At 41.0% G+C, this 57,671-nt stretch carries 46 protein-coding genes (2 of these 46 cut by a window edge); 28 read left to right on the top strand and 18 right to left on the bottom strand.

The window, feature by feature from the left end; all coding sequences use genetic code 11:
- Together CLV82_RS09240 and CLV82_RS09235 are read right to left on the bottom strand one after the other, a co-directional pair.
- Positions 1-403 carry the 5' portion of a polysaccharide biosynthesis protein gene (locus CLV82_RS09240; RefSeq protein WP_133644022.1) on the bottom strand. 1,532 nt of this gene lie to the left of the window's left edge, so only the first 403 of its 1,935 coding nucleotides appear in the window; its start codon is at positions 401-403; its stop codon lies beyond the left edge, outside the window.
- Positions 400-1,521, bottom strand: coding sequence for a DegT/DnrJ/EryC1/StrS family aminotransferase (locus tag CLV82_RS09235; RefSeq protein ID WP_133644021.1), 1,122 nt, complete (start codon positions 1,519-1,521; stop codon positions 400-402). Before CLV82_RS09235 ends, CLV82_RS09240 begins: the two co-directional genes overlap by 4 nt.
- Positions 1,522-1,935: 414 nt before the next feature.
- Between CLV82_RS09235 and CLV82_RS09230 the strand changes: the two genes are divergently transcribed.
- On the top strand, positions 1,936-2,961 hold the full coding sequence (locus CLV82_RS09230; RefSeq protein WP_133644020.1) for an NAD-dependent epimerase: 1,026 nt from the start codon (positions 1,936-1,938) through the stop codon (positions 2,959-2,961).
- Positions 2,962-3,064: 103 nt separating this feature from the next.
- Here CLV82_RS09230 and CLV82_RS09225 read toward each other — a convergent pair whose 3' ends face one another.
- Positions 3,065-4,666 (bottom strand): hypothetical protein, encoded by a 1,602-nt coding sequence (locus tag CLV82_RS09225; protein WP_166636697.1) that lies wholly within the window; start codon positions 4,664-4,666, stop codon positions 3,065-3,067.
- 542 nt (positions 4,667-5,208) lie between these two features.
- Here CLV82_RS09225 and CLV82_RS09220 point away from each other — a divergent pair.
- The 13 genes from CLV82_RS09220 (at position 5,209) to CLV82_RS09160 (ending at position 18,886) form a co-directional block, all read left to right on the top strand.
- Complete coding sequence (locus CLV82_RS09220) at positions 5,209-6,192, top strand: SDR family oxidoreductase (RefSeq protein ID WP_133644018.1); 984 nt, start codon at positions 5,209-5,211, stop codon at positions 6,190-6,192.
- Between the two features lie 20 nt (positions 6,193-6,212).
- A complete protein-coding gene (locus tag CLV82_RS09215) occupies positions 6,213-7,493 on the top strand; it encodes a nucleotide sugar dehydrogenase (protein ID WP_133644017.1) in 1,281 nt (426 codons plus the stop codon).
- A 93-nt stretch (positions 7,494-7,586) separates the two neighbouring features.
- Complete coding sequence (locus tag CLV82_RS09210) at positions 7,587-8,702, top strand: hypothetical protein (RefSeq protein WP_133644016.1); 1,116 nt, start codon at positions 7,587-7,589, stop codon at positions 8,700-8,702.
- Positions 8,693-9,928, top strand: a complete 1,236-nt coding sequence (locus CLV82_RS09205) for a lipopolysaccharide biosynthesis protein (RefSeq protein WP_133644015.1) — start codon at positions 8,693-8,695, stop codon at positions 9,926-9,928. The genes CLV82_RS09210 and CLV82_RS09205 overlap by 10 nt, the downstream gene beginning before the upstream one ends.
- Entirely contained in the window at positions 9,921-10,925 is a 1,005-nt protein-coding gene (locus tag CLV82_RS09200; protein ID WP_133644014.1) for a polysaccharide biosynthesis protein, read from the top strand. Before CLV82_RS09205 ends, CLV82_RS09200 begins: the two co-directional genes overlap by 8 nt.
- Complete coding sequence (locus tag CLV82_RS09195) at positions 10,926-11,354, top strand: dTDP-6-deoxy-3,4-keto-hexulose isomerase (RefSeq protein ID WP_133644013.1); 429 nt, start codon at positions 10,926-10,928, stop codon at positions 11,352-11,354.
- A gap of 11 nt (positions 11,355-11,365) precedes the next feature.
- On the top strand, positions 11,366-12,508 hold the full coding sequence (locus CLV82_RS09190; RefSeq protein WP_133644012.1) for a polysaccharide biosynthesis C-terminal domain-containing protein: 1,143 nt from the start codon (positions 11,366-11,368) through the stop codon (positions 12,506-12,508).
- Positions 12,509-12,519: 11 nt separating this feature from the next.
- Entirely contained in the window at positions 12,520-13,659 is a 1,140-nt protein-coding gene (gene wecB / locus CLV82_RS09185; protein ID WP_133644011.1) for a non-hydrolyzing UDP-N-acetylglucosamine 2-epimerase, read from the top strand.
- A 9-nt stretch (positions 13,660-13,668) separates the two neighbouring features.
- Positions 13,669-14,898, top strand: a complete 1,230-nt coding sequence (locus CLV82_RS09180) for a glycosyltransferase family 4 protein (protein WP_133644010.1) — start codon at positions 13,669-13,671, stop codon at positions 14,896-14,898.
- A 50-nt stretch (positions 14,899-14,948) separates the two neighbouring features.
- On the top strand, positions 14,949-16,040 hold the full coding sequence (locus CLV82_RS09175) for a glycosyltransferase (protein ID WP_133644009.1): 1,092 nt from the start codon (positions 14,949-14,951) through the stop codon (positions 16,038-16,040).
- Between the two features lie 45 nt (positions 16,041-16,085).
- Positions 16,086-17,225 carry a glycosyltransferase family 4 protein gene (locus CLV82_RS09170; protein ID WP_133644008.1) on the top strand — a complete coding sequence of 380 codons (1,140 nt, stop codon included), beginning with the start codon at positions 16,086-16,088 and terminating at the stop codon, positions 17,223-17,225.
- Between the two features lie 3 nt (positions 17,226-17,228).
- Positions 17,229-17,852 carry a sugar transferase gene (locus tag CLV82_RS09165; protein WP_133644509.1) on the top strand — a complete coding sequence of 208 codons (624 nt, stop codon included), beginning with the start codon at positions 17,229-17,231 and terminating at the stop codon, positions 17,850-17,852.
- Positions 17,849-18,886 carry a glycosyltransferase gene (locus CLV82_RS09160; protein ID WP_133644007.1) on the top strand — a complete coding sequence of 346 codons (1,038 nt, stop codon included), beginning with the start codon at positions 17,849-17,851 and terminating at the stop codon, positions 18,884-18,886. Before CLV82_RS09165 ends, CLV82_RS09160 begins: the two co-directional genes overlap by 4 nt.
- Positions 18,887-18,949: 63 nt before the next feature.
- Here CLV82_RS09160 and CLV82_RS09155 read toward each other — a convergent pair whose 3' ends face one another.
- Entirely contained in the window at positions 18,950-20,983 is a 2,034-nt protein-coding gene (locus CLV82_RS09155) for an HAD hydrolase-like protein (protein WP_166636695.1), read from the bottom strand.
- A gap of 201 nt (positions 20,984-21,184) precedes the next feature.
- Between CLV82_RS09155 and CLV82_RS09150 the strand changes: the two genes are divergently transcribed.
- The 5 genes from CLV82_RS09150 to CLV82_RS09130 all read left to right on the top strand — a co-directional run bounded on the left by CLV82_RS09150 (position 21,185) and on the right by CLV82_RS09130 (position 26,255).
- Entirely contained in the window at positions 21,185-22,153 is a 969-nt protein-coding gene (locus tag CLV82_RS09150) for an ATP-grasp domain-containing protein (protein ID WP_133644005.1), read from the top strand.
- On the top strand, positions 22,137-22,796 hold the full coding sequence (locus CLV82_RS09145) for an HAD family hydrolase (protein ID WP_166636694.1): 660 nt from the start codon (positions 22,137-22,139) through the stop codon (positions 22,794-22,796). Before CLV82_RS09150 ends, CLV82_RS09145 begins: the two co-directional genes overlap by 17 nt.
- Positions 22,797-22,842: 46 nt before the next feature.
- A complete protein-coding gene (locus CLV82_RS09140) occupies positions 22,843-23,907 on the top strand; it encodes a peptidoglycan bridge formation glycyltransferase FemA/FemB family protein (RefSeq protein WP_133644003.1) in 1,065 nt (354 codons plus the stop codon).
- 19 nt (positions 23,908-23,926) lie between these two features.
- Entirely contained in the window at positions 23,927-25,168 is a 1,242-nt protein-coding gene (locus CLV82_RS09135; protein WP_166636693.1) for a GNAT family N-acetyltransferase, read from the top strand.
- Positions 25,169-25,532: 364 nt separating this feature from the next.
- Positions 25,533-26,255: a GNAT family N-acetyltransferase gene (locus CLV82_RS09130; protein WP_166636692.1), complete on the top strand. Its 723-nt coding sequence runs from the start codon at positions 25,533-25,535 to the stop codon at positions 26,253-26,255.
- Positions 26,256-26,267: 12 nt separating this feature from the next.
- Here the strand turns inward: CLV82_RS09130 and CLV82_RS09125 are convergent, their stop codons facing one another.
- Both CLV82_RS09125 and CLV82_RS09120 read right to left on the bottom strand, forming a co-directional pair.
- Positions 26,268-28,025, bottom strand: coding sequence for a carbamoyltransferase family protein (locus tag CLV82_RS09125; RefSeq protein ID WP_133644000.1), 1,758 nt, complete (start codon positions 28,023-28,025; stop codon positions 26,268-26,270).
- An 89-nt stretch (positions 28,026-28,114) separates the two neighbouring features.
- Entirely contained in the window at positions 28,115-29,278 is a 1,164-nt protein-coding gene (locus tag CLV82_RS09120; RefSeq protein ID WP_133643999.1) for an OmpA family protein, read from the bottom strand.
- A gap of 182 nt (positions 29,279-29,460) precedes the next feature.
- On the opposite strand from CLV82_RS09120, the gene cysQ reads away from it, so the two are divergent.
- The 3 genes from cysQ to cysN all read left to right on the top strand — a co-directional run bounded on the left by cysQ (position 29,461) and on the right by cysN (position 32,663).
- Positions 29,461-30,267 carry a 3'(2'),5'-bisphosphate nucleotidase CysQ gene (gene cysQ / locus CLV82_RS09115; RefSeq protein WP_133643998.1) on the top strand — a complete coding sequence of 269 codons (807 nt, stop codon included), beginning with the start codon at positions 29,461-29,463 and terminating at the stop codon, positions 30,265-30,267.
- Between the two features lie 213 nt (positions 30,268-30,480).
- Positions 30,481-31,386, top strand: coding sequence for a sulfate adenylyltransferase subunit CysD (cysD, locus tag CLV82_RS09110; protein ID WP_133643997.1), 906 nt, complete (start codon positions 30,481-30,483; stop codon positions 31,384-31,386).
- A gap of 20 nt (positions 31,387-31,406) precedes the next feature.
- On the top strand, positions 31,407-32,663 hold the full coding sequence (gene cysN / locus CLV82_RS09105) for a sulfate adenylyltransferase subunit CysN (protein ID WP_133643996.1): 1,257 nt from the start codon (positions 31,407-31,409) through the stop codon (positions 32,661-32,663).
- A gap of 41 nt (positions 32,664-32,704) precedes the next feature.
- Here cysN and CLV82_RS09100 read toward each other — a convergent pair whose 3' ends face one another.
- The 8 genes from CLV82_RS09100 to CLV82_RS09065 form a co-directional block, all read right to left on the bottom strand.
- Positions 32,705-33,160: a hypothetical protein gene (locus CLV82_RS09100; protein ID WP_133643995.1), complete on the bottom strand. Its 456-nt coding sequence runs from the start codon at positions 33,158-33,160 to the stop codon at positions 32,705-32,707.
- A 1-nt stretch (position 33,161) separates the two neighbouring features.
- Complete coding sequence (bshA, locus tag CLV82_RS09095; protein WP_133643994.1) at positions 33,162-34,304, bottom strand: N-acetyl-alpha-D-glucosaminyl L-malate synthase BshA; 1,143 nt, start codon at positions 34,302-34,304, stop codon at positions 33,162-33,164.
- A gap of 67 nt (positions 34,305-34,371) precedes the next feature.
- On the bottom strand, positions 34,372-37,284 hold the full coding sequence (locus tag CLV82_RS09090; protein WP_133643993.1) for a glycoside hydrolase family 3 N-terminal domain-containing protein: 2,913 nt from the start codon (positions 37,282-37,284) through the stop codon (positions 34,372-34,374).
- Positions 37,285-37,382: 98 nt separating this feature from the next.
- Positions 37,383-37,868, bottom strand: a complete 486-nt coding sequence (locus CLV82_RS09085) for an ABC transporter ATPase (protein WP_133643992.1) — start codon at positions 37,866-37,868, stop codon at positions 37,383-37,385.
- A gap of 80 nt (positions 37,869-37,948) precedes the next feature.
- Complete coding sequence (locus CLV82_RS09080; RefSeq protein ID WP_133643991.1) at positions 37,949-38,740, bottom strand: (Fe-S)-binding protein; 792 nt, start codon at positions 38,738-38,740, stop codon at positions 37,949-37,951.
- 13 nt (positions 38,741-38,753) lie between these two features.
- Complete coding sequence (locus CLV82_RS09075; RefSeq protein WP_133643990.1) at positions 38,754-40,082, bottom strand: (Fe-S)-binding protein; 1,329 nt, start codon at positions 40,080-40,082, stop codon at positions 38,754-38,756.
- A gap of 10 nt (positions 40,083-40,092) precedes the next feature.
- Positions 40,093-41,070 (bottom strand): MlaD family protein, encoded by a 978-nt coding sequence (locus CLV82_RS09070; protein ID WP_133643989.1) that lies wholly within the window; start codon positions 41,068-41,070, stop codon positions 40,093-40,095.
- A 56-nt stretch (positions 41,071-41,126) separates the two neighbouring features.
- On the bottom strand, positions 41,127-42,407 hold the full coding sequence (locus CLV82_RS09065) for an N-acetylmuramoyl-L-alanine amidase family protein (RefSeq protein ID WP_133643988.1): 1,281 nt from the start codon (positions 42,405-42,407) through the stop codon (positions 41,127-41,129).
- A 131-nt stretch (positions 42,408-42,538) separates the two neighbouring features.
- Between CLV82_RS09065 and CLV82_RS09060 the strand changes: the two genes are divergently transcribed.
- Entirely contained in the window at positions 42,539-45,238 is a 2,700-nt protein-coding gene (locus CLV82_RS09060) for a putative LPS assembly protein LptD (RefSeq protein ID WP_133643987.1), read from the top strand.
- 801 nt (positions 45,239-46,039) lie between these two features.
- Entirely contained in the window at positions 46,040-46,423 is a 384-nt protein-coding gene (locus CLV82_RS09055; RefSeq protein ID WP_133643986.1) for a RidA family protein, read from the top strand.
- Here the strand turns inward: CLV82_RS09055 and CLV82_RS09050 are convergent.
- The 4 genes from CLV82_RS09050 to CLV82_RS09035 form a co-directional block, all read right to left on the bottom strand.
- A complete protein-coding gene (locus tag CLV82_RS09050) occupies positions 46,416-47,267 on the bottom strand; it encodes an N-acetylglucosamine kinase (protein ID WP_133643985.1) in 852 nt (283 codons plus the stop codon). The genes CLV82_RS09055 and CLV82_RS09050 overlap by 8 nt on opposite strands.
- Before the next feature lie 85 nt (positions 47,268-47,352).
- Positions 47,353-48,354 (bottom strand): type I glyceraldehyde-3-phosphate dehydrogenase, encoded by a 1,002-nt coding sequence (gene gap, locus CLV82_RS09045; protein ID WP_133643984.1) that lies wholly within the window; start codon positions 48,352-48,354, stop codon positions 47,353-47,355.
- Between the two features lie 24 nt (positions 48,355-48,378).
- Complete coding sequence (gene pfkA, locus CLV82_RS09040; protein ID WP_133643983.1) at positions 48,379-49,365, bottom strand: 6-phosphofructokinase; 987 nt, start codon at positions 49,363-49,365, stop codon at positions 48,379-48,381.
- A 151-nt stretch (positions 49,366-49,516) separates the two neighbouring features.
- The gene (locus CLV82_RS09035) at positions 49,517-53,959 is read right to left on the bottom strand and encodes a translocation/assembly module TamB domain-containing protein (protein WP_243744203.1); all 4,443 of its coding nucleotides are present in this window, start codon (positions 53,957-53,959) and stop codon (positions 49,517-49,519) included.
- A 70-nt stretch (positions 53,960-54,029) separates the two neighbouring features.
- On the opposite strand from CLV82_RS09035, the gene tsaD reads away from it, so the two are divergent.
- From tsaD to CLV82_RS09015, 4 genes are all read left to right on the top strand, one after another.
- A complete protein-coding gene (gene tsaD, locus CLV82_RS09030) occupies positions 54,030-55,058 on the top strand; it encodes a tRNA (adenosine(37)-N6)-threonylcarbamoyltransferase complex transferase subunit TsaD (protein WP_133643982.1) in 1,029 nt (342 codons plus the stop codon).
- Between the two features lie 308 nt (positions 55,059-55,366).
- Positions 55,367-56,074, top strand: a complete 708-nt coding sequence (locus CLV82_RS09025) for a 16S rRNA (uracil(1498)-N(3))-methyltransferase (RefSeq protein WP_133643981.1) — start codon at positions 55,367-55,369, stop codon at positions 56,072-56,074.
- A gap of 106 nt (positions 56,075-56,180) precedes the next feature.
- The gene (locus CLV82_RS09020) at positions 56,181-56,822 is read left to right on the top strand and encodes a DUF4159 domain-containing protein (protein WP_133643980.1); all 642 of its coding nucleotides are present in this window, start codon (positions 56,181-56,183) and stop codon (positions 56,820-56,822) included.
- A 1-nt stretch (position 56,823) separates the two neighbouring features.
- Positions 56,824-57,671 carry the 5' portion of an AI-2E family transporter gene (locus tag CLV82_RS09015; RefSeq protein ID WP_133643979.1) on the top strand. The gene runs 253 nt beyond the window's last position, so 848 of the gene's 1,101 nt are visible here — the first part of the coding sequence; the start codon lies at positions 56,824-56,826; the stop codon falls past the right edge of the window.

Genomic DNA, 57,671 nt, shown 5'->3' with positions numbered 1-57,671 from the left:
GTGAAGCAGTCATGGATATAAAAGCTATAAGGCTATGAATAATGATAATAGACAGTGGAATGGTGAAATCCTCCATAACCCCCAATTGCCTGTTCACGATCACCATAAATATGGCCAGGATGCTGGATAGACAAATAGCATTGAATATATTATAAACATCCCTAACTCCGGTATGCCTAACAACTCCCTTATAGGATCCTGTAATAAGGAATGATATAAGGGCTAATCCACATACAATGGGTATCTGTAAGAATAACCGGTCCGTATCAAAGTTAAATGTCAGGTTAAACCTGATAAAATAGGATAAGACAAAAGAGAAAAATATAAGAATGACATCGATAGCCAGAACCAACCATTTGGAGGCATATCTGTGTGCGTTGCTCACTAAGTAATCCTTGATCATGACATTATTTTTAAAATTTTAGCCGCAACCCTCTCTAAATCCTCGAGTTGGAGATTTGATCCACTTGGCAGACAAAGACCTCTATCAAATAAATCTTCAGAAATACCATTAGTATAGTTCGGACATGAATTGAAGACTGGCTGCAAGTGCATTGGTTTCCATAGCGGACGTGATTCGATATCTTCTGATAACAATCCCACTCGTATTGCCTCCCTTGTTTCGTAAGAATCAGTTAAAACACAACTAAGCCACCTGTTAGAAATACTTCCTTCAGGCTCTGGGAGGAACTCTAAACCAGTGCTTTTTAAAGCATCCCGGTAGAAGTCAAAATTTGCTCTACGCGCCTTAACGCGTTCATCCAGGACTTCCATTTGGCCCCTGCCGATACCGGCAAGAACATTGCTCATTCGGTAATTATACCCCACAACCGAATGTTGGTAATGGGGAGCATCGTCGCGAGCCTGGGTCGCCAGGTATACTGCTTTCTTTTTATAATCTGGATTTTTGGAAACTAATGCTCCTCCACCGGAGGTCGTAATAATCTTATTTCCATTAAAAGAAAGTATCCCCAGATTACCTAAGGTACTACATTTTTTTGTCTTATAACTACTACCCAGTGCTTCTGCGCTATCCTCGATAACCGGAATTTCGTATTTCTCAGAAATCCGGTTTATTTCTGTGACTTTATAGGGCATCCCATATAAATGAACGGCAATAATAGCCTTAGGTTTTTTGCCCATTGCCACGCGCTCCTTTATTGCTTTTTCGAGAAGGTCGGGACAGATATTCCAGGTTTCACGTTCACTATCAACAAAAATAGGTTTAGCCCCAAGATAACAAATAGGGTTAGCGGAGGCTGAAAATGTTAAGCTCTGACAAATTACTTCATCATCTTTTCCAACTCCTAGGATCTCCAAGGCTAAATGAATTGCAGCAGTACCTGAACTTAAAGCTGCTACTTCAAATTCTCCACCCAGGTAAGTGCTAATTGATTTTTCAAATTTATCAACATTGGGGCCCAAAGGCGCTACCCAGTTCGTGTCAAAAGCCTCTTTTACATATAATTCTTCGGCATGCCCCATATGGGGTGAAGAAAGCCATATTTTCGTTGTGGTCATCAAATGGTTAATTGGCTCTAAAGGTTAATTACAGTAAAAATAGCCATAGTTTAAGTCTTAACGGGACTATTAGCCTTCAATTCGTTTAATAATTCGAATTCTTCGGTTAACTGTCATCTCATGAAAATAGTCTATCCAAAAAATTACTGTTTCACCTTTATTTAAATGGTTTCTCGTAAATTATTATGAGGCTAAATTAGGAAGTATCCAAATAGCTTGTGTACTCTTTAACACAAACTATTATTGCAAAGTTGATTATGTTAAAATAGATTTTGAACGGGCTCTAAAGTTTTTCTAGCTTTGCGTGAAATAATATTCGGACAATGTGAACCTTTCTTTAACTTTTAGATGTTCATCTTGTTGGGTGTCATATAGGTATTTCCCATCAACAATTGAATTAGAAAAAATTAACTGATGAAAATATTGGTAACCGGTGCTGCCGGTTTTATAGGCTATCATGTAGCAAAAAAACTATTAGAAGCAGGACATGAAGTAGTAGGTCTTGATAATATCAATGATTATTATTCACCTCAATTGAAATATGATCGTTTAAAAGAATTAGGAATTCAGCAAAATGCTGCTGCCGAATTTTTATCTCCCTGTTCTTCTCAATCCTGGAGTGCCTTTAAGTTTGTTCGCATGCAATTAGAGGATAGGGTCGCTTTACCTACACTTTTTAAAGAAGAAAATTTTGATGTGGTATGTCATCTGGCAGCCCAGGCCGGAGTTCGTTACAGCCTTGAAAACCCTGAGTCGTATATTGATAGTAACATTGTTGGCTTCCTGAATATTCTTGAATGCTGCAGGCACCACGAGATCGAACACCTGGTATATGCCAGTAGTTCCAGCGTATATGGTTTGAACAAGGAAGTACCCTTCAAGGTTTCTGATTCTGTCGATCATCCTATCAGCCTTTATGCGGCCTCAAAAAAAAGCAATGAATTGATGGCCCATACTTATAGTCACCTATTTAATATTCCAACCACGGGATTACGCTTTTTTACGGTTTATGGGCCATGGGGAAGACCAGATATGGCATTGTTCTTATTCACGGACGCTATAATCAAGGGAGAACCTATCCAGGTCTTTAACCACGGTAAAATGGAACGGGATTTTACTTATATTGATGATATTGTAAACGGGATTACCAAAATTGTTGAAGGAGAGATTGCCTCACGACATGAATCGAATCAATTATACAAAGTTTATAACATAGGTAATAATAATTCGGTTAAGCTAATGGACTTTATTGAGGCCATTGAAAATAGTGTAGGTAAAAAGGCAGAAAAGAAATTGATGCCGATACAGCCTGGCGATGTAATACGCACATGGGCAGATGTTTCAGAATTAATTCGCGATTACAAATACCGTCCTAATACTGAGGTGAAAACTGGTGTAGACAAATTTGTAAGATGGTTTAAAGAATATTATAAGGTATAATAGTATTTTAAATAACATTTAAAAATATATAATCCCTAAGAAACCAACTATAGTATTCTTAGGGATTATTATTTAAAGTCTATTTACAGATTAGTTCTCCCGTTTAAAAATCCACTTGGTTCAGGAAGTCTTCTAGGTTGGTATAACCATCGTTGTTAAAATCTAGATTTCCATCCGCCGGATCATTAGGGTCTAAATAACTTCTAGCCTCTTCCCAAGCATCGGGCATACCATCCTGATCAGTATCTGTGTAACCATAATTTAAGGGTGTACTCGCAATTCCAGCAAAAAAATTAATATAATGAGCTGAATTGGTAATATCAGTTAAACTCTTGTAATCATATCTTTGGGGATTATCTCCAATTACGCGACTTAGATAGTTGGCGTCCAAAACATCTTGATCGATTACCACTTCGCCATGCTCGTTCAATCGCTTATTAGCCCCTACATCATTGACAATATTATTATACGCTTCTACTGCCGGCTTTATAGGGAGAGGGGATCCAAGAAGAGAATAAGAATTTGGCGCCCTGAAATCTGCCGGAGCTGGCTCAGGGGTGTCCGATCTATAGCTTTTACCTCCATACGACCAACTATTAAAGGTTGACCACAATTCCCAATTGTCAGCTTTCGGGTCCTCGAATATTCCTAATCCGATGATGTTACCAGCCGTATAAATCTGAGGTTTGGTACCTCCATAACTATAATCTACTTTATTTAACTGATTAGTATAGGCATTATTCTTTTGTCTTAAGTAAAAATTATTAAGATGGTTTAACTGAACACTACCTTGGGTTCTTATTAACCTATAATTCCAGTTATAAACCACATTATTAATTACATCAACCCTTCCATTGGAATTCACATTAGGAAATCGGTGGCTGATATTATAAAACAGGCAATTATGCATGCTAAAATTCTCACTAACTGATGGATCATCGCTATTACCCATAATAGAACCAGTCTTGTTACCCTCAGCAATTAAAATTCGCTGGAACGTGGCATTATTAACACCCCCACTAGTTGAAATTATCTCATCTGTCCCCCATGAGGTAGATAAATGGTCAAAAATATAATCCGAACATGATGCAATGCTCACCGCATCTCTTTCATTATAAGTATTAAATCTGGGTCTAATTCGGATATAGCGAACAATAAAGTTCTTACATCCACTAAACTCTGTTCTTTCGCCAGTTATGGTTATACCTCCCTCGGGAGCGGTTTGCCCAGCAATTGTAAAATCTCCATTCTTCACAACTAAGGGCGTTTTATTCACAATTACTCCCGACACATCAAACACAATGATCCTCTTACCACTAGCGTTTAGTGCAGCCCTTAAACTACCTGGACCACTATCATTTAAATTTGTAACATGGAGGACCGACCCACCTCGTCCTCCTGTAGTGTAAGCACCAGCACCATAAGCGCTTGGAAAAGCTTTTAGGGGACCATAATCTATATGGGCTTCATCTTGATAATTTTGAGAATCTGTTTCATCTGAATGGGTTAAATCGGCTTCAGATTCAGATGAACCGGAATCTTCCTCTTTTTTATCAGACGCGGAAGAGTATTCCTCTAAATCTTTCGTTTGATCGTTAAGAATAGAATTAATTAATAGGTCAGAATCCTTAGAGCAGGACATTAACACGCTAATAATCAGACAAGACATAACTGTCCTTAGGGCAATAGTGGGGAAAAATCTCATAAGTAAGTAAGTAATAACAGGTTAAGTTAAAAACATATTGGGTAACATAAAATTATATAAAAATTCAAGAATAACTGTTAATCCGCCTTTATTTTCGACGAAATGCAGCTTTTTGGAAGTTTCGCATCATTAATGTGAAATCCAACTAGAACTTTTAGGGGCAATAATTTTGATTACCACGCACTTTTTTTTTTACACAAGAACTACGAACTTGATTGTCGTCTTGGATCTTTCTGTCCTATCTATTAACATCATTTTAATAAATTAATCGACGAACTGCATAATTCTTTAACATTTTGAAATTTCTAATAACTTGAAATGACCATCTAATAAAAAATGCTCTATCATATATTGTTGTTTTCAGATAATTCAATTGAATTAAATAATAATGATGAAGTATTCTATCCTGAAACTCCTTATATCGGTAAAGTCGACTTACCTTTTTTTGTCGAAAATTTAACCCAGATAAACAGAAATATAAGTATTCTGATTTCTTTTGCCCATATTTGCCAGCGATAACAATAAGCCATTAATTTTACTACATGAATCTAAGCCCAGAACATCATATATTAGTAACGGGTGGCGCAGGTTTTATAGGTTCCAATCTGTGCGAAACACTAATTTCTAATGGAAATCGTGTCACCTGTCTAGATAATTTCGAAACAGGTCATCTTAAAAATATTGAACATTTATTAGAAAATGAAAATTTTAATTTAATCAATGGGGATATACGGGACTTAACTACCTGTAGGAAGGCAACTTCGAACATTGATTATGTTTTACACCAAGCTGCCTTGGGGTCGGTGCCCCGATCGATAAAAGATCCCATTAATAGTAATGAAGTAAATATATCGGGTTTTTTAAATATGCTTGTAGCCTCAAGAGATTCCGGAGTTAAACGGTTTATTTATGCAGCAAGCTCATCCACCTATGGAGATTCCGAAAGCCTTCCTAAAATAGAGGAGAAAATTGGCAACCCCCTCTCACCGTATGCTATCACCAAGTATGTTAACGAACTTTATGCCCGTATTTTCAGCACAACATATAATTTAGAAACTATTGGTCTTCGTTATTTTAATGTTTTTGGACGGAAACAAGACCCCCAAGGTGCCTATGCTGCGGTAATTCCTAAATTCGTATTACAATTTATGAATCATGAATCACCTGTAATCAATGGCGATGGTCTATATTCACGGGATTTTACTTATATAGATAATGTTATTCAGATGAACTTACGGGCTATAATCGCCACAAATCCGAAAGCTTTAAATACAGTTTACAATGTTGCTTACGGTGATAGAACCACCATAAATGAGATGGCAATGTTATTGAAAAAGTATCTTTCTGAGTTTGATCCCGAAATTGGCAATATTCCTGTAACTTATGGTCCGAAACGTGAAGGGGATATACCTCATTCCTTGGCCTCCATTGAAAAGGCACGCGAATTATTGAACTACAATCCAGAATATGATTTTAAAGCCGGTTTAAAAGAAGCAGTAAACTGGTATTGGAACAATCTAAAATAAATTAATTAGTTAATTATAATATGCAAAACTTAAAAATTGCAGTCATTGGATTGGGATATGTTGGTCTTCCTTTGGCTAGATTATTTGCCACAAAATATCAGGTAATAGGATACGATATTAATACAAAGAGAATACTTGAATTAAAAAACGGACGCGATCTCACCAAAGAAGTTTCAGATGAAACCTTGAAAAATGTTCTCAGTTCCTCCAAAACAATGAATAAGGGTCTTTTTTGTACAGATCAACTTTATGATTTAGAGGAATGTAATTTTTATATTATCACTGTCCCCACTCCAGTAGATAAGACCAATAGACCGGTTTTAACACCCTTAATCAAGGCGAGTGAAGCAGTAGGGAAAGTTTTAAAAAAGGGAGACATAGTAGTGTATGAATCTACAGTCTACCCTGGCGCAACCGAAGAAGAATGTATCCCTGTTCTCGAAAAGTTTAGTGGTTTAAAATTTAACCGTGATTTCTTTGCCGGGTATTCTCCGGAAAGGATAAATCCCGGTGATAAGGAACACACCGTAGAAAAGATTTTGAAGGTAACTTCTGGATCTACACCAGAGTATGCCAATAAAATTGATGCGCTTTATTCTTCAGTTATTACTGCTGGCACTTTTAAAGCGTCTTCTATTAAGGTCGCGGAGGCCGCCAAAGTGATTGAAAATTCACAAAGGGATATTAATATTGCTTTTGTTAATGAATTGGCAAAGATTTTCAATCTGATGAAAATCGATACACACGAGGTATTAGAAGCTGCGTCTACGAAGTGGAATTTTTTACCATTTAAACCGGGACTGGTAGGAGGCCATTGCATTGGGGTAGATCCCTATTACCTTGCACAAAAAGCCCAAGAATACGGTTATCATCCCGAAATAATCCTCGCAGGCAGGAGAATGAATGACACAATGGGGCAATATGTGGCATCTGAGGTAATAAAATTGATGCTTGAGAAGGACCTCAAAGTGAAAAATTCAAATATTCTCGTATTAGGAGTGACATTTAAGGAAAATTGTCCTGATGTCAGGAACACAAAAGTTGTAGATGTCGTAAGAAACTTAAAATCTTATGGTACGAACGTCACAATTTTTGATCCCTGGGCAGATCCGCAGGAGGTAAATGAGGAATATAACCTTGTGTCTACTAATAAAGTTCCTCAAGATAAATATGACGCAATCGTATTAACTGTGGCACATAAAGAGTTTACAGAAATTGACCTATCAACATTATTAGATACAAATGGAGTTATCTATGATGTGAAAGGGGTTTTAAACCACCCAAATTCAAAGAGGTTATAAATTAGATTTATTCAGCCATTGGATACTAGGTATCGTATTGAGAGATTTGTAACCGTAATCCTGTATTGTGGTCTTTTCCTTAATCTCATCTTCGTGTATTTTGCACAAGAGAGATTATTTAGGAGAGAAACTTTGGGGATTCTTGCTCTAGGTCCGGAAAAGTATATCCGGATGGCTTCGGTCATTCTAATATTCGCCACCGCCATAATAGCAATATTTCTTGGACGTAGCAAATATAAGTTCTCTGTATATTTCGCATATTTCGCTATCCTTATAACCGTGATATTGAATTTCATTGTCAGTGGAGGGGATTTCTTGGATATGACTCATGTCATGGACTCAAAGGGTATTGGCACCTGGATTACCCTGGCACTGATCTTTGTAAGTTATAACTCCTCACGGTTTAAACTTCTTGAGGTTTTTCTTCTCATTGCGATTTTTTACATATCGTTGTTGACCATTTATAATTTCATCGATTTCGGGGTTGGAGGCTGGCGAGGCCAGGCGCTTAATAAATATAGGGTATACGCAACAACTATGGTATGGATAGTACCTTATTATTACCTGATCACAAAACCGAATCCTAAATTGAAATGGCTCAGGGTATATGCTCTATTCTTCGGATTAATTTTGGCATTAATAACTCAAACCCGTTCATTCCTTATTATTTATTTCCTAACAATAATGTTTGATTTCTTTAATACAAAGAACAGGTTATCGTATTCAATTTTTCTGTTTGCCGGTGGTATCGCCTTTTTGTTAATAGTTTTAAATACAGAAATCTTCTCTAACTCATTGGAATTATTAATTAATAGAGGCACCCATGACACACGTTCTGAACAACTAGGGGTGTTTCTAAGCCAATTAAATCCGATCAAACTTATTACCGGAAGTGGATTTTTTGCGAGTTACAGATATGGGTATCAACAGTGGACGGCGGTAGATAATCAATGGCTATTACTATTGTGGTGGGCGGGTATAATCCCTGTTATCGCTTATTTCTATTTAACCGCTGTAATTCCACTGAAAATGGCCTTGTTTTATCGTTTAGATTACGAGACAAAAGTAGAATGCTTCATTTTAATTCTATGGGTCTTGGGTCTTACTGGACTGGCTATTTTCACAACCATGACAATAGATTTATTCTTCTTTATAATTTGTATTCTACTTGGCAGGGTGCTCTATAAATTCAGTAATTTATGCGTCTAGAAAGCTCCGCCAACCTAAAAAAAATTATTAGTCTATATGGAGCCAATATATTTGGAATCACCTTAGGATTCTTGATCAGCATCTTTAATTCCAGGGTTCTGGGTCCGGAAGATTTCGGTACTTACAAATTCATTGAGACCGTTGGCAGATTTATCGCCAGCCTCGTTTCAGTAGGCCTTTTTATTTCAATTACACGTTTAGTAGCATCCAATAATCGAGCAGATGTAGAGCATAAATATGTTGGTTTATTCACTTACCTTTTTGGAATAACCTCCGGACTAGGTATAATTCTATATCTTATTTTTTCTTTGGTGGAGCCCTACATTTTTGATAATAATATTACATCATCCATAACCCGTTTTTTCTTTATTGTAGCTGCAATAATTGGCCAAACCGCCATCAGTGACCTCTTAAAAGGATTGCACCGAATTTACACCCTTTCCATATTCAGCATTATACCTATGCTTGCATACCTCATATGTATCTGGTGGATCAATCAATTTATTCCGATAGATATTGACATTGTACTATATTGTTATTATCTCTTAATCCTACTTTCCATCTTAGCAATAATTTTGATACTCAAGCCTTCATTTTCAATAGGAAAAGATTTAATTAAAAAGCTAGTTAAGGAAAATAAGTTTAATGGAAGACCAATATATTTTGGCAGCCTCGCAGGGGTGGCAACTACTCATATAGCCGGATTGAGCATTGCGTATTTTCTTAATAACAGTCAGGTAGGATTCTTCATGCTAGCCTTAACAATCTGCAGCCCATTGCTTGTAATCCCTTCAGTTATAGGTACAATATATTTTAAACAATTCGTGGATATGAGAGCTATTCCTAAAAAGGTATTTCTGTTTAGTCTCGCGAGCACCTTATTGGCCTTGGTAATATTCTATCTTTTAATTGATTACATGATAATTACATTTTACACTAAGTCATATTTACCAGTATCATCAATTTCAAAATACCTTATCATAGCCTTTATCTTTCATGGTCTGGGAGATTTATTCAACCGTTTCTTGGGGGCAAAAGGGGAAGGGAAAAAATTGAGAAATGCTGCCTTTATAGTAGGCTTTGTTAACATCGCAGGATATACCCTATTGATTAAGTATTTTGATATGAATGGGGCCATATTAACCAAAGTCATTGCTAGCGCACTCTACTTAATTGTAATGTATCGCTATTATATTAATTTTATAAAAAATAAAAAGAATGTTTAAAGACAAAACACTTCTTATTACGGGGGGTACGGGATCTTTTGGAAATGCCGTCTTGGATCGATTCTTGGAAACGGATATTAAGGAAATTAGAATATTCAGTAGGGATGAGAAAAAACAAGATGACATGAGAAATCGACTCAAGAATCCAAAAGTGAAGTTTTATATTGGGGATGTCCGAAATTATAGTAGTATAGACATGGCTATGCGAGGCGTAGATTATGTTTTCCACGCCGCCGCGCTAAAGCAAGTTCCATCATGTGAATTTTTCCCTATAGAAGCAGCTAAGACTAATGTTTTTGGTACGCAAAATACAATTGATGCAGCTGTAGCCAATAAAGTGGGGAAAATTATATGTCTTAGTACGGATAAAGCTGCTTACCCAATTAATGCCATGGGAATCAGTAAAGCATTAATGGAAAAAGTAGCAGTTGCAGCCTCCAGAAATATTCCTAATGATTCGACGACTGTGTGCCTTACAAGGTATGGAAATGTTATGGCCTCACGCGGCTCTGTAATTCCATTATTCGTTAACCAAATAAAAGAAGGAATACCATTAACCGTTACGGATCCTAAAATGACAAGATTTTTAATGTCTTTGGAAGATGCCGTAGACCTGGTCCTTTTTGCATTCGAAAATGGAAATCAAGGCGATCTGTTCGTAAATAAGGCTCCGGCAAGTACTATAGGAGACTTAGCTAAAGCAATTAAAGAAATCTATAATGCTGAAAACGAAATTAAGGTCATTGGAACACGACATGGAGAAAAGTTGTACGAGACCTTATGCACAAGAGAAGAAATGCAGAAAGCTGAAGATATGGGAGATTTTTATCGAATCCCAGCTGATAACAGGGATTTGAATTATAGCCGTTATTTTTCGGAAGGGGAGACTGATATTAGTGAAATTGAAGATTATCATTCTCACAATACAAAAAGGTTAACTAATGAAGGTTTAAAGAATATACTGCTCAATTTGGACTTTATCAAAGAAAATCGATAAATGAAAAACTTTCTACTCATTCAAGGTGAGGACTTCCTCGATGATCGAGGTAAGCTAAGATTTTTCAACGATTTCAAAATGTTAGGAATTAAACGCATGTATGAGATTGGACCTGCCGATACCGATACGCTTAGAGCTTGGCAGGGACATGAGAGTGAACAAAAATGGTTTTACTGCTCTTCAGGAACTATTGTGATTAATTTGGTGAAAGTGGATGATTTTAGGAATCCGTCGCCAGGTATTGAACCTATTCGAATCGAATTAAATAAAGACGTACCTGTGGTGGTTTTCGTTCCTGGCGGTTATGCTACAGGTATCAAAGCCAATGATCCAAATTCGCAATTACTGGTGTTTTCTGATACAACCCTTGAAGAATCCAGACAAGACGACTTCAGGTATCCTGTCGACCTTTGGAATGCAGATTGGTAAATATTATTACTATGAAAAAAATTGGAATTACCGGTCAATCCGGATTTGTTGGAAATCATTTATTTAGGACATTATCCTTGGATGAATCCGTTATACTTATACCTTTCAATAAAGAATATTTTGAATCCCCAACAAAACTACAGGAATTTGTTAGTGCTTGTGATGTGATTGTACATCTCGCGGCGATGAACCGACACATCGATCCTCAAGTTATTTACGAAACCAATATGGATTTGGTTAATAAATTGATCGATGCTTGTAAAGCGGGTTCGGCTACACCGCATATTCTGTTCTCTTCATCTACCCAGGAAGATCTTGATAACCTTTATGGTAAATCGAAAAAAGACGGGAAAGATAGATTGATACAGTGGGCAGATGAACAGGGTGGTAAATTCACTTCGATGACAATTCCTAACGTCTTCGGGCCATTCGGAAAACCTAATTACAACTCCGTTGTGGCCACATTCTGCCATAAAGTTGCAAATGATGAAGAAGCCAGTATCATAAATGACAGCGAGGTTGGCCTGATCTATGTGAACGAACTTGTAGAAGTAATAATTCAAATTATCAAGGGAGAGGTTAAAACAACCCGCATAAGTGAACATAGTAGTTCATTGGAAATTGAACCTCGCTATCATATAAAGGTTTCCGAAGTACTCAAAATGTTAAAACGGTTCAAGAAAGATTACATGGAGCACGGAATCTTTCCTGAACTGGATAAGAGCCTCTTCGAAAAAGCACTATTCAATACTTTCCGCTGTTATATCCCAGAAGATCATTATCCGGTAAAATTTACCCAACATACAGATACGAGAGGGAGTTTCGTAGAAATCGCCAGAACCCAGACTAGTGGTCAATTTTCATTTTCCACCACGGTTCCCGGCATCACTAGGGGAAACCATTTTCATACTCGAAAGGCAGAGCGTTTTGCTGTTATTAAAGGAAAAGCCAGAATCCAATTACGAAAGATCGGTACAGATAAGATCATCAACTATTATTTGGATGGCGAGGAACCAGCTTACGTAGACATGCCCATTTGGTATACCCACAATATTAAAAATATTGGGAAAGAAGAGCTCATCACCCTTTTCTGGATTAATGAACCTTTTGATCCTGCAGATGCTGACACTTATTTTGAAGACGTAGAAAAGTAAAATATACTGAAGTGAAAAAATTAAAAGTAGTTACAGTTGTAGGCACGAGACCGGAAATTATCCGTCTTGCTTGCGTACTAAATGCCTTAGACGCGAATAAAGCTATTGATCATACTCTAGTCCATACAGGACAGAACTATGATTATGAATTAAACGAGATATTTTTTGAGGACTTGGGTATTCGTAAACCGGATCATTTTCTTAACGCCGCTGGTAAAAATGCAACAGAGACCGTAGGGAAAATTCTAATTGCTATTGATCCTATCCTGGAAGAAATAAACCCGGATGCCTTCCTGGTTCTGGGAGATACTAATTCCTGTTTATGTGCAATCCCTGCCAAGAAACGAAAGATTCCTGTATTTCATATGGAGGCCGGCAACCGTTGCTTTGACCAACGTGTGCCAGAAGAGACAAACAGGAAGATCGTAGACCACGTTGCCGATATAAATCTCACGTACAGTGATATCGCACGTGAATATCTCCTCCGGGAGGGTTTAAGCCCGGAGAGAGTAATTAAGACAGGAAGTCCAATGTTCGAAGTGCTTAATCAGTTTCGTGATAAAATAGAAGCCTCATCGGTACTTGAAAAGCTGGAACTTGAAAGGCACCAATATTTCGTAGTATCCTCGCACCGGGAAGAGAACATCAGCAATCCTAAAAATTTTGAGGGATTGATCATGTCCTTGAATACTATTGCAGAGAAATACGATTACCCTGTTATCGTCTCTACGCATCCTCGTACCAGAAACATGTTAGATTCAAAAGAAGTCAAGACGCATAAAAATATTCAATTCCTTAAACCTCTTGGATTCACGGACTACAATGCCTTGCAGTATCATTCATTCGCTGTGCTTTCAGACAGTGGTACAATCTCTGAGGAATCTTCTATTTTAAATTTCCGTGCCCTGAATATCCGGGAGGCCCACGAGCGACCCGAGGCAATGGAGGAAGCTTCGGTTATGATGGTAGGAATGAATCCTGAAAGGATATTGCAGGCTCTCGAAGCGCTAGATGTGCAAGAACGTAATCCCAATAGAAATTTCAGGCGTGTAGCCGATTACAGTATGCCTAATGTCAGTGAAAAAGTGGTAAGAATTATAATATCCTATACAGACTATATTAACAGGGTCGTATGGAGTAAAAATACATAGAACGTATTAATGGCTAAGCACAACCTTTTCATTTTTAGTGAAAAATCATTTTCTGAAAATAGCGCAGGAACCACCCGAATGCTTTATTATGCGAAAGCCATTGCTGACGAATCCCATCAGGTATATTTGATCGGCTATAGTTCTGCCGATCTATCAGACCAAGTATTTACGGAGAAGTTTCCGAATGTATTTGTCGCAACTTGCAATCGACCAAGGTACTCCCCTTTTCTAACAATAAGTTTTGTTCGTAAACTTGTTCATTTTGCCGTATCAAAAGAAGGATCAACGACATTCCTTTATTACCCTTTTCCCCGGGTTTCATTGGAACTTATGGCTTTATTCTATATTAAGCTTTATAGAGGTTTACCATTATATACTGAATTCAACGAAATTAGGAAATATTCTTCTGCCTTTCATCCCCCTATGAGATGGAGTACTCCCATTTACTCAGTAAAAAAGATAATTTTCATTACCCTATTTACTGTGATGGAGCCCTTGCTGAGATTCTATGATGGTATAATATGTATCTCTTCTGCGATTCAGAAATACGCCAATGATTACAACTCTAGGACAATCAGAATTCCCATATTAACAGATCCCAAGCCCCCTAATAAAAATCCCGAAAAAATATTTCATACGGCTGGGTATTTTAATATTGGATTTTCAGGAAGCATTCATCCAACAAAGGAAAATCTTTTGAAATTCTTTCATCTAATAAAATTGCTCAACAGTGAAGGATATTCAGTGAAATTCAATTTATGTGGGATAGTTTCGTCTACGTTTAAATCTGAATTTCACGAAATTATAAACAATACATCTGTGATCTCCTACGCAGGAAATCTAAATCAAAAAGATTTAAAGGATTTTCTAAGTCAACAAGATTTATTGGTGGTGCCAAGAGGGTTCAGTCTTCAAAATAAATACGGGTTTTCGACTAAATTATCTGATTACCTAAATCAGGGAAAAATAGTTCTTGTTACAGATATCTCAGATAATGCCCTTTATATTAAAGATGGTCATAATGGTTTTATAGTTCCTCCAGATGATGATTTAGCCATGTATAAAAAAATAAGACATATAATTGACAATTATAGGGAAATTTTGAAAACAGTGCCTGATCATGCAATGGCGACATCTAGAAAAGAATTTTTCTATTTGAATTTCAAAAATGTATTAACAGATTTTCTTTTTAAAAACCCTGTACGCTCGCGGGTTAAAGGGAATTTGAAAAATGATTAATGATTTCATGATGATAAAATCTTAATTATTTTCTACCTCAAAACATCCAAATGAAAAAATATCAAAAAAAAAAGATTCTTGTCATTTTGCCTAATGATTTCCTGGGTGGCGCTGAGCAGTATCTGAAAATGGTTGCATCCAATTTTCAGAATGAAGAAGTATATATCTTCGTTTTTAGTAAAAAAAAAACTGGCTCCTGGGATGATATTGCTAATTACACTCAAATAGAATACAGTGACTCAGATAATATTTTGATGAGTATCTTTAACTTTTTGCAATTTCTATGGAGTAAGAAAAATACCATCTTTGATTTCATTTTTTCATCTCATGTCTATTATACCGGGATCACAGGAATATTCATCAGACTTAGATTTTTAAATAAAGACCGCTTCATTGCCAGGGAATCAACCTCCATATTTCGAAGATTTTCAGGATTTAAGTTGTGGACCTACCGGGCTATGTATAAAATAGGTTATAAGCCAGTAGACCTGCTGGTTTGCCAAACCGAACTCATGAAGCAACAGTTAGAGGAAGGTCTTCCGGGTTTATCCAGGAGTCTCAAAATAAAAGTTATTCCTAATCCAATAGACCTGAATAAATTAAAAGAGAAAATAAAAACCCTACATAATGCGGAAATACCAGACAATTATATCGTTTCTGCAGGACGCCTGATCCCTGAAAAAGGATTTGACCTTCTCATCAGGGCCTTCGCAAATTCACAGGGTGAAACGGGTCGTAAACTTCTAATCCTTGGGGAAGGAAAAGAACGCAATATATTGGAAAGTATGATAGAGGAATTGGATTTACAGGGAAAGGTTTTCTTAATCGGACATGTAGATAATGTTTACCCATACTTTCAAAATGCTGAAGCCTGTATTGTTTCATCAAGAATCGAAGGATTTCCTAATGTACTATTACAAATGATGAGTGTCAATAACCGGGTAGGATCAACTTTATGCGCCGGTGGAATCGAGAATATTCCAGGTATCCATACTTGTTTACCCGATAAGATTGATGAACTTAGCGGTTTATTAAATCTTACACTAGCTGATTCTAATGATAATCGAATTGCATTTGATAAATATCTCAATGAAAGAAGTGTGGAAAATCATATCGAGAAAATTAAAGCGTACACAGACTAAGTTTTAAGTTCCACCCTACTTGAACCCCATATAAATTTACAATGAATGTCTAAAACTAAAATATTAATAGTGTGTTCATTTGGTGAATCACTCATGAATTTCAGAGGAGATTTTATCAAAGCACTCGTAGAGGAAAATTTTGAAGTATTCTGTGCAGCTCCTTATATAAAGAGTGCTACCCGGAAGATGTTGGAAGAATGGGGTGCACATTACGATAATTTTCCGCTTCAACGTACCGGGATGAATCCCCTCAAAGACATAGGAAGTATCCGCGTCCTAGGTCAGTTAATGGATAAACATGAAATAGATATTGTGTTCCCTTATACCATCAAACCGGTCATTTATAGTTCTATCGCTGCCGGAAAGCGCAAGATTCCAGTAGTATCCTTAATTACTGGATTAGGGTTTACTTTTAGCGCTATTTCACCTAAAGCCAAGCTGCTACAGAATGTAACCCAGATAATGTACCGTTACGCTCTGAAATTCAACCAAACAGTTATCTTCCAAAACATAGATGACCAAGCCCTTTTCAAGGAGAAAAATATCATAAACGGAAAATCAAAAAGTTATGTTGTCAATGGGTCCGGAATTAATTTAAATAAATATAAATTCAGAGAGCGAAAGATTGCCGAAAACTCTAAGGTTAAGTTCGTGCTCGCAGGAAGATTAATGCCAGAAAAGGGAGTGGGACTTTTCATTAAAGCCGCGGAAACTTTGAAGAGCAACAACATCCAGGCCGAGTTTCATTTATTCGGATCTGTGGCAAAACAATATGAATCCAGCCCTTTTGAGAAAGAACTCAACAGATTGGCTGCTAACAAAACCGTCATACTTCATGGCCATGTAGATAATGTTGCCGTGAAATTGGATGAAATGGATGTATTTGTTCTCCCTACATATTACAGGGAAGGAGTGCCCCGCTCTATCCTAGAAGCACTATCCAGTGGGATGCCCGTTATAACGACAAATACCCCTGGTTGCAGGGAAACGGTCATTCCGGATAAAAATGGTTTTCTTCTGCCCCCACAGGAATTGGATCCATTGATAGAAGCTATGCAGTTTTTCATCGAAAATCCATCCAGGATTCCCGAAATGGGAAAAAATAGTTTTCATTTAGCAAAAGAAAAGTTTGACGTACATTTAATTAACAAGCAATTAATATCCCTGATCAGGGAATCTATCTAGATGATGTACAAAAGAAAGATTAAAAGAATACTAGATTTTATCGCAGCTCTTTTTGGGCTTATTCTCATCTCCCCTATCTTTTTACTCGTATATATTTTTCTTACTGTCGCTAATAATGGAAAACCTTTCTTTGTCCAGGAAAGACCGGGGAAAAACGGAAAAATTTTCAGGATCCTGAAGTTTAAAACCATGAATGACAAAAAAAGTCCTGATGGGTTACTCTTACCGGATGCAGAGCGACTTACGACCGTTGGAAGTATAGTGAGAAAAACCTCCTTAGACGAGATACCGCAACTTATAAATGTCCTTAAAGGAGATATGAGTCTTATAGGTCCCAGACCACTACTCATCGCTTATTTGCCTCTGTACAACGAATTTCAAAACAGGCGTCATGAAATGAGACCCGGGATTACCGGCTGGGCCCAGGTGAATGGGAGGAATAGCCTCTCCTGGGATAAAAAATTTGAATTAGATGTGTGGTATGTTGATAATGTGAGTTTCAAGCTTGACTTAAAAATTTTGTGGCTAACGGTATTGAAAGTATTAAAAAGCGATGGTATATCGTCTTCCACCAGTGCTACCATGGAATATTTTACGGGGAACGAATCTGAATCAGGGAGAGTATGAGATTGTCCATCATTATACCGTGTTATAACATGGAGGCATACCTGCCAACGTGTCTGGATAGTATTCTGAACCAAGGACTAGACCCTGCGTCCTATGAAATAATCATTGTTAATGATGAATCCAGGGACCAAACCTTGGCCATAGCCCGGGAGTATGAGAACAGCCATCCTAATATCAAGGTAATAGATAAAACTAATGCCGGGGTGGGTGCAGCCCGAAACAGTGGATTAGAGATGGCGCGAGGAACCTATATTTATTTTCTGGATCCGGACGACTACCTGGCCGATAATACTATTCCAAAGATTCTTGAAATTGCCGAGAAATTGTCACTTGACGTTCTCACCTTCAAATCTTTACCTGTAAGTAAGGATGAAATTATTCCTGGGAGCCAATATTGTAATAATGAAGATAAGCTGACTGTTTACGATGGAGTTTCATTTATTGCAGACCGAAAATTCTCTAATGAGATTTGGTGGTATATAATCCGACGAGATTTTATGCTTACCAATAATCTACGTTTTATCGAAGGACGTTGGATGGAAGATGCTATCCTTACAGCCCAGCTTTTCTGCAAGGCTGCTCGTATTAGTCATGTCGATCATGATGTTCACAGGTACCGTATTCTTCCTACCTCAGCTATGAGGAACAAAACCCCTGAACATTATCGTAAGGTCATTTATGATAATGCCAATGCAGCCCATGTATTTGTAAATCTGATTGAACATCTCCCTGACGACCACCCCCATGTAGGTGCCTGTAAGAAGAGACTACGAACCAGGCAGCAATCTTTCGTGTTCTTTCTTTTAGTCAGATTAATGAAATCTGATATATCTATTGAAGTTATTCCGGAAATGTTGAAGGGTTTTGAACGAATTGGCGCCTATCCTTTAAATAATTTTCTAGGAGAAGATTACTCCGGGATCCGTTATAGCTTATTGGTTTTTATTTATAATCGTAAATATTTAATAAAACCTTTCATGAGGTTATACCGTGTTTACAATAAGGTATTCCAAACGAATAGTTTGCCTCATTAATTTCCCCTCATTTTATTCAATACCCCCAATTTCTATAAAAATCCAGGTATAACCCTGCTAAGTTTAAATCAAATTCTTTTTAAACAGCATTTTCCTGGTTAATATATTAAAATGCAGGTATAGATATATCAAAAAGAGAATAGGAGATAAAACAAATAATCCTCGTTGATATAAATTGGGCCCAATCTTCACTAAATAACGAAAAGTTTTTTCCGGTGTAAGAATGAAATTCTTGAATAATTTCATTTTGTTCATGTGGGTAGAACTATATCGTAAGCCGACTTTTTTTGCTCCTATATTCTGGTAAAACCCATTTGATAAATGGTTAATCGCCCTATATTTCTCACGTGATGGAAATAAACTTAATTTTATAAACCTTTGAATACTTATTTCAAAAATGTCTTCCTTATTATAAACTTTAGTATATAACCTTTCCACTAGCTGATCAAACAAATCCATCATTTTATCCTGAAGCCCGGATATATCTGACTTGAATATTTTCTTTTCCGCCTCATTATGTACTTCATGGCTGAAGCCATTTTCTTTGGATAAATAGCGCTCTACGCTTCCATGAGGAGCAGAGGCTAACTGCTCGTATATCTGTCTGTTCGCCATTAAAATATGATCCGAAATATTGGCAGATGGATGGACCGAGAATAGTAATCCCCACCTGGGAGTATTGGCGGTTATGTTGTAAATATACATCAACCCCAAGTAGAGACCCCAAACATTTTTTTCTTTGAAAATGTTACTAAGTGCTTCCTGCATGGTCCCTCCCCACCCAATATCTACCACTACCAATGGCTCCTTCTTAAAATCAAAATTGAAACTTTCGAAATACTTTTGAAATAACGAACGTTGCGTTAAACGGTGATTCTCATATTGGGCTTGGAATTCCGGGTTATTCCGAAGTATTTGCAACTCGTCAGAATCGATAAAATTATCAATTTTCTGATCCCCATTTAAACCTGTAGCCCTTAATATGCTGTCACGATTCTGCTCAGAAATAAAGAATGATCTTAAAAAGTTATTGACACTCATGTGGTCGTATTCTTTTAAAGAAGTAAATTCTTCTTTATCCAAAGGCTTTAAGGAGGCATGCATCATAGACTTTCTCGATGCTTTTAAATAGTGTGTATTAATTCTGGAACCGGGTTCTAATTCATGTTTCTCCTGGTAATGATCAAATAAGGTTTTTAAAAAATAACCTTCCCGAGCTAAAAAAAATAAATTCTTAAGACGGTTCTTTTTGGCGAAGTGGTATAATTGCTCGGTAAATACATAATAAAACAAAATATATTCGCCAAGTTGTCCCTTACCCGAGCAACTACCATTGAATACCTGGGTGATTTCCTTATTCAGATCCCCGGACTGATCTCCCAAAAGGCTGGTTTTATCTTTTAACCTGGTTGATAACCTTTTTAAATGAACTGCCTCGATCCCATTTTCACGAGCCCTGATATAGTCGCTTTGCTTATTATCTCCAATCATCATTACTTCCTGAGAAGAAAGGCCTAGGTCAGCCAGTATATATGGATAAATACTGCCTTTTACCTTACTTTTCCTTTCTGTACTCGATACATAAATTCTATAAAACAGATCAGCTATTCCTAAGTGCTCCAACAGTCGGTATATGATAGCGTCTGACAGGTAAGTATCGGTGACCAGTATGATTTTTTTGCCCTGTTTATTTTGTTCTTTCAGAAAGATCAGGGTCTTATCGTTCAAATAAATAAGGGAACTTTCCGCGCGGAAATCTGCTAATTCCGAATATCTTATAAATTCCGGCAAATCACAGGGCACCTTCAGTCCTGTATTATTCAATCTTGAAAAAATTTCTTCAAGAATGTCAATGTAAGGAATCTCAACTTTGTTGTAGTCAGAAGAATCGGTGAGATATTGAACCGACTGTAGCCTGATACTAAATAATTCCTCGATCGAAAGATCCAGACCCAGCTCGGAAATAATAATTTTAGACCATAATTTTAGCACATAATTAGGATGGTCTGTCCTGTGGACTATCGTATCGAAGAGATCAGTAAATATTACTTCTTTCGATTGACAGTTCTCCAGTTTTTTCAATAACTTCGTCTTCATTTTCAACATTTCATTAATACATAGTTCTGTATGAGACCGATTTAACCGGTAGTTCTCGATTGAAGTTATTTTGAATGGTATCAAACAGAAAAGTGTCGCAAAAATAGATAATTGAATATATAAATCCGCTAATTAGAAGAAAACAATCTTATTTTAAATAGAGGTTGGACCTCTATTAGTATGATTTCTACTAAGCCTATCATGAATATACTAATTACATCTGCCGGTCGCCGAGTTTCGCTGGTCAGGTCCTTTCAAAAGGAATTACAGAAAATATTCCCGGGCGGAAAGGTTGTTGCAGCTGATGCCAACCCTGTCGAAGCTGCTGCTTGTCATGTAGCCGATGATGCCTTCAAAGTGCCTTACCTGAATGATTCGGAATATATTAACATCCTAATCAGGGAGTGTAAACGAAGAGAGATCTCCCTGCTTATTCCAACGATAGATACAGAACTGGCTGTATTGTCCCGGCACAAAGGTGAATTGGAATCCCAGGGAATCAAGACCGTAATTGCCACAGAGGCATTTATTTCCAAATGTCGTGATAAACGGGTAATTCATCAATTTTTCAGAGATCATAATATTGCTGTGGCCAAGGAATACAGCAAGGAGGATTATACGCTCCCCATGTTTATTAAACCCTCGGATGGAAGCAGAAGTGTGGACACCTACCTCATCAGAAAGCAGGAAGAGTTAAAAGATTATCATTTCAATAATGATAAATTGATGTTCCTGGAATATTTAGATCACGATTTATTTGATGAATATACTTGTGACCTTTATTACGATAAAAATCACAGGCTTAAGTGCGCTGTCCCGAGAAAACGGCTCGAAGTCAGAGATGGGGAAGTAAATAAAGGACTTACAGAGCGCGGTATTATGGTGGACTTTCTAAGAAATCACCTTAGCTATATAGAGGGGGCCGTAGGATGCCTGACATCACAATTTTTTAAACATAAGCAAACCCAGGAGATATATGGAATAGAGATCAATCCAAGGTTTGGGGGTGGATTCCCTCTGACATATTTAGCCGGGGCAAATTACCCAAAATGGATCATTGAGGAATATTTACAAGATAAAAACATAGACGAAAATTTTGACTGTTGGGAAGATCGGTTGCTGATGTTAAGATATGATGATGAAATACTGGTCCGTGGATATCAAGGTTGATGAACAAACGCTGATCGTTTTTGATCTGGATGATACGCTTTACAATGAAATTGATTTTCTAAGATCTGCCTATGAATTGATCGCGAAAAAGATCAGGCCAGATGAATGGAAATTATTATTTAGCTCTATGTTTTCACGATATCGCTGCGGAAAAGATGTATTTGAATGGCTATCAGCAACCTACGGCTGTGAAAAAAATGATTTACTCAAAATGTACCGATATCATAAACCTGATATTTCCCTGTTTGATGGTGCAGAGCAATTATTAAAAGATATAAGGAAAAATGGAGGCTCTCTCGGCATTCTTACCGATGGAAGATCACTTACTCAAAGAAATAAAATTGAAGCTTTAGGAATAACTGAGTTTTTTAAACAAATCATTATCTCAGAAGAAATCGGAACTGAAAAACCAAATAGAAGAAATTTTGATGTTTTTGAGACCAATGAAGGTTTCAATAAATACTATTATATCGCTGATAATTTTAAAAAAGATTTTTTAAGTCCAAACCAATTATCCTGGACTACCATTGGGTTGATCGATAATGGTAAAAATATCCATAAAGAGGGATATAAATACATGGAAGAAGAACGACTGAGACCTCATTACCTGGTAGGTTCTTTCCATGAGATTCGGATAATTTAAAAACAAATGGACCGCCCCGGGTCTTAACGAAAAGATATTTAATCGAATGATAAAGATTATTAAGGATAAAGATTCCTGGAACGAGGTAATCGGTTCTTTTATTGATGCTGACGTATACCATACCTATGATTATCATCATATTTCTAAAGGAATTGATGAAACCCCCGTATTGATCAAGTACAGTGACGATGAACAGGTGATCGCTTTACCACTATTGATACGCAGTATAGAAGGAACTGATTATAAGGATGCAACTTCAGTATATGGTTATTCCGGCCCCCTGTGCAGGGATTGCAGGGTCAGAAAGGCAAATACTTCTAATTTTAAAGAGGAGTTAGATGCTCTTTTTAATAAGAACAACATTGTTTCTATCTTTTCAAGACTCCATCCCTTTATCTCATATCAAACTGAACTACTGAGTAAGATGGGTGAAATTGTAAGCCCCGGGAAAGTGGTGAGTATTAACCTCGGTCTATCGGATGAAGAGCAGCAACAGTATTATAACCGCCGATTGCGAACCTACATTAATAAATGCCGCAGAACCTATAAGGTGAAGGAAGTTGATACCGACGATGAGATCAGGGCTTTTATTGAGATGTATACGGAAACCATGAAACGAGTGAATGCGAAAGAAAAATATTTCTTTGATGCTGATTATTTCTTCAACTTCATGAAGAGTGAATACTTTGATAAAAAACTACTAATCGCCCTTGATAAAGAATCCAATGAAATTGCAGCCGGAGCACTTTTCATCATGAAAAATCAAATGGTCAATTATCATCTCTCCGGTTTAAAAGATGAGTATCTTAAACTCAATCCAATTAAATTATTATTAGAGATCGTGAGGGAAGAGTCGACCCGTGAAGGATACTCCTATTTTAATCTTGGCGGTGGCGTGGGGAATAAGGAGGACTCCTTATTCAGATTTAAAGCAGGATACTCCAAAGATGTTAAAGATTTCAATTTGTGGCGTTATGTAGTCAACCAGGAAATTTATGAAAAACTCTCCAAAGAACATCTCAAAGAAACTGCCCCCGCTATATCTTCTCAGCTGCAGGATTTCTTTCCTCTCTACAGGGTAGAGACTTCCGAGACAGAAAATGAAAAATAATCACATATTCCCCGAAACAATGAACCTTAACCCGTTCACCACGAATACGTTCACCAAAATATGGTTGAAACATTTCAGTAATGATTCTACTAATATATTGCGGGGTCCATTCAAAGACTTGCAATTCTATAGAACAGGAAAAATTCCGGTCTATACCAATGTAGGGGCGAACCATACTAAAGGTATATCGTACACTTTTGATAAAAACAATAGTGAATCTTGGAAGAATAAGGTTTTTTTGATCCATGATGTTCCGGATTATTTCAATGTTGATACCACTACTTCCGAACCCAATCTCGGCAACTATAAAGTCACCCAGTATCCTGGGTTTCTTATCGACCTTTCTCCTTATAAGGACCTGGCTGATTTTATGGGTAAAAAATTTAGCAAAAGCAGTAGGTATAAGCTCAATAAGTATAAGAAACGATTAGAGGCAAGTTTTGACATCCGGTATCGGATGTTCCGTGGTGAGATCAGTAAAGAAGAATTTGATTCTATTTTTAATTATTTCAGAAATTTACTGGAAAAGCGGTTTAACGATAAAGAAATCACCAATAATAATCTGGATCCCAAGGAGTGGTCATTTTATCATGATGTCACCTACCCCATGATCTTAGAAGGCACAGCTGGTCTTTATGTAATTTACCATGGTGACCAGCCTATCGGTGTTACCTTAAATTTCTTTTCAGAAGACATTTTGTTCGATGCAATAACAGTATTCGATATTGATTTTTTTAAATTCCACTTAGGTTCAGTCACCATAATGAAACTGATTGAATGGAGCCTGGAAAATGGATTCAAGACATTTGACTTCTCTAAAGGATATTTTGATTACAAAACAAGATGGTCCAGCCTTGAATATCCATTTGAATACCATATTTATTACGACAAGACATCGTTCAAAGCAAGGTGCATTGCGTCTGGTTTAAAATGGTGGTATGAGCAAAAACAAAATTTGAGAAAGAAAGGGATCAACGAACGATTCCATAAGTTCACCTATTCATTGAAAAACAGGACGAAAAAAACGGAGAAGCCCACAGCTTATCAATTCTCTGACATAGACTCTGCTCCTTCCCAGGACACACTGGTTCGGTTACCTCTGAAAGATGAGAGAAACCAATGGTTGAGACCAATAATTTTCGATTTTCTCTATCTATCTACAGATACCTATAATTCTATCGAGGTTTACCAGATCAAGGATCAAAAGAACACCTTTTTTATATCAGGTAATGAGTCGAACAAACTACTAACCCTGAATTAAGTATATTTGAGAGATAACTTATTTAAGAACCCGGGGTAACCGGCTTAAGCACATTATGAAGGAGCCCTTTATTGACTTTTGGAATGAACATTCAATTCCAAGTTGGCCAAAACGGCTGCTAGCCGTTCCGTCCTACAATTTCCTTTTTGATTTGTACTTTAATCACTTGTGTGCACCGGTATACCGCCATAAATTTTTACATAAACTTTTAGGCAAAACCTGGTATCCTCAATCCAACAATTCCAAGGACTTTTTTGATAATACCGTTTTCCAGATCATGGATATCCCTGACTACCTCAAATTGGAAATTGGAGTACTATCCGATTCATATCAATCAATAAAAATCCGACAATATCCAGGGTTCATGGTCGACCTGAGAGATTATAAATCCCTTGATGAATTTCTCCTGCAGCAACTGAGTACACGCAATCGGAAGAACCTGCGATCAAAACAGAGGAAATTAGAATCCGACGCGGATATAAGATACTGTTTTTACCACGGAGAGATAGAAAAATCAGAATATGACAGGATTTTCGATACATTTTACCAGTTGCTGAAAAAACGTTTTGTTGAAAAGGAAATGTTTAATCGCAATTTGATGCATTGGAAATACTATTATGAATTGGCATATCCGATGATCCTCAATAAACAAGCGCTCTTATTTGTAATTTATGACAAGGATAAACCTATCACAATCACACTCAATTTTCTTTACGACCAACATCTTTTCAGTTATATACAAACCTACGATATTGATTATTCCCAATACAATATGGGTGACATCAGTATGGTAAAACACCTGCAGTGGTGTCTGGAGAACCAAATCCAAATTTTCGATCTCTCAAAAGGAGAGAACGACTATAAACTAAAATGGTCGAACCATCGATACGAACACTTTTACCACCTTTTTTACAAGGCGGGATCAATTCATGCGTTTTTGAAAGCTCAGGTGTTTCAAGGTAAATTGAGATTAGCCCAATACCTCAGAGATAAAGGAATACTAGGTAAACTCTTCCAATATGATCGTTTCTTTTTCAAAAGATTCCAAAAAAAGGTTGCTCATCACGACTGGAAAGCCCCGGAATGATTACCGGATAAATTACCGCTCTATGGTTGAAGTTTCTTCTTTGCGAAATTTTTGATCTGTTTGGTCTTTTTTAGGAGATGACATATCCTTCTCTAAAATATAACTTCCTATAGCCAAAGCATCCAATCCTGTGGAATAAAAGCAACGAAGCGCATCTTTTGGCGACTCCACCACCGGTTCACCCTGTATATTAAAGCTGGTGTTTAATATTACCGGTACACCTGTAATTTCACCCAATTCCCTAATTACGCTATGGTATAAGGGATGAATATTCCTATCCACTGTCTGCAATCTTGCACTCCCATCAACATGTGTCACGGCCGGTATAATCTCTTTTTTATCTTCCTTTACCTGGCACACCTTTAACATAAATGGTGCTTCTACTTCAAGATCAAAATAGTCCTTATAACTCTCTTTGAGTGCCGAGGGAGCGAAAGGCCTGTATGCTTCCCTGAATTTAACTTCTGAATTGATCTTGTCTTTCATTTGGGGAAAAGCGGGATTTGCAAGTATACTCCTGCTTCCAAGAGCCCTTGGGCCAATTTCCATCCTCCCCTGGAACCAGCCAATGATCTTCCCTTCTGCCAGCATTTTAGCGGCCTCCCGGGCGATATTTTCCACTTTTCGCGCCTTCAGTTTTGCACCTCCAATCGCCTTCTCAATTTCTTTGTCTGAATATTCGGTCCCGATGTATGGATTATTATGCACAAAGTTCCGTGGATTATTTAAAATGCCATTGTATAAATAATAGGCAGCTCCCAATGCAGTTCCATTATCCCCTGCCGCCGGCATTACATATACATCTTTAAATGGAGTTTCACGAACAATACGCCCGTTCATAACGCTGTTCAATGATACCCCCCCGGAAATAACCAGGTAATCTGCCTGGGTACGTTTATGAAGTAAATGACATAATTCCAGGACCCGTTCTTCTAATACCTTCTGAAAAGCAGCTGCCACATCCAGGTGATGTTTTTTGAATTCCCCTTTGGGATGCCTGGGCTCACCGAAAATTTTGATAAATTTTTCTGAATATGTCTTTTTAACCAGGTGTTGAAAATTGAAATAGCTCAGGTCTACTTTGACCTGTCCGTTCCCATCAACCCATATCATCTTACTTACTTCCTCTTCAAATACAGTAGGGTCGCCCATTGGAGCCAGACCCATAGTTTTCCCTTCGTCATAATTGGGAATAAACCCACAAAACTGGGTCACGGTTTCATAAAAGGATCCAAAAGAATTCGGGAAAAAGCTTTGGGTATAATTCTCAACCTTGTTTTTTTCTCCATATCCGAGCCAGGTCGTGGCCCATTCCCCGGAACCATCGATACCGAGCAGAGCTGCCTTCTCATATGGAGAAACGAAAAATGTTCCCGCAACATGTGTCAGATGGTGTTCTATGAAGTGTACTTCAGGTTTTTTACCCGCAGTAAAATTGTTGTTATACCAAATTTTAAACCGGCGCTGCTTTGCATAAGCATTTACCACATGATGCCCGAAAAAAGGCATAAAGCTGCGAAGATTTTTCAGAACATACATAGATTTCTTAAACCAATGGGTGGTTGGTTTAATGGAGACTGCAATGTGATCAATGTCATGGAACGTGATCCCTGCCATTTCAAGACACCTATTTATAGCTTTTTCCGGGAAAGCACCGGTATGCTTCACCCTGCTAAGTCGTTCTTCTTCGATAGCCGCAATAAGTTTACCATCTCTTATGATACAAGCAGTAGAATCGTGAAAATAATAGTTCAGGCCGAGGATAATCATATATAGTTAGGGAATAGAATATTTTACAATTATTTGAAAACGTCGAAATTAAAAAACGTATTGTCTTTGTTCGAAAACTTAACAATAAATTACAATTCGAGCACTAAAAATTCTGACCTCCTGTTTGCCCGGTGCTCTTCAGCAGTACATTGTACGCCGTCGGAACATTTATTGATCAGCTGAGATTCCCCATATCCATTTGCTTCTAAACGATCCCCGGATATTCCTTTCGATATCAAATAGTTTACGGTATTATCTGCTCGTTTCTGGGATAAACGTTGATTATAGGTTTCAGGTCCCCTACTATCGGTATGGGCATTTACCTGCAATTTAATTCCGCTGTTCAAGTTCAAAAGTTCAGCCAGTTGATCTAATGTTAATCTAGATTCCCGGTTGAGGCTGCTTGAGTCGAACGCGAAATATATCTTCCCTAAACCTTTTATCTGGTTTTCTATTTGCGTTTTCCGGGCTTGTTCGGCTTCTTCTGCCGCTCTCCTGGCGGCTTCTTCCTTATCACGAGCTAGACGCTCGGCAAGAGCCTTGGCTTCCTCTTCGGCCAGCCTGGCTGCGGCAATAGAATCCTGTTTGCGACGCTGCTCTTGATCTATAGCATTTATTAATGCAAGTTTCTCTTCTCCTTTTTTAGACAGTCCTTTTTCAATCCCATACTGGTAGATAACCCCGGCTCCGTGCTGAAAATGATTGCTTTCTCCACTTTTAAAGGCCCATTTCCCAGAGGTACTAATATCAATTCCCCAACGTTCTGAAAGCCAGAATCTGGATCCTAAACTAGCATTATAGGTCACCCTAGAAGATTCATTCGCATGTGTAAAGCCAATACCGGTACCGATATAAGGATCAAACCATCCTGAACGCCCCACCAGCCTGTTCAAACTATAACTAAGACGAGTATCTATAGCATAATAATCCTTACTTTCAGCTAACACCACATCGTCAACAGTGTTTCCCTCTTTATAACGATTATACGTGGCAATTCCCTCAAGTACAAACCCACTCCCTATGTTCTTACCAAGACTTAACCGGGATGGAAAAGGCACATAATTCCACTGGTCCTTAATTATGGTGTAATCCCGAATCCCATCACCAGAATCATCTACTACATTGAATCCTAGCCCGAAGATCCAGGAACTCTTAATAATACTATCATTTGCTGTAAGTACAGGCATTTCCTGCGAAAACGAAAATGCAGTGAATGCGAGGAAAAGCGCCATGGCGCAGCCGTAAGTTCTCATGTCGTACAAATTTGGGACTAATTTTCCCACAAAGATAAGGGCAGCAGGTTCTGATCCCAAGCATTGCACGACAAAACGGGAAAATATTCGGTATGCTACTGTTTTAAGGCAATTCAGCTAAAATATTCTCATAGCTAAGGGCAAATGGCGATCTTCTCTTAATTTTAGACCAAATCTCGCTAATGAACCCTCTGTTAACCCTCGCGATTCACGCTGCTCTGAATGCCGGCCACAAGATCATGGAAATCTATAAAGATGGTTTCGATGTACAGCAGAAGCAGGATCAATCCCCCGTGACCCAGGCCGACCTGCAGGCCGAAAATATAATCCTGGAACACCTCATAAAAACCGGTATTCCTATCATAAGCGAAGAGAGCACAAAATTACCTTACAGTGAACGAAAAAAATGGGAAAGCTGCTGGTTAGTCGATCCCCTGGACGGCACAAAGGAGTTCATCAAACAAAATGGCGAATTCACCGTGAATATCGCCTACTGTGAGCAGGGATACCCTGTACTGGGAGTGATCTACGTTCCTGCCAGCGGAGAATTGTACTGGGGAGATACCGAAATGAAAGAGGCTTACAAATCAACTTTACAAGAGGCTGTCTCGTCCAAGGAACTCACCCCGGGCCCGGTGAAAAAACTGCAATTCACTAATGAAAGTGGAAATGTACTACGGGTAGCCCGCAGCAGATCACATTTAAATCCCCGGACCATTGAATTTATCAACTTGGCCGGCCAGGGGTATGAGCGTACCGAAATGGTCACCAAAGGGAGTTCCCTGAAATTCGGCTTGCTAGCGGAAGGGTTAGCTGATCTTTACCCGCGCTTCTCCCCTACCATGGAATGGGATACGGCTGCCGGCCATGCTATCTGCAAAGCTTTGGGATTCAAGGTTATCAATGCAGAAACCCAGCAAGAACTGAAGTACAACAAAGAAGATCTTTTGAATCCTAGTTTTATTGTAAAACGGCAGGCTATCCCCTGATCGGCAGTCTAAAAGTGTAAAAAAGCCCTTGGCTATGCCGCAGCATTCTCACTGTTTGTTCGATTAGCCCGTAATCCCTCTAATTTATCAATACAAATTTTAGAAATTTCATAATAATTCTATTTAGTCTATATAACCGATAGGATAATTAATATATTTGTCCCCAAGGCGAAGGCAGACAAATTGTTTTCCCCAACCTTTAAACTGTTATTTATGAGCAGACATACCCTTAATTACCTCGACGAATTGGAGGCAGAAGCCATATATGTGCTCAGAGAAGTGCACGCGCAGTTCCAGAATCCGGTGATCCTGTTCTCCGGTGGCAAGGACTCCATCCTGGTTACACACCTGGCAAAGAAAGCATTCTATCCTTGTAAAATTCCCTTCGCATTTATGCACGTAGATACCGGCCATAATTTTCCGGAGACTATCCAGTTCAGGGATAAACTCATCGCGGAACTGGATGCCAAACTGATCGTCGGGTCGGTCCAGGAATCCATTGACCAGGGAAGGGTCGCCGAAGAAAAAGGAAAACACGCCACGAGGAATGCCTTGCAGATCACAACCCTCCTAGACGCTATTGAGGAAAACAAGATCGACTGTGCTATAGGCGGGGGCCGGCGGGATGAAGAAAAGGCACGGGCCAAAGAGCGATTCTTTTCCCATAGAGATGACTTCGGTCAATGGGATCCTAAAAACCAGCGACCGGAATTATGGAACCTTTTCAACGGTAAACATTTTGAAGGGGAACATTTCAGGGTTTTCCCCATCAGTAACTGGACAGAAATGGATGTCTGGAATTACATTAAGCGAGAAAATATTGAGATTCCCTCATTATACCTTGCCCATGAAAGGGAAGTAGTCTGGAGAAATGACTCCTGGATCCCCGCATCTGAATTCCTGAAACTCGATGAAAACGAGATTATAGAACAACGAAAAATTCGGTTCAGAACCCTCGGAGATATCACCATTACAGGAGGAATCGAATCAGAATCCGATACCCTGGAAAAAGTAGTGGCCGAAGTTTCCGTGATGCGGCTTACCGAACGCGGCAACCGCTCGGATGACAAAAGGTCGGAGACCGCGATGGAAGATCGCAAGAAACAGGGATATTTTTAATGTTAAGAAACCAGAGCATCATGCAAATCAATCATAATCAGTTACTTCGCTTTACGACGGCGGGGAGTGTAGACGATGGTAAAAGCACCCTAATCGGGCGGTTGTTATACGACTCTAAATCTATCTTCGAAGACCAGATGGCTGCCATTGAGAACAGTAGTAAGAAGAAAGGACATAACGGGATAGACCTCGCCTTGTTTACGGACGGGCTTAGGGATGAAAGGGAACAAGGGATTACTATTGATGTGGCTTACCGCTATTTTACTACCCCTAAACGCAAGTTCATTATAGCCGATACTCCCGGGCACATCCAGTATACCCGGAATATGGTCACTGGTGCATCAACAGCTAATGCCGCTATCATACTGATCGATGCCAGGCATGGGGTTATCGAACAGACCAGGAGACATACCTATATCGCCTCCTTGCTGAAAATCCCACACCTGATCATCTGCGTCAACAAGATGGACCTGGTTGATTATGATAAAACTACCTTTAATAACATCGTTGATCAATTCAAAGATTTTTCCACCCAAACGGGAAGTTCTGACCTCCATTTTATCCCGATCAGTGCATTGTTAGGGGATAATGTAGTGAATGATTCTAAGAATATGCCCTGGTATACCGGCAAACCATTACTGCACACCCTGGAAACCCTGGATATAAGTAAGGATGATGAGCAGGAAGAGGCACGTTTCCCAGTTCAAACGGTACTCAGACCACAACGTGAAGGTTTCATTGATTACAGGGGATATGCAGGAAGGATAGCCAGTGGTACACTACGCGTAGGTGACCTGATCACCGTCCTGCCTTCGGGCCTAAGTTCAACGATCGAGTCCATTACCGGGCCAGGAGGTGAAATTGAAGAAGCTTTTGCACCCATGTCTATAGCCCTTACGCTGAAAGACGATATCGATATCAGCCGAGGTGATATGATCGTAAGAACGGCAAATCCGCCTGAACCGTCACAGGATTTTGAAGTGATGTTATGCTGGCTGCATAATGATGCCGCTAAGCCAAGGACTAAATATACCATCAAACACACTTCTAATGACCAGAAGGCTATGATCAAAGAAGTACTTTATAAGATCAATATCAATAACCTTGAAAAAAAGGAAAATGACCACAGTCTGCAGATGAATGATATCAGCAGGGTCAGGATTAAAACCACAAGACCTTTGATGGTTGATCCCTATGAAAGAAACAGGTCGACCGGCAGCATCATACTTATTGACGACGCCACGAATGAAACTGTTGCAGCAGGAATGATCGTTTAAAGTCGTGAAAACAAAAAAGCCTCCTGACGGGGGCTTTTTAATTATTCCTTAATCAATACTACTTCTTTACCTGTCCTGGGCATTATATATAACCCGAATGGTCTTAATAGAGCGGAATTGATCTTTTCTTTATCCCCGGCTGTTATATTTGCAGGGCTAAGTATAACCCGTTCCTCACTTAGTTCCTGGACTGACAAAACTGGTAATTCCTCCTGTCTCGTCTCTCCCATGAAATAAACGATCACTAAATCATTATCAAAATCGATCTGCGGAACTGCCAGCCCGGGTTTCCTGGTCCTGTTTATCTTGGCAAAGAATGCGTTTAAGGCCTTCTTATCCCGTATAGTCAGGACTCCCTCCTTTTCTTCTCCTCCATAAGTATCGCTCATGATCATGGTTAATTCCTGTTCCTGACTGCCAGGTTTCTGTTGGGATTTACCTTTGTAACAATTACAACTGATACAAAACACCAGTAAAGAATATAAGCAGTACTTCATATCAGATAGAACTCTTATAATTAGCTTTATATGCCTTTTCATATACCGCCTCGTATAGGGGAAGTATGTGTTTAATATCAAACCTGGACGCCTCTTTATAAGCATTTTGTTTGAATTCCTCGAGCACCTGATCGTCTTTCAAAATATGCAGGGCATTCTTCACCATATCCCCGATATCCCCTACATCACTCATAAAACCGGTAACCCCGTGTTTATTTACCTCGGGGATACCCCCGGTATTACTGGAGATCACTGCAACCCGATTGATCATTGCTTCCAATGCAGCCAATCCAAAACTCTCCGTTTCTGAAGGCAGGAGAAAGAGGTCTGAGAAACAAAGAATCCGATCGATTTCATTACTGTTCCCCAGGAAAACTACTTTATTCTTAATTCCTAACTTATCACAAAGCATTTCAGCATCCTCCTTTTCAGGGCCCTCTCCCACCATGATAAGTCGGGCTGGAATTTCCTTACTGATTCCGTGGAATATCCGGATTACATCAGGTATACGTTTTACTTTTCTGAAGTTACTGATATGAGTAATGATCCGTTCATCATCCTCTGCCATCAAGGAGCGCTGGCAATCTGTGAATTCAGTATCGTAATTAGTTATATCAATGAAATTGGGTATTACTTCGATCTCCTTTTCAATATTGAACAACTTGAGTGTTTCTTCCTTTAAGGCCGCGGAGACAGAAGTTACAACGTCAGATTTATTTATACTGAAAGTAACTGCGGGTTTATAAAATGGATGTTTCCCTACCAGGGTGATATCTGTTCCATGGAGGGTGGTTATCATGGGAATGTAGATCCCTTCCTCTTCCAGCATCTTTTTAGCCATGTATCCCGCGTACGCGTGAGGTATGGCATAGTGTACATGTAAAAGTTCTATCCCGTACAATTTAATGGTATCGACCAGTTTGCTGGAAAGCGCCAGCTCGTACGGTTGATAATGGAAAAGTGGATACTCCGGTACGTGAACTTCGTGGAAATGGATCCGGCTATTAAGCAATTCGAGCCGAACGGGTTGCTTGTAGGTTATAAAGTGAACTTCGTGTCCCCTGCCGGCTAAAGCAATTCCCAGTTCTGTTGCAACAACACCACTCCCTCCGAAGGTCGGGTAACAAACTATGGCTATTCTCATCCGTGAATCTATATTAAGAAGGCTGATTTAACAGGCCTTTTAACAAAACTACGGTTAAATTTTTTCCCTAATTGATAAGAGAATCATAAATAGCCTGCTGTATACGCGTTCGCAAAGCAGATTTTACCAGCAACATATTCGTTGCGGAGGGATATGTCCGGTTAGAAAGGAAGACATATACCAGGTCCTGTTCAGGATCCGCCCAGGTATAAGTTCCTGTAAACCCACTGTGACCGAAACTCTTACGGGAGACACAACCGCAGGTGGGGCCCTTTTCATCTAACTGGGGTTTATCAAATCCTACCCCCCGCCGGACATTCTTATCACAGAAATAACATTTATTAAACTTTTCAACTGTACGTTCATCAAGGAAGCGCTCCCCACCATAATATCCACCCTGCAGGTACATCTGCATGATCTTTGCCACGTCGTTGGCATTACTGAATAACCCCGCGTGGCCGCCTACACCACCCTGCATAGCAGCGCCCATATCGTGCACAAATCCCTGTACCACCTGGTACCGGTAATAGTTATCCACTTCCGTGGGTACAATCTCTTTCATGGGATACCTGTCCAGGGGGTTAAAGCCTGTCCTGTTTGCTCCCAGCCGCTTATAGAGGAACTGGTCTGTAAGGGTATCCAACCTTGTTCCCTTAGCTTGCTCTATATATTTTTTGAGAATGTAATAGGAAATGTCACTATAGCGATAGCGATTCGATTTCAATTCCTGCCTCTCAATCCGGTTATAAATAGAATCTGTGTATGCATCACTGAGATACATTTGGTCTGTTACCCGTATGGAAAAGCCGTCTGCCGGGTGATTCCTGTAATATTCCGGAGAGGGCCGACGGTTCTTATTTAATGTATCCACATAAAAGGCAATCCAGGCCGGTAATCGGCCATAATGGGATAATGCCTTAAGGACAGTAACATTCTTTAACTCTGAGTCCTCGAACTCCGGAAGTAATTCTTCGAAAGTATTATTCAGCGCCAGGCTACCTTCCTCTTCCATTTTCATCAACTGGGGCAGCGTGGCCAGGATCTTGGTTAGGGAAGCGAGATCGTAAATGCTATTAGTGCTTATAGAGTCTTTGCTATCGTAAGTAGGTTTACCAAAGGCTTTATTATAAATAACCTTTCCTTTCCTGGCTACCAGTACCTGTGCTCCCGGGAACATCATGGAATCGATACCATTCTGAACCAGGGTATCAATCCGGGAAAGCCCCAGGCTACTCATCCCTACACGCTCAGGTACGTCATACCCCAGACGCATAAGCGAGTCATATTTTATTCCTGTATTGACAGGGAAATCCCTGTGTGCGGACACCGGCAACTTCCCTTTGGCCGGTAGCGCACCGAATAGGATCTGCGCAGTCTTTTGCTGACTGATGGTGCTGTTCTGGTAGGCCTGCACCACCCCGTCTATATCCTGGAAAGTGGCTATATCTGACAGGGCATAGGGATTGGCGAAAGACACAAGCACCGTATTAGATTCGGGCATCCGGGCTATTTCATGAAGCCAGAACCTTTCTTTTTCAGAAAATTTATAAGGCTTCCAGGGGCTACTATTGTCCTTGTGAAAGCCAACGATCACCAGGTTATAGTCTTTAAGTTTTTCTTTTAAGGTTGCGATATCCTTTCCATTAACCTGGACCACCTCGGTGTATTTCTGCATGGTTTCCAGGAAAGGATCACTGTCATCATCCCCCATTTTTACGAAGGCGATCTTTTTATTCTCCAGCCTCTTAACCGGTAATATATCCACTTTATTCTGCAGAACAGTAATAGCATTCTCCATCGCATCCGCGTAAAGCAGCTCGTTACCCTGGTTGTTCAGATCCTGGTATAGTTCATCTATGATCACCGGGCTATACTTGTGAAGCCCAACCTTGTATTTCGCCATCAGGATCCTCTTGACCGATTCGGCTAATCGTTCTTCTTTTATCCTCCCTCTATTATAGGCCTTGAGAAGTGCTTCCTTGGCAAGTAGCGCATTTTCCGGCATCAGCAGCATATCATTCCCGGCATAGAATGCTTCCAGAGCCGTTTCCCCGCCTGGGGCAAAACTGGTAACCCCATTCATGTTAAGGGCATCCGTAAAAATCAGTCCCTCGTACCCCATTTCTTCACGCAGGAGATCGGTAATAATTTTCTTTGAAAGAGAAGAGGGTCTCCCTTTATCTCTCTCAAGTTCAGGGATCTGCAGATGGGCAACCATTATGCTGGTGACACCTTCTTCTACGAGTTTTTTATATGGCTGGAGTTCGATACTATCAAGCCGGGCCCTGTTATGCTCGATAAGCGGTAGCGCTTTATGTGAATCTACTGAGGTATCACCATGGCCTGGAAAATGCTTAGCCGAAGCCAGCACTCCCGCTCTTTGCATTCCCCTGGTAAAAGCCAGTCCTTTTTCACTCACGTTTTCCCTGTCCTCCCCGAAGGAACGGTTCCCGATAATAGGGTTCCTCGGATTGGTATTGATATCAACATCGGGTGCAAAATTGATATGCACTCCCAGCCTCTTGGCCTGGCACCCGATCTGGTGACCTACTTGTGCAACCAGCGTGGTATCCTCAATAGCACCAAGGGTCATATTCCAGGGAAAAGCATAGGTGGAGTCCAGCCGCATAGCCAGTCCCCATTCCGCGTCTAACCCTATCATCAAAGGGGTCTTAGCCAGGGCCTGGTAGTGATTGGTCTGCTTAGCCTGGGATACCGGTCCGCCTTTGGAAAAAATAATTCCTCCTATATGGTGATCCCGGATCAATGCCTCTGTTTTTTTTACCCCTTCCAGGTCTGTTGCAGGAGGTGCCATGACCATGAGTAATTGCCCTATCCTTTCCTCGGGGGTCATCGACTCGTACTTAGTATTAACCCATACCGACTGTTCCAGCGTATCCTTGGTAATTAAAGGATGGACCTGTGCAGGAAGGATTTGGATTAACAAAAAGAAAAAAAAGAAAACGAGGTATCTAGGCATAAATAAGTTTCTATGATACTAACTTAAAAGCGCAAGGAATATTGCATTTTATCGGATATCCACCAGCTACATTGCTCTGAGCGGGCGTTTCTAAAAGATCATTTTATAAACCTGGCATGCCAGCTTTCCTCTGCCGGCACTTCCCAATGATTCAGGTATTCATGTTTATTCGTAACCAGGTTATTAAAAACTATGGTATTCCCGGATATTGATCTTTGGGAAGCCATTTTCTTAAAATCTTTTAAGGGTTTATAGGCAACATGTGGTCCTTGTTTAAAGGTCACGTTCATCTTGTCCAGGAGTTCCACATCGTACTCCTGTTCCAATTGCTGAATAAATCTTACGGAAGCATCAATTGAACAGCCGGATGCAGAAGCAACAGACTGATCCAGGGCAATGACCAAGAATCGACGGTACTTGATCTCGTAGCCCGCCTGCAGCTGGCTGCCATGAGCGGTCCATTCCTTCAGGAAGGCATCCACTTTTGGCTTAATCTCTTCTAATTCTTCCTCGGTAAACGGCCTGTTAGCCTGGTAAATCCATATCCGTGAGGTGTCGGGTAGCTCTTCAAATGAAACTAGCATAACATTCTGATTTAATGCTTGCTGAAAGCAAGCTATACGATAAAATTTAATCTAATACTGCCAATGCAGTTAAGAGAAGATTACAGATCCGCGGCCTGGGCAATTAGTTCCGCAACATCAAGAACCGCTACATCACCTTCTTTTTCCTTGTTCTTTACTCCGTCTGTCATCATGGTATTACAAAAGGGACAGGCAGCTGCAATAATATCCGGACGGGTTTCCAGGGCTTGTTCCGTTCTTTCTATATTCACATCCTTGTTGCCTTTTTCCGGTTCTTTAAACATCTGTCCTCCGCCGGCACCGCAACACATCCCGCGCTGTTTGCAGTTTTTCATTTCTACCAAGGCAATATCCAGTTTCTCTATGAGTTCCCTTGGAGCCTCGTAAACCTGGTTTGCTCTTCCCAGGTAGCATGGGTCGTGGTAAGTAATACGTTTTCCTTTGAATTTACCCCCTTGCAGTGCGATCCGACCTTCTTTCAGAAGGTCATTGAGAAATTGGGTATGGTGAACCACTTCGTAATCTCCCCCCAAACCCGGGTATTCATTTTTCAGCGTATTAAAACAATGAGGACATGCAGTAACAATCTTTTTAACCCCGTATCCATTAAGCACTTCGATATTGGTTACCGCCTGCATCTGGAAAAGGAATTCGTTCCCAGCTCGTTTCGCAGGATCCCCGGTACAACTCTCTTCAGTACCCAGAACAGCAAAATCGATCTCTGCCTGGTTAAGGATCTGCACAAATGCCTTGGTTATCTTCTTGGCCCTGTCATCGAAACTCCCAGCGCATCCCACCCAGAAAAGAACCTCTGGTTTCTTCCCGGCTGCTACCGCCTCTGCCATTGTTGGTACCCTTAATTCTTTACTCATCTATTGCTGATATTTATTTTGATTCTTTGGCCCAGTTTAATCGGTCCATCTGGTTGAAGGGCCATGGGGCGCCGTTATTCTCTATATTCCCCATCATATTGTTGAGTTCTGATGGAGCAGCTGATTTTTCCATGACAAGATATTGTCTGAGGTCCATGATAATAGATAACGGGTCTATACTTACAGGACAGGCTTGTACACACGCATTACAGGAGGTACACGCCCATAATTCTTCAGCCGTTATATAATCATTTAACAATTGTTTCCCATCATCCACAAATGTACCGTTATTGGTATCCAGGATCTTACCAACTTCTTCCATCCTGTCCCTGGTATCCATCATGATCTTCCTGGGAGAAAGTTTCTTTCCGGTCTGGTTAGCAGGACATTCATTAGTACAACGCCCGCATTCCGTACAAGTGTAGGCATTTAGTAATTGTACCCGGTTAAGGTCCATCACATCGGATGCGCCAAACTTAGCCGGTGGCTCTGCATCCTCGGCCGGTGCAGCAAATGGATCTGCTGAGGGATCCATCATTAGTTTTACTTCTTTGGTGACCGCATCCAGGTTAGGAAATTGTCCCTGTGGAGTTACCCTGCCATAATAGGTATTGGGAAAAGCCAGCAGGATATGCAGGTGTTTAGAATAGTAGAGATAGTTCAGAAATGCCAGTATTCCAAGGATATGTAACCACCAGGCGCTGCGTTCTATAAGAATCAGGGTAGACTCAGACATACCACTCATTATGGAACTAAGGAATTGGCTTACAGGAAATGTCCCAGCCTGGGTGTAATGTTCTGCTCCCATTTGTTGCAGCTGGTAATCCGCTGCGTTCATCGTAAGGAAAAGAATCATCAGGACTAGTTCTATATAAAGAATGAGGTTTCCGTCTTTCGAGGGCCATCCTTCCATTTCAGGCTTTTTAAAACGGGAAAGTTTAATAACATTACGTCTGAGCCAGAAAACAACTACCGCCACAATAACCAGTAAAGCCAGTATCTCGAAGGAGGCAATCAATACATCGTAGAAAGCTCCCATCGGGGCAAAGATCCTGTGTGTTCCAAACAGACCATCAATGATGATCTCCAGCACCTCGATGTTAATGATGATAAACCCGATATAAACAATCAGGTGCATGATTCCTGCAACAGGTCTTACTACCATCTTAGACTGGCCAAAGGCAATCTTCAGCATATTCTGAAGACGTTCAGCAGGAGCATGAACCAAATCTGCCGGTCGACCCATTTTAATATTCCTTCTCAGCTTATTGATATTGCGGGCAAAAAAACCGATCCCGACCAAAAGGGCCAGTAAAAATATAATATTGGGTAAGTATTGCATTATTTGGTATCTAGTTGTTCTGAGAGTCCTTCAATTGTTCCGCAGGATCGTTTTCAGGAAGTGTATATTCTTTTTGTTTCTTTCCAAAAACAGAGACGTTCACATATCTTTTCGGATTCAGGCGAAAGTCTTGCAGCAATAATTCCAATTCCTGGGACGCATTGGTCAGGTTGTTGTAAAGCACTTTATCATTTACCAGTTTCCCAAGGGAACCGTCTCCCTGTTCTATTTTTGCCAACACCTTATCAAGATTTGCCACTGTAGTTTCCAGTTTCGCAATGGTCGCTGCAAGGTCTGCTTCTGCCAGGGTACCGGAAACCTCTGCCAAATTCGTGGTCATGGTATTAAAATTGGTAATAGAGCTGTCTAAGCCGGACTTATTCTCCTCCAGGATATTATTCAGCGTATTCGCGCTTTGCTGAAAGCTGCCTACAACAGCATTAAGTCCCCGTATAGTTTCTCTAAGGTTTTTCTTGGTGTCTGCATCCAGTACTTCGTTCACATTGGCCAGAAGAGAATCGGCATTAGTAACAGCTCCCTCCACTTTCATCTGCAGGGGAGAAAGTTTTTGCTGCACCAGGTCTGTAAGTCCCGGTCTTATATTGGAGGGCAGCGTATCTCCTGATTTTGCAGGAGGAGCTCCATCAAAAACGGGGTGGATCTGAATTCCTTTACCGCCGATGATCCCGGTATCGTAAAGTTCTGCTGTACTGTTCTGTGAAAATTCAAATTTATTGTCCACGGAAAATGTTACAACCAGGTTACCAGTGGCATCCTTAAATTTTATACCGTTGACAGTCCCGACCGTTAAACCATTAATACTGACCTGTGTTCCAGGTTGCAATCCACCGACATTCTTGTAGACTGCGTAAAATGTTTTGCTATTATCAAATAGAGGGCTTGACTTAAGATAGCTGAAACCTAACATGAACAACAGGATTCCGCCGATAACGATAATACCTGTCTTAATTTCCCTGGATAATTTCAAGCGCTTTTTTTTTGGGTTCCTAACAAAATTAGAAATAATTTTTAGAAGACCTCCTATTAATCAGAGAGGTATTCAAGGGCTTTGGCCACTGAAATGCGTTTTCCATCCCGGTAGGCCACGATAAAAGATGAAGTATACCCTTTCTGGTCAGCGTTGGCTTTGAGCAATTTAGCGTCCTCATAGGAAGATGCATTACCGTACAGGTACCTGAAAAGACCCTTAACTGGCTCTTTTGATAAATTTCCTAACCCATTAAACTGGGCAGGTTCTAAGGGTATGTTTTTGCTGCTGGCCAGCAATTGCACTTTAAACTGAACGTTTTGCCTAGCTTTTTTCTTCCCTGTACTGACTTCTTTGCCCTGCCCGTTGGATTTAGATTGAGCAGGCGTTGATTTTTTCTTGTCTACAGGTGTTACTGCAACTGCTCCGGAGGTTTCCTGCGGCTTGACATTCTCCGGCTGCTTTTTCTCCTCCGCCACAGTTTCCTGTTTTTGCGCCACTGGCTTCTCAGCTTCTGGTTCGGGGGTAGAGGTTATTACCGGGGCATCCTCCGGGAAGGCACGTACATTACTTTTATATTCAAGGATCGCATCGGCGATAGCCCGGCCCATCTCTGATTGACCCCTGTTGGAATTGAGATAACTTCCTTCTGACTTATTCGTCAGAAACCCTGTTTCTACCAACACGCTGGGCATAAAAGTCTGGTGAAGTACGATAAACCCGGCTTGCTTTACTTTTCGATCATTTCGTTTAAGGTCTTTCGAGAAATTCTCCTGCATCATTTTCGCAAGCATGATACTCTGATCCAGAAATTCTTCCTGCATAATGGTCAGGCCTATTATAGACTCAGGAGAATTGATATCATATTCCGAGTACCTGGCTTCGTAATTGTCTTCGAGATAAATAACGGAGTTCTCTTTTTTCGCAATCTCAAAATTTTGTTCGTTGGCGTGTAATCCTAACACAAAGGTACCGGCACCATGGGCATCAGAGGAATGGGAATCACAGTGTATGGACACAAACAGATCCGCTTTTGCCTTGTTTGCAATCTCACCTCTTTTATAGAGATCTACGAAGGTATCGTCATCCCTGGTATAAATGACCTTGACCCCGGATTGTTTTGACAAATAATCACCCGCTTTTAAAGCTATGCTCAATGCAATATTCTTTTCCATGTAGCCATTTCCAAGGTTTCCAGGGTCGTGTCCGCCATGGCCGGCGTCCAGGACTACTATAAAAGGATCATCATTCCCAATAGGTCCAGGGGTGCGGTCAAACGATACCAGCATAAGGGTGATGAGAAGAAATGGTATGAAAAAAAACCGTTTAATTTGCATAATAATTTGGGTATTTCTGGCCTTTATCCCGGGTTAAATTTATGTTGTCCCAGCCCGGCGGAATAAAAAATATATGTAAGTTTGAGCCCCGAGAATCAAGCCGAATCAGTACAAAAATAGGATTTAAAGCATTGCAATCAAATAAACATTTTCTACTGTTCCTATGGCTGATTTTAATTAGCTGTTCTTCCCTGTATGCGCAGGAAGACAAAATCAAGGCTCTCCCAATCAAGGCAGAACAGGATTCGATCACAGCCCCGAAATTGCCTTCAACCATTGTAAACGACAGTATTCCCATAGATAGCGTGGCAACCGATACGGTACCAGCGGATTCCGGCGCCTTGTTGGGTAAGATCAAATATAAGGCCAAAGATTATGTAAAGCTGAGTCAGAAAGAGCAGAAGATCTACCTGTATAACGAAGCCGAGATCTACTACCAGGACACCGAATTAAAAGCCGGCATCATTGTTATGGATTACTCCAAAAACGAGGTTTATGCCGGTCGCATCAAGGATTCCCTGGGGAATTACACCCAATTACCTTATTTTAAACAGGGAGAAAATGTAGTAATTCCAGATTCTATCCGGTTTAACTTTGATACCGAGAAAGCCCTGATATTTAATTCCCGCTCTGAACAACAGGCAGGGTTAGGCGCTTTAGGAAGCGATGCCATGAAGGTATATGCCCAGATCACCAAAAAAGAAAATGATTCAGTTTATTTTCTTAGCGAAGGAAAGCTGACCACTTCCAAGGATACTATAGATCCCGACTATTATATCAGGGTAAGAAAGGCAAAATTTGTCCCCAAGAAGAAAGTGATCGCAGGGTTCAGCAACCTGTATATCGTAGACGTTCCCACTCCTATCGCATTACCATTTGCCTATTTCCCCTTGACCGTGGGAAGAACGGCGGGGGTGATGATGCCTACCTTTGGTAACGACCCCGACAGGGGATACTTTCTCCAGAACGGGGGATATTACCTTCCAATTAACGATTATGTAGACCTGACTCTTACGGGAGACCTCTATACCAATGGAAGCTATGGTTTAAGAGGGCAATCCGTCTATGCGAAACGCTATGCTTACAGGGGGAATATTAATTTCCGGTATGAGAACCAGGTGACAAGCCAAAGAGGTTTTGATGATTACAGCCGTGGAACTATTTACAATATCCAGATATCGCATTCACAGGATCCGAAAGCGAGTCCGAATTCCAGGTTATCTGCTTCGGTAAACCTTGGGAGCAGCCAGTATTACCGTAATTCGCTCCTGCAACAGAATTTACCCAATACCCAGGTAAATAACTTGTCTTCATCGATCTCCTATTCCAAGACATTTCCGGAATATCCTTCGGTTAATATGAGTCTCACAGCGACTCATAACCAGAATACCAATACTAACGTGGTAGATCTCACATTACCGACCTTACAGGCGAGTATGGAAAGGATATTCCCGCTTGCCAAGAGAGGTAGCATTAAAAAAGGGGCTATTCAGAATATAAACTTTCAGTATGATCTGAATGCACGGAACAGTATTCGTACGACCGATGAGGATTTCCTGAGTGCAAGGATGTTTGACAATGCTAAGATTGGCGCAAGGCACCGCATCCCGATCGCGACCAATTTTAAAGTAGCCAAGCACCTCAGTGTGACATTAGGGGGGTCTTATGAGGATATATGGACCTTACAGACTTTTGAACAATCTTTTAATACAGAGACAGGCACGGTGGTCACGGATACCATCAACGGATTTGACCGTTACAATCAATACAACCTTAGCGCCAGCATGGGAACAACCCTTTACGGGACCTTTAACTTTGGAGAAGATAAGAAGATACAGGCTATAAGGCACGTGGTAAGACCAAGTGTGAGTTATGGATTTGCCCCCTCTTTTGACCAGTTTTACGATGAATACATAAACGAAGTGACGGGGTTACCCGTGCAATACAGCAGGTTTCAAAATACCCTCTACGGTGCACCCAGACTGGGAAAATCAAATTCGCTGAGCTTTTCACTGGCTAACACTCTTGAAGCCAAGGTCAGAGATAAGGACAGTACCATAACCGAGCCAAAAAAAGTGATGTTACTGAACAGTTTTAACCTCTCCACGAGTTATAACCTGGAAGCAGACTCCCTTAAATTAAGTCCGATCAGCCTGACCGGGGGGACCACGCTGTTCAAGAATAAAATGAATGTCAACTTCGGCGCCAACCTCGATCCTTATGCCATTGATAACAATGGAACCCGGATCAATACATTCAATGTAAATAACGGGGGTGGTTTGTTCCGGCTAACTTCGGCACGTGCCAATATTGGATATTCGATCAGCAGTGCAGATTTTAAACGGGACGATGAGCCGGTCACGGAAGACCCTTATGATGGTCAGAATTATGTTGCGGCGAGTGGTGGGCGAACAGATGATCTTTTTGGTAAGGCCAACGACTTTGACCAAAGTGCTTTTAAGAACAGGGATGAAGACGATATAGAAAACCCTGTATACGGCACCAAAATTCCCTGGGACCTGAGGCTACAATACGCCGTTACCTACAGTAACAGCAACCGTCAGAACGAATTTACCAATCACACCCTGATGTTCTCGGGCAACATTACTCCCGCCCCGAGATGGTCTGTAGGAGTTTCTTCGGGATATGACATCAAAAGAAAAGGATTCTCGGTAACCCAGTTCCGTTTTGAAAGGGATCTTAAAAGTTTCCGCCTGAATTTTGACTGGACGCCTTTCGGCCAGTACGAGCGCTGGTATTTCTTTATCGGGATCAAGAGTTCTCTCCTTAGCGACCTTAAATGGGAGAACCGGAGTCAACCGAGGAGGTAATATTGAGGTTCGAGGTTTGAGGTTCGAGGTTCGAAGTTTGAGGCCTACCTACGGGAGGTAAATTCGAGGTTTGAGGCCTACCTACGGCCCGTCCGACCGGAACGGGCGGGTAGGTAAATTCGAGGTTTGAGGCCTGCCTACGGCAGGTAAATTTGAGGTTCGAGTGCGAAGATCGCTGTTCGCAGTTTGCGGTTGGGCACGCTTAACTAGTTTCGAGATTAATCATCAAGGTAAAGCTTCCTGTCTCCCTTGTCCCTCATGTCACCTTTGTCACCACTTTGTCACTATGTCCCTGTGTACCTCTGTAACGGTTCGAAGTTTGAGGCCTACCTACGGCCCGTCCGACCGGAACGGGCGGGTAGGTAAATTCGAGGTTCGAGTGCGAAGTTTGTTGTTCGCAGTTCGCTGTTTGCAGTTCGCAGTTATCAATTGGAGATCTTTAGCCAATTTCGAGATTTATCATTAAAGTAAAGCTTCCCATCCCCTTGTCTCCCTGTCACCATTGTCACCACTTTGTCACTATGTCCCTGTGTACCTCTGTAACATTTCGAAGTTTGAAGTTTGTAGTTTACATGGAATGTATTTTTCCACCGCATCACCCGCCCGAACGACGTTCAGTCGGGCAGGCCGCATCACCGCATCACCGCATCACTGCATCACTGCATCACTGCATCACCCCCCCGAACGACGTTCAGTCGGGCGGGCCGTATCACCACTTTGTACCTGTGTAACTACAAATGATCTTACCCACCTTGTGTCTTTTCACCGATGTCACTACATTTATCACCTAACCTTTTAGAAATGGAAAAGAAGATCATTCACACTAAAAACGCACCGGCTCCTATCGGTCCATACAATCAGGCAATATTGATCAAGGACACCCTGTATGTTTCAGGACAGATTGCCCTGGATCCCGCAAACATGAACCTGGTACAGGGAAGTATACAACAGGAAACCACACAAGTGATGGAAAATTTAAAAGCCATCCTGACCGAGGCCGGGATGACTTTTGAAAATGTGGTTAAAAGCACGATTTTTATTAAGGATATGCACCAGTTCGCAGAGATCAACGCCGCTTACGGAGCATACTTTACCCCGGCATTAGCACCGGCCAGAGAAACCGTAGAAGTATCCAGGCTTCCTAAATTTGTAAACGTGGAAATTTCCGTGATCGCGGTTAAATAGTCTGTTTGTGAAATTCCATTAGACCCTCAATCGGTCTTTGACGGATCACTCCCAATACGAGGTCATTTCTTTCGATCACCGTTTTCAGTTCATCCCGAAGGAACCAGGCAATACTACCCACAAAGTGGATTGGCACTTTAGTCGCCAGTTCAAACTGCATGATGTAATTGTTAACGAATTGCTGCAAACCTTTATCTATCACACCTTTACTATAGGCGTGATCCTTATTCTCTACCAGGAACCTCGCAAAAGTGGCCAGGTATGTATTCGGATTCGGTTTCTTATATAGATTCTCCTTAATTACATCGGCCTCGAGGTTGTATTCCTTTGAGAATTTTAGAGCCAGGTCCTGGGGCATTTTGTGGAAGTAATAATCGCGGATAAGTTTTCGCCCAAAGAAGTTTCCACTTCCATCGTCCATAGGGATGTAGCCCAGTGAGGTCACCTTCTGGAAGAGTTGGTGCCCGTCGTAATAACTACAATTTGAACCGGTTCCCAGGATACAGACAATTCCCTGGTGTCCTACCTTTGTAGTTGAATATATTGCGGCATAGGTATCTTCCTTAACCTCAACCTGTGCATTGGGGAAAAACTCCTTAAAGATCTTCTTAAGAAATTTACGCATACGTAATGTCCCGCAACCGGCACCATAAAAATGTAAACGACGAACCTTCCTGCTATTTTTAGATAGCTCAAAATTATTGGCCAGGCGTTCTACAATTACTTCAGGAGTAAGAACTTCAGGACTAAGTCCAAGGGTCTGGGTCATGAAAACCTGCTCTCCTTTATCATCAAGTGCAATCCAATCAGCCTTGGTTGCACCGCTATCTACGATTACAATCATATCGGAATAGTTTTAAACTAAAATATCCTTAAAACAAGCGATCAAATGCCCATTTTAAGGATATTTTTCATCTGTTCATTTAATATTACAATCCTGCTACGTGAACAGCTAGGTCTACCAGTTTGTTAGAGTATCCGGCTTCGTTGTCATACCATGACACCACTTTAAAGAAGGTGGAATTAAGCTCAATTCCGGCTCCGGCATCAAAGGTACTGACATGTTTGTCCCCGATAAAATCCTGGGAAACCACATCATCTTCTGTATAACCCAGAATTCCTTTCATCTCCCCTTCAGAAGCAGCTTTGAACTTCTTCTTGATATCTTCGTAAGAAGTCTCTTTCTGTAATTTTACGGTAAGGTCTACCACGGAAACATCTGCAGTAGGAACCCGGAATGCCATCCCTGTAAGTTTCCCTTCCAGGGCCGGTATTACCTTGGTAACAGCTTTAGCGGCACCCGTAGAAGCTGGAATAATATTCAACAAAGCACTACGTCCTCCCCTGTAGTCCTTCCTTGACGGTCCGTCTACGGTTAACTGGGTGGCTGTAGTTGCGTGTACTGTGGTCATCAGTGCTTCTTCTATACCGTAGTTGTCGTGCAGTACTTTGGCTAACGGAGCAAGGCAGTTTGTGGTACAAGATGCATTTGATACGATCTTGTCGGAAGCTTTTGCATCTTTGTGATTTACTCCCATCACAAACATCGGAGCATCCTTAGATGGTGCAGAAATAACAACTTTCTTAGCCCCGCCGTCAATATGTGACTGGGCCATATCAAGCGTTGTGAAAATACCGGTACACTCAGCAACGATCTCTGCGCCTACTTCGTCCCACTTAAGTTGTTTTGGGTCTTTTTCCGCAGTGATCCGGATGGTCTTCCCATTAACTACCAGGTGACCATCTTTTACCTCTACTGTTCCGTTAAATTTACCGTGTACAGAATCGTACTCCAGTAAATATGCCAAATGCTCAACATCCAATAAGTCATTGATGGCAACGACTTCTACATCGTCTCTTTCTACTGTAGCCCTGAATACCAGTCTACCAATTCTTCCAAATCCGTTTATTCCTATTTTTACTGTTGCCATTATTGTTTTATTTAATTAATGTTTTTATGTGGTCATGATATCGGATACCCGAATAAGTTCATGATCAATTTTTGTATGTCCTTTTATAGCTTCACTGATGGGTGTAAGAACGATCTCGTTATCGATAATTCCTACCATCAGGTTCGATTTTCCTTCCAACAGGGTCTCCACGGCCTTCACCCCCATTCTGCTCGCCAATACCCTGTCAAAGCATGATGGTGAACCACCGCGCTGCATATGTCCGAGTACTGAGACCCTGACATCATATATTGGCAAATGGCTTTCCACGTATTCCTTGAGTTCAAATACGTTTTTACCGGTTTTGTCTCCCTCCGCAACGACCACGATACTAGAAGATTTACCCGATTTCTTACTTCTCTTAAGCGATTCCAGTAAACGTTCCAATCCAAGATCCAGTTCAGGGATCAAAACTTCCTCAGCCCCTGCACCAACTCCGGCGTTCAGGGCTATATGACCTACATCTCGTCCCATCACCTCGACGAAGAACAACCGGTTATGCGAGCTTGCAGTATCACGGATCTTATCGATAGCTTCTACCACGGTATTCAAAGCGGTATCGAAGCCAAGGGTAAATCGTGTTCCGAATATATCATTATCAATGGTCCCCGGAATACCCATAACAGGGAATCCGAATTCCTCGTTAAATATCTGCGCTCCCCTGAAACTCCCATCTCCTCCAATCACAACGAAAGCGTCTACATCGGCTGCGACCAGCTGGTCATAAGCCTTTTGCCTTCCTTCCTTGGTACGGAATTCATCACATCGGGCTGATTTCAGGATGGTCCCACCTTTATTAATGATGTTGTTTACGCTTCGCGCGTCCATCGGTACAAAATCTCCTTCTATCATTCCCTGGTAACCACGGTAGATCGCCAGACATTCTACTTTCAGGTATGCACATGTCCTGACTACGCTCCGAATGGCCGCATTCATGCCGGGGGAATCTCCTCCCGAAGTGAATACTGCTATTTTTTTAATCTTTCCTGCCATAAAAAAAATCGAACTGCGAATTTAAGAAACTTCTACCAAAAAGCATTGATTTCCTTCTCTATTTCAGGCAAAGCTGGCAAACGATAACGTTATCGTTAATAAATTTTCCTTTAAGTTGTGAAAAATGCAACAATGGTTCAATGTGCAGCGATCAGGGAAGCCTGGTTTTCTGCTTGGGATAGACTCTTATCAGGCTATCATTGCCCATAACCGTTGTTGGAGTCTCATTATCAGGCTTTGGTTGTGGCTTAGGTCTATCGTTCTGTCCCAATACTTTCCGGATAAGGGATCGGAAACTGTTGAAATCGACCTCGTAAGAAAGTCCCACTCCCTGGGTATAGCCCTGGTCATCTGCCAGGAACTGCCGGATCTCGTTTTCCCTGTTAAATATCTTGGCCCTTAAAGTACCCTGTTCATTCAACAACACCTGTACTTCCACGTCCCCGGCTACCACGGTCTCGGTAACCCCTCCAACTGGTACCCCGAAACGCCCGTTAAATAAAACCCTGTCACTGATCTGAGTGGAAACAGTCACACCTATCCGGTCTTCGGTCTGTACATCATTAGGATCAAGGTATCCCTGTTCATAAGACACGCCGAAATCGAACTTATCATTGCTGCCGCTCAACACCGAATTCAGCAGACCAGAGGCGGTCTGGATAGCATTTCCTATTACGGCCTGTCCGCTTAAACCGGAATTATCATTCACAAAAGTTCCCTGTGCCAACAGGAAAATTGCATTCCGTTCTTCTACTGTCGGATCCTGCAGACGATATTGTAATTCTGATTTTACTATTGAGCTGGTTCCGGGGAAATCAATATTAAAATCGATGGTCGGCTGTTCAAGTTCACCCGTTAGCTGTACCACAACCTCGGTTGGAATCCGGCGCGAATAACCGGAATTATCTAACAGCGGAGCAGGGTTCGCATTGAGTGAATACACCGCTTCCATCTGTAGTTGTGCGCCGAGGGGGTCCCCTGTCCAGGAAATGGTACCCCCGGGTTGAACGATAAATGTCTTATCGATCACTCCCCCGAATTTATAGTTATATCGACCACTGACTGCAACGAAATCACCATACATATTGAAGGTGCCATTGGTATTGATCTGGATCAGGAGAATTCCCTCCCCTGTACCTTTGAGAGAACTTCCGGTCTTGGGATCAACGATGATCTCCACCTCTGCATCAGGAGTAACTACCAGGTCAAATTCCAGGTCTAATCCCTGGTATTCTTTCAATACGCGTTCTGATTCCTCCTCAGCCACTACTCCTTTCTCGATGAAATTGATAAACGAATAATCCCCGACGGATGCTACATCGCTAATAGGGATCTTCAGAGAACTACCACGGGCTGTAGCCCCGTCAAAGGTAATATTCAGTGCCCGGGTAGGGCCAAAAATGGCTCCAGTCCCGTTTACAAACCCGGTCCCGTAATAGAGTACTTCCTCCTCGAACTCCGTGTTGAGGATCAAAAAGCGGTCACCCTCGGTATCTACATCAAAATCGAGCTCCCAATCCCCCCAAAAATCGTGGGTGATAGTACCATCAAGTACCGCATGGGTCTGGAAGGCTATGTCTGTAAGCTGGACGTTCTGAAAATCGAATGACTGGTTAAAAAGGCGCACGGTGGAATTCGGTCCAAAATCATAATCGACGTTCAGATAAGGGATGGCGATCCCCGCGTTGTTCAGCGTCAGTAAGCCGCTGATGTCAGGATTGTCTAATCGCCCGGCCACCTGGGCGCTACCATTGAGCCTACCCCGGATATTGGTGATCACGCCTTCGCCCAGGGGACTGAAAGGTTCTAACTGGAAATCCCTGAAGTTCACTAATAATGATGCTTCCGGGATCTCTCCCTGGTTTAGGACATTCCCAATCACACTGAATTTTTCAATGCCATTCTCGGTGATCTGCGTATTAACAACAAAATCCGTGAGATCCCGGTTCCCTACGATCCCAATACTCATATCGCCCAACCGGATACCGTTCACTCCAAAATCTGAAATATTCAGGTTACTGGAGGGCAGGTAAATATTGTCTTTCTGTAAAATATTGAGGTTACCTGTGATCTCTCCCTCAAGGTTAAGACTATCCAGGGTTGGCGTAATTTTCTGCAGGGAAACGATCCTGAATTCCATCTCCAGGTCCTTATATGTAGAATCCGCGATCTCTCCTCTTAATTTGATCTGCTCCTCGTTATTATTCATAACGATCTCCTCGATCCGGATACTGTCCAGGGTTCTGTTCAGGATGACCTTGTTCTGCTGGTTCCCTTCCTTGTTCAATACCCAGGTGTGATCTTTGAAACTAATTTCTGACCGTTTCAAACCAATGACCGATTTTTTCTCCTGATTAAAGGTGTGGTAGAAATTCAGGTTGTAGCTGTCATTGTATTCGCTCCCACCCTTAAATTCGGTCCGGAAAAAGAGGGTGTCTTTCAGCGTGGTGTTGATCAGGTTAAAATCCTTGGCATTATAATATGGGGTCATGACATCCGCCACAGAAACGAAGGTGTTGAAAAGCGGGTTCTTGTTGTCAATTTTCACATCGATACTGTCCAGCTCATTGCCAAATGCCTTGATGGAGGGTGATTTAAAATTAAGTTTAAAATCGCCTTCGTCAGCGATGATATTACCCCGGATGAAAGTATTTGGGCCAAATTCCACTTCAGGGAAAAACACTTCTACGATCTTGTTGTAAATATTGAAATTGAATGCCAGTTTCTGTCCTTCGGAAATTTTATACGGCCGGTAATTGGTATAGATACTACCAACTGAATTCTGTACCAGCTTCCCTAATTCGTTCACCTTGAAATTACCACGCATATAACCGGTAATGATATCCGGAGAATTGATATCAATGGTCCGCAGGGAATCCGGTCCAAAGGAAGAGGTCACCTGGAAATCATCAAAATAATACGTGTCGTTGACATTTTGGTAACTAGTCTCGGTGAATTTCACTTCACCAACGATATTATCAAGATTACTTCCTTTGACATCCATATTGACATTTCCTTTGAAAACGGAAATACTGTCATTAATAAAGTTGAGCTTCCTGAAATCCGCATAGTTAACATCGGCCCTGAAATTAAATGTGTTGACCGCACTTCCAAAGTCGGCCAAACCAGTAAAACTCATCTGCAGGTTGGGGTCATTAGCTACCAGGGAACCATCAAAGAGCTGATCCTTCAATATCCCTGAAACATTTACATTCTCATACTTGTATTTATTGAAGTTAATATGGTAAACCTCACCGATGACCTCTGTATTCAAGGTCTTCTTTACAAATCCTTTCCCTTCCACATTAAGGTCCATAGAGGCGGTCCCCAGTTTAGGATCATTAAGGAAAGCACCCAGATCAAAGTTCATCAGGGAAATAAAGCCCTCGTATGCGGCATTGTCAATATTATTAATATTGGTCAGGTTCAGATCCGCGTAACTATCCCCAATTGCAGTGGTTAAGTTCACCCTGGAATCAATAGAGGATTCTGTCACGGTAGCGTCTCCCCTGATCGTGAATTGCCCCAGATTATTAAAAGAGGACGGCAGTGATGTTCCCAGTATATTAGGTAATAATGCTCTAAGCTGGTAATAGCTGGTCGTGATATTCCTGATATCTGCCTTTAGAACAAATGGTTCTTCTTTTATGAACAGATTTTTGAAATTGAAGTCGCCCCGAATACCTGTATTATCAGAATTCAGGTAAAGATCATTAACGGTGAGATCGTTGAGGGTGCCGCTGAGCTGTGAAGAAAAGGTCACCGATTTGTCCTTTCCAAACTGGTCGTAAAGTTTATTGATCTCATCAAAAGCAACTGTAGATTCCACAAATTCGGCTTCCAGCTGTACTTTATTCATAAAATCCTGGAAATCCTCCCGTTGATAATTAAAGACGAGGTTTCCCTTAAAAACGCTTTCCCCGGTTTCAAGGTGAAGCGAATCAAACCGCATTTGCTCCTTTGTATACTGGAACGCCGTCCGCAACTGTCGTACTTCTAACTCCCTTGTACTTTTAAAAGACATGTCATCGATATCCGCCTGTACTTTTGGTCCGACTATCACAAAGTCATTGGCCGTTATATTCAGGTCCCTGAAATAGAGCACCTGTTCTCGTTCCAGGTTCTCATCGAGAAGCCGAAACTTACTGTTGTTGATATTTACCAGGCCTGTTGAAAAAAAGAAAGGGGGAGTGCCCGGGGGCCTGGGCTGTTTGTCATCCAGTTTTTCAATAAAGACATTCAGGTTGGTATTGGTCTCTCCCTGGTACGTCTTCAGCTTAAAATTCAGGCCATTCACTTCTATATCACCGAATTCTAACCGGCCCTTGACCAGGTTCCCCATATGGAGAACAGATGTAGAAATATCCCGGATATAAAACAAGGTGTCCTTGCGGTAATCTTCGATGTATACGCCCTTTAGGGTGGTGTCCCAGCTCAATAACGAGAGCTTTAACTTATCTATGTTGATATTGGTACCATATTGTCCGTTGATCGAATCCGTGGCGTATTTGGCCAACCTGGTCTGCACAAAGGGCAGGGAAAGGATGAGTGTACCCAGAACGCATATGAGTATAAGCACCAGGAGGGTCCTCAACAATATTTTACCTAGTTTTCTGATAGTGCTTTATGTTTTACCTTTGTACACCAATTTTTATTCCAAAAACGTGGAAAATTCTAATATTTACATCCTTGCCATTGAATCTTCCTGTGACGATACCTCGGCAGCCGTTTTGCACAATAACAGGAAGTTAAGCAACGTGGTGGCCACGCAGAAAATTCATGAGGAATACGGCGGTGTTGTACCGGAACTAGCCTCAAGGGCGCACCAACAGAATATTGTACCGGTGGTAGACCGTGCCTTGGCCAAAGCAAATATCGACAAAAAACAATTATCTGCCATAGCTTTTACACGTGGTCCCGGACTGATGGGATCACTGCTCGTCGGAACCTCTTTTGCCAAGTCACTTGCTCAGGGATTAGGCATTCCCCTGATAGAAGTAAATCACATGGAAGCCCATATCCTTGCGCACTTCATTAAGGATGAAGAACAAAGCATGCCCGGCTTTCCATTTCTTGCGATGACCATCAGTGGAGGTCACACCCAGATCGTAAAAGTGAACGATTATTTTGACATGGAAATCCTTGGCGAGACTTTGGATGATGCCGTAGGAGAGGCTTTTGATAAAAGTGCAAAACTTCTCGGACTACCCTATCCCGGGGGACCCCTGATCGATGCCCATGCAAAGAAAGGAAACCCGAAGGCATTTAAGTTCCCCAAACCAAAGGTAGAGGGGCTAAATTTCAGTTTTAGCGGGCTAAAAACCAGTATCCTTTATTTTATTCAGAAAGAAACGGCTGCTAACCCGGACTTTATTGCTGAAAACATAGATGATATCTGTGCTTCCATGCAGTATACCATCATTAATATCCTGATGGATAAATTAAAGCTTGCATCAAAGCAGACCGGAATAAAACAAGTTGCCATAGGGGGCGGGGTTTCTGCAAATTCCGGGATCAGGAAGGCGCTTACGGAGGCGAATAAAAAATACGGGTGGAAGACCTATATTCCGAAGTTCGAATATTGTACGGACAATGCCGCCATGATAGGCATCGTGGGCTATTTAAAATTTATGGAAGGATCTTTTACAGACCAGGGTGTCAGTCCCAAAGCACGTTTCGCCCTGGGATCTTAACCGGGCCTTCCTAAGAGCTAATGAGGGTCACTTTCGACAAAGAAATATTTGAGGGTGTTGCATTTCTCTATAAAGTAAAATGGCTGGTAGCCTCGTAAAAAGGATCTTATGACACGAGTAAAAAAATTCCCATCCTCCTGGCCGAAGCTCATATAAGACAAATGAATTTTACTTCAAAACCGTTGAAACAAATTATATTCGTATCACGTGGTGGGATAACCACTAGTGAAAAGATTCATTGTTTTATTACGCTTGACCCGGAACATGCCCGGGGAAGACTGAATGAAGCTTAACCTTAGAACAAACCTATGCAGTTATTTTATAATCCTGATCTGACCGAAGAAAATGAGCAATTTCAATTTGATCGCGAAGAGAGCAAACATATTGTCAAAGTACTGCGAAAGAAAGAAGGTGACACCCTATACATCACCAATGGTAAGGGCTACCTGTTTAAGGCGAGTATAGAAGTTGCGGATCATAACAAATGCAGGGTTAAAGTATTGGATCATCAGAAAAAATACCCCAGGCGCTACCGGTTGCACCTGGCCGTGGCACCTACCAAAAACAATAACCGGTACGAATGGTTCCTTGAAAAAGTGACAGAAATAGGGGTAGATGAAATCACCCCATTGATCTGTGAACGCTCTGAGAGAACATCGATAAAAACCGAAAGGATGGAAAAGGTGATACTGAATGCGATGAAGCAGAGCCAGAGGGTTTACCTCCCAAAACTGAATGAACCTACTTCTTTCGAGGAATTTATAAAAAATGAACACGAAGGGCTGCGCTTTATCGCTCATTGCGAAGATGACGAAAAGATGGACATGAAAAGACGGGTGGCGCCCGACACAAATATTACTTTACTCATAGGACCGGAAGGTGATTTTACTTCCACAGAGATTAAAAAAGCTTACCAGGAACAATTTATCCCTGTATCCCTGGGTGACTCGCGACTCCGCACAGAAACCGCAGCCATAGTGGGATGTACCACGGTAACCTTAGCGAATACTATTTAATCCCAAGCCACGTAAAGCACTCCCGGTTTTAAACGAGACTAAATCTCTGGACTCCCGGGTCCAATACTCCCGAGAATTCTTACATTTGGTACTAGCTTTACCAAAAATGAGGATATTCTTAACCTTATCGTTATTGCTGTGTTGTACAGTTTGTGTCGCACAAGAAATAGCTATCCTGAAATACAAGGGTGGCGGGGATTGGTACGCCAATCCTACTGCCCTGCCTAACCTGATAGCATTCTGTAACAGCAATATCGGCACTACAATTAATCCTAAACCCAGGACCGTAGAAGTGGGGAGCCCGGAATTGTTTTCCTATCCCTGGATTCATATGACCGGGCATGGCAATGTATTTTTCTCACGGGAAGAAGCTGAGAATCTCCGGACATACCTTCTTTCCGGTGGTTTTCTCCATATTGATGACAATTATGGGATGGAGCCTTACCTGCGGAAAGAACTGGTCAAAATATTTCCTGACCGGGACCTGACCGAAGTGGGTGTTGATCATCCTATTTTTAACCAGGCCTATAATTTCCCCAAGGGACTTCCGAAGATCCATGAACACGATAACAAACGCCCGCAAGCCCTGGGTATTTTTAATGAAGACCGATTGATGGTACTTTTTACATTTGAGACAGATTTGGGTGATGGTTGGGAAGACCAGGCTGTACACAACGATCCCGAAGAAGTAAGGACCAAGGCCTTACAAATGGGAGCTAATATTATCCAATACGCCTTTAAGAACTAATATGACTTATAACGATATTACCAAAGGAATTGTACAAGCTGTTGCTATAGTTGCAGGAGTCTATCTGCTCTTTCATTTTCTGTACCTCGTCAGTGCGGTCATCGCCTATGTTGCCATTGCCGTGGTGCTGGCCCTTATAGGAAGACCTGTAGTTCTTACCCTAAGAAGGAAGCTACGTTTTCCGAATACCATAGCGGTTGCCGTAACCATGCTGCTTATGCTGCTTATGATCGGGGGACTGATAGCGCTCTTTGTTCCCCTGATCACAGAACAAGGCAAGAACCTTTCCCTGCTGAATATCGAAGATCTTCAGGAAAGCCTGGATGCTATTTACAGGGAATTCACTTTCCTTTTCGGGGCCACCCCGGAAACAGTAAATGAATTAATCAAGGACTCAAAACTGGAAAATAATGTACTCCAGGGACTGAACGTCGAATTCATCCCAAACATTTTAAATTCTTTTCTCGACATTCTCAGCTCCTTCAGCATTGGTCTGTTCTCGGTATTATTCATCACTTTTTTCTTCCTGAAAGACAGTAAACTCTTCCAGAATGCCATCCTGGTTTTTGTTCCGGATGGGAGTAAAACCAAGGTTGTCAAATCCATAGACAGTATAAAAGCTTTACTCTCCAGGTATTTCGTGGGTTTGTTATTGCAATTGTTTATACTGTTCGCCATTTATACGGTTGTATTGCTTCTAGTGGGAATAGAAAATGCAATAGTGATCGCTTTCCTATGTGCACTATTCAATATCATTCCATATGTAGGGCCGATCATAGGCGGGATCATAATGGTTTTCCTGACCATGACCAGCAACCTGGGGTATGATTTTAATACCGTTATTCTCCC

It is taken from the genome of Zeaxanthinibacter enoshimensis (assembly GCF_004362865.1).
GTDB lineage: Bacteria > Bacteroidota > Bacteroidia > Flavobacteriales > Flavobacteriaceae > Zeaxanthinibacter > Zeaxanthinibacter enoshimensis.
Note: the sequence above shows the minus strand (reverse complement) of the source record. Positions and strands in the feature narration are given on the sequence as shown.

Excerpts from the sequence above, each read along its gene's own strand:
- CLV82_RS09080 (WP_133643991.1), bottom strand. The coding sequence starts at position 38,740 with ATGAGTAAAGAATTAAGGGTACCAACAATGGCAGAGGCGGTAGCAGCC.
- CLV82_RS09050 (WP_133643985.1), bottom strand. The coding sequence starts at position 47,267 with ATGATTGTAATCGTAGATAGCGGTGCAACCAAGGCTGATTGGATTGCA.
- CLV82_RS09150 (WP_133644005.1), top strand. The coding sequence starts at position 21,185 with ATGAATATACTAATTACATCTGCCGGTCGCCGAGTTTCGCTGGTCAGG.
- bshA (WP_133643994.1), bottom strand. The coding sequence starts at position 34,304 with ATGAGAATAGCCATAGTTTGTTACCCGACCTTCGGAGGGAGTGGTGTT.
- CLV82_RS09025 (WP_133643981.1), top strand. The coding sequence starts at position 55,367 with ATGCAGTTATTTTATAATCCTGATCTGACCGAAGAAAATGAGCAATTT.
- CLV82_RS09135 (WP_166636693.1), top strand. The coding sequence starts at position 23,927 with ATGAACCTTAACCCGTTCACCACGAATACGTTCACCAAAATATGGTTG.
- cysN (WP_133643996.1), top strand. The coding sequence starts at position 31,407 with ATGCAAATCAATCATAATCAGTTACTTCGCTTTACGACGGCGGGGAGT.
- CLV82_RS09090 (WP_133643993.1), bottom strand. The coding sequence starts at position 37,284 with ATGCCTAGATACCTCGTTTTCTTTTTTTTCTTTTTGTTAATCCAAATC.
- CLV82_RS09205 (WP_133644015.1), top strand. The coding sequence starts at position 8,693 with ATGCGTCTAGAAAGCTCCGCCAACCTAAAAAAAATTATTAGTCTATAT.
- CLV82_RS09055 (WP_133643986.1), top strand. The coding sequence starts at position 46,040 with ATGGAAAAGAAGATCATTCACACTAAAAACGCACCGGCTCCTATCGGT.
- CLV82_RS09020 (WP_133643980.1), top strand. The coding sequence starts at position 56,181 with ATGAGGATATTCTTAACCTTATCGTTATTGCTGTGTTGTACAGTTTGT.
- CLV82_RS09130 (WP_166636692.1), top strand. The coding sequence starts at position 25,533 with ATGGTCGACCTGAGAGATTATAAATCCCTTGATGAATTTCTCCTGCAG.
- CLV82_RS09200 (WP_133644014.1), top strand. The coding sequence starts at position 9,921 with ATGTTTAAAGACAAAACACTTCTTATTACGGGGGGTACGGGATCTTTT.
- CLV82_RS09225 (WP_166636697.1), bottom strand. The coding sequence starts at position 4,666 with ATGAGATTTTTCCCCACTATTGCCCTAAGGACAGTTATGTCTTGTCTG.
- CLV82_RS09155 (WP_166636695.1), bottom strand. The coding sequence starts at position 20,983 with ATGAAGACGAAGTTATTGAAAAAACTGGAGAACTGTCAATCGAAAGAA.
- CLV82_RS09165 (WP_133644509.1), top strand. The coding sequence starts at position 17,229 with ATGTACAAAAGAAAGATTAAAAGAATACTAGATTTTATCGCAGCTCTT.
- CLV82_RS09230 (WP_133644020.1), top strand. The coding sequence starts at position 1,936 with ATGAAAATATTGGTAACCGGTGCTGCCGGTTTTATAGGCTATCATGTA.
- CLV82_RS09235 (WP_133644021.1), bottom strand. The coding sequence starts at position 1,521 with ATGACCACAACGAAAATATGGCTTTCTTCACCCCATATGGGGCATGCC.
- CLV82_RS09170 (WP_133644008.1), top strand. The coding sequence starts at position 16,086 with ATGTCTAAAACTAAAATATTAATAGTGTGTTCATTTGGTGAATCACTC.
- CLV82_RS09125 (WP_133644000.1), bottom strand. The coding sequence starts at position 28,025 with ATGATTATCCTCGGCCTGAACTATTATTTTCACGATTCTACTGCTTGT.
- CLV82_RS09175 (WP_133644009.1), top strand. The coding sequence starts at position 14,949 with ATGAAAAAATATCAAAAAAAAAAGATTCTTGTCATTTTGCCTAATGAT.
- CLV82_RS09085 (WP_133643992.1), bottom strand. The coding sequence starts at position 37,868 with ATGCTAGTTTCATTTGAAGAGCTACCCGACACCTCACGGATATGGATT.
- CLV82_RS09065 (WP_133643988.1), bottom strand. The coding sequence starts at position 42,407 with ATGCAAATTAAACGGTTTTTTTTCATACCATTTCTTCTCATCACCCTT.
- CLV82_RS09160 (WP_133644007.1), top strand. The coding sequence starts at position 17,849 with ATGAGATTGTCCATCATTATACCGTGTTATAACATGGAGGCATACCTG.
- CLV82_RS09215 (WP_133644017.1), top strand. The coding sequence starts at position 6,213 with ATGCAAAACTTAAAAATTGCAGTCATTGGATTGGGATATGTTGGTCTT.
- CLV82_RS09100 (WP_133643995.1), bottom strand. The coding sequence starts at position 33,160 with ATGAAGTACTGCTTATATTCTTTACTGGTGTTTTGTATCAGTTGTAAT.
- cysD (WP_133643997.1), top strand. The coding sequence starts at position 30,481 with ATGAGCAGACATACCCTTAATTACCTCGACGAATTGGAGGCAGAAGCC.
- CLV82_RS09140 (WP_133644003.1), top strand. The coding sequence starts at position 22,843 with ATGATAAAGATTATTAAGGATAAAGATTCCTGGAACGAGGTAATCGGT.
- CLV82_RS09220 (WP_133644018.1), top strand. The coding sequence starts at position 5,209 with ATGAATCTAAGCCCAGAACATCATATATTAGTAACGGGTGGCGCAGGT.
- CLV82_RS09195 (WP_133644013.1), top strand. The coding sequence starts at position 10,926 with ATGAAAAACTTTCTACTCATTCAAGGTGAGGACTTCCTCGATGATCGA.
- CLV82_RS09075 (WP_133643990.1), bottom strand. The coding sequence starts at position 40,082 with ATGCAATACTTACCCAATATTATATTTTTACTGGCCCTTTTGGTCGGG.
- cysQ (WP_133643998.1), top strand. The coding sequence starts at position 29,461 with ATGAACCCTCTGTTAACCCTCGCGATTCACGCTGCTCTGAATGCCGGC.
- pfkA (WP_133643983.1), bottom strand. The coding sequence starts at position 49,365 with ATGGCAGGAAAGATTAAAAAAATAGCAGTATTCACTTCGGGAGGAGAT.
- CLV82_RS09180 (WP_133644010.1), top strand. The coding sequence starts at position 13,669 with ATGGCTAAGCACAACCTTTTCATTTTTAGTGAAAAATCATTTTCTGAA.
- gap (WP_133643984.1), bottom strand. The coding sequence starts at position 48,354 with ATGGCAACAGTAAAAATAGGAATAAACGGATTTGGAAGAATTGGTAGA.
- CLV82_RS09190 (WP_133644012.1), top strand. The coding sequence starts at position 11,366 with ATGAAAAAAATTGGAATTACCGGTCAATCCGGATTTGTTGGAAATCAT.
- CLV82_RS09120 (WP_133643999.1), bottom strand. The coding sequence starts at position 29,278 with ATGAGAACTTACGGCTGCGCCATGGCGCTTTTCCTCGCATTCACTGCA.